Below are 57671 nucleotides of genomic sequence, written 5' to 3' on the forward strand. Positions count from 1 at the left end.
CCGTGATCAGCGGAAAATCCGCATCGATGCCGCTGTCTTCAATTCCCACAGTGCGTATTGAACAGGCCCGGCCGCAATAAAGCTGGAATACATCCGGTCGCTTCAACCATGAATGGCAGCGAACAGGTTGGTCATTTCTTTCGACCAGAATTCCTCGATACTTTCGACTGCTGAATTCAGAGGAAGACCAATGGCAAATCGTTGGCCCGGCGGCGGTTGACTCCAGCCAGCGGCAACGGGTCTTCCAAATATCAGGCGAGCGCAGGCGACATCGGACATGGGCTGCCGTGGCTCAGTGTGCTGGAAATGCAACTCCGCCTTGCCCACGGTCAGGAAGTGTTGAATCGTGTTTTCCATCGGAACACTCAGCTGCGCAACGTCCGTTTGTTGAGATTCCTGATGCAGGCAGTACTCAAAAATCAAAGGACGACTGAGGAGTCTGTCGTGAAGATCCTGTACGCTCACTCCGAGGACAGGATGTGCCCAGTCGGCGGCCACCTGGATGGAAGGATCCAGCACAAATCGTCGGTACCACATCGCGGGATGGGGAATGACCAGATCGGGACGTTCAATCACCTGATCGCCATAGAAAATGAGATCCAGATCCAGTGGCCTTGGGCCCCAGTGGATGTCGCGGGTACGTCCGAATTGATTTTCCGTAGCGTGCAGTCGGCCAAGCAATTCGAACGGTGTGAGTGACGTTTGGATAACAGCGGCGGCGTTTACGAATTCCGTCCCTGCGTTCTCACCAACCGGTGCCGTGATAAAGGACTCACTGAGTCGCAACACCTGAAGATCGGACGACTCCAGAAGCTGAACAGCGCGCTTCGGGAGAGTTTTGGACGCTTGAACGTTGCCTCCGATTGCAATGAGGCATTGAGTCTCGGACACGGCTGAAATTCCTGCTCCTGCTGCAAAATGAAAGAGCACGGAGTGTAGCAGAATCAGAAGCCGTACGACTGCAGCGAAGTGTTGGTCCGGGTCCACCAGCCATTATTGCCACCGCCCACCATCGAAATTCCACTAATACACAAAACGATGATCAGCGCGAGCATCACGGCATACTCAACGGCGGTCGGTCCGGAGTCGTCGTGAATGAATTTTCGAATGACGCGCCTTAGCATTTCTTGCCGCCCAGGTGAGTGTCGTGGGGGGAGGTTCAATCCGAAAAAGTCTTGCTTAGAAATACTCTCCGGACTGCCACAGAATGGAAAGTTTACGGATGCAACGCCCCATTAACGGACGCGCCATCCGGCGAATCGTCAAAATCGGCATGACCGGATACGAACCGGCTTCATTCCCGGATGTGGGCCAACGTTTTTGTCGCGGATCTCAAAGCCACGACGCAGCCCGATCAAGTTGCAGAAGCGCTCTTCGATCGACACACTGCAACCAGCCTGAGGTTTCACACCGCCTCACATTCCACAAACCTCTGACGCCCATTGCGCAATCGGCCCGAAAAACATAAACATCAGGAAGCCCCTATGGCCAGCTATGCAAGTCGACTGCGTGAACGAATTCTCAAGTGCCGAACTCCCGCCCTGGTCGGGATTGACCCTCGCTGGGATCTGCTGCCAGAGAGCATTCGAAGTTCGGCGGCCGGATCGTCGGGCACGATCAACGAACGAACTGCCTACGCATTCGAGTCGTACTCCCGGACACTCATTGATATTGTCGCTCCATTGGTGCCTGCCATAAAACCACAGGTCGCATTCTTCGAACAACTGGGAGTGCCGGGTTGCCGCGCGCTGCATGCGGTCATGACGCACGCCCGACGTGCCGGTCTGATGGTGATTGCGGACGCCAAACGAGGAGATATTGGTTCGACGGCTGAAGCCTATGCCGATGCGTGGCTGGCCGGCGAGGACGTCGAAGCTGCAGCGTGGCCAGCCGACGCATTGACCATCAATCCTTACCTCGGCGGCGACACCCTGCAACCATTTGTACGTCTCGCTGCCCAGCGCAATGCGGGTGTTTACGTTCTGGTCCGCACAAGTAATCCGGGCGCGGAGGACCTGCAGGATCAAATCTCTGATGGAGCGGCGTTGTACGAACGCGTTGCTGATCAGGTCGAAGAATTATCTGCTCAGTCAAAGAAGGATGACGCGTATGGTGCCGTCGGTGCCGTCGTTGGTGCAACCTGGCCAGAGCAACTGGTGTCTCTTCGAGCTCGTATGCCAAGCGTCCCGTTGTTGATTCCCGGCTACGGAGCACAGGGAGGCACATCGGCGGACACCGCCGGCGCGTTCGATGCCACCGGCATGGGTGCTTTGGTCAACAGTTCGCGCGGAATTAATTTTGCATGGACTCGCCAACCCTATGCAGACCAGTTTGGTCCTGAGAAATGGCAGGATGCTGTTGCAGCGGCCACGCGCGACATGATCGCTGACCTGGCCACACATACTTCTGCGAGTCAGCTTGCAAACGCTTCGTAGCCCGTGGAGTATCGGCAAGCGATGTCCGGCAATGATGATCCAGCAGAAAAGCACCGACGCATTCGCGTGGTGTTTTCCATTGGTGCGCTTCATGGTGGCGGCTCCGAACGTCAACTCGTCTCGCTGCTTCGGCAGCTCGATCGACGACGCTTCGAACCGTTTCTTTACCTGATTTATCGATCCGGACCACTGCTGAGTCTGGTGCCGGATGATGTTCCTGTCGCTGCGTTTGAAGAACGCGTGACTCCCTCCCGGATTTATGCTCCCGGCCTTATGCATGCCCTGCGCGTTGCGGATTTTGCGAAGTACCTTCGGGAGATTCGCGCGGACGTGAGCTATGACCGGACGTTTCTGATGACGCTGGTGTCTGCCGCCGGGGCCCAGAAGGCAGGCGTTCCCAACGTCTCTACCATTGTCACCGACCCGGAAACCGGGTTCTCACCAGTGGCGGGTCGATTCCAGTGGATCAAACGCAGAAAACTACACCGATTGTACGAGCGATCGTCTCGCGTTCTGGCGGTTTCGGACGGAGCACGGAAAGCTGCGATTCGTTTCTACAAAATCCATCCGGAACGAATTGAGACGCTTCTGAACGGCGTTGACACCAACCTGCTGGAGGAACAGGCCATTCGACCGCCGGGCTCAGAATCCCCGGACCTCGCCGCATGGTGGAATGGCGATCAGGCAATGGATTCCGGCGGCACCAGTTCCCGGCCCGACACTCTTCGGATTGTAAGTGCAGGTCGGCTCAACGAACAAAAGGGCTTCCACTTTCTGATTCAGGCTGCCGCAGACCTGAAGGTCCGATTTCCTGATACATCGATTCGACTTTGCATTCTTGGAGATGGCGATTGGCGTGACCGATTGATGCAGTTGGTCAACGAACGGGGCTTAAGCAACGAGGTTCGCATGCCAGGGTTTCAATGCAATGCTGCGTGGTGGTATCGAAGCGCTGACGTCTTTGTGCTGCCATCGCTCATTGAAGGAATGCCGAACGTGTTGCTGGAGGCCATGGCACTGGGGACGCCCGTCATCTCAGCCGATTGCCCCTCCGGTCCACGAGAAATCCTTGAGGGCGGTCGCTTCGGACAGCTTGTCCCTCCCTCCAGCAGCAAAGCCATTTGTGACGCCCTGTCCCGCGTGCTGACCGATGGCCATGAAATCAGAAAGATGTCTGCAGAAGCGGCGATGCACGTGAAGGCCAACTACACAATCGCGCAGGCCGCCCGACGGCTGGAAACGCTGTTCACATCGCTGGTTGAAGCAAACGGAAGTCCCCCAAAGTAAAAGGCAATGACCCGGTGGCCTCGACGGAAGAAAAGTTCCCGGTGATCGCACTGTCACTGATTGCGGCATCAGGCTGAGACACATCCAGGGAACGATGGAAGCATTTTCAGCATCACGGATTCAGGATCGGTTGAAAGGGATCGCCAGGCATTCCTGATCACCTGCCAATTGCTGGTTGGAAGGACTCTCCTGACATATCCTGCCGACCGCGTTCACGTCTTGTACGGTGACGGGCATGTTTCCCGCGAACCCTTCTTGCCGCGGGCGATGGGCGTTGCACAAACGAAATACGGTTGCGGTGCTTTCAGCAGGCAGGCAAATGGTCAAGCGTAAAACAGAAGAATCAAAGCTGCAGAATCGTATTGCATCTGCAAGGCAGGCATGGAGGAAACGTCATTCTCCCAGCGGATTGCAATTTGTGCTGGCGGACCGCATCGACCTGATTCCTGCCAGAGCATGGGATTCTCTGACAAATAACCACTCGTGGTTTCTGTCGCGTGAATACCTGTCAGTGATTGATTCCGCGGGACCCGAGAATGTCTCCGGCCGCTACGCCATGGCATTCGATGGGTGCAAGCCGGTTGCGGCTTTGGTTGCACAGCTTGTGCAAATCGACGGGAAGCACTTGATCAGCAATGATCCGGTCGTCGCCAAGACAACGGCTTTAATCGAGCCCGGGGCGAAGTCCATTGCAGAGTTCACTGCAGTCGCGCGAAAGAAGGTTGAACAGGTTGTCCGGGGCGTCACTGAAAAAACAAAACGCAAAGCGGTTGAACGGATCAGGGGACGGGTGTTGGTCTGCGGCAATTTGCTGTCGTGGGGTCAGCATGCCGTTGCACTTTCGAATGATGTTTCAAGACCGACTGCCTGGGGCGCTGTGGCCGAAGCCTTGTACCGAATCCGAAGGGCAGAACGACTTTCCGGACAAACGGACCTGGTGATGCTCAAAGACTTCCCAGGCGGCGATGCGTCAGCAGATTGGGGAATTGACGAGCTGAAAGACTTCGACTATCGCCCCGCCGAAACGGACCCGAACATGGTGCTGACGATCGATCCTGCATGGAAGTCGTTTGAGCACTATCTTAACAGCCTTTCGTCGAAGTATCGAAGCAGTGCAAAGAAGGTTGTGAAGGAAGTCGAATCGGCTGGAGTGGAACTGACGCTGGTGGAAGACATCAGGCAACACGCCGATTCCATCTTTGAACTCTATCATGCCGTCCAATCAAGAGCGGCCGTGCGACCGGTTTCTATCTCACCAGACTACCTGCCAGGAATTGCAAAAGCTGCCGGAGAAAATTTCCGCTGCACAATTGCCGTTCAGGAGGGCAGAACGATTGGTTTCATCACCACGCTCAGGGATGGCGACACATGCGTGGGTTATTACATCGGATTCGACTATCAGGTGAATCAGCAGTGTCCGCTCTATTTTCGGCTGTTACAGGTTTGCGTCGAAGATGCGATCCGCTTTGGCTGTTCGAAGCTTTCGCTTGGGCGGACAGCTCTTGATCCCAAAGCCAGACTGGGTGCAAGGCCGGAAGCAACGTCCGTCTGGCTTCGACACAGGCAACCCATCCTGAATCACCTGCTTCGAAGTTTGCTTGGTTCGATTCCCCATGACGAAGCCCCCGATCGAAATCCATTCAAGTCATGATGTCGCATTCGATAACTGCAGACATGAACCTTTGCCTGCTGCTTTCAGCCGCGCTGATTCCACTCGAACGTCTCGCCCTGGCACTGATCCCCGTAGTGATCCTCCTGATCGTGCTGCGATCGTGGTCCATCGCCGTGGGAACATCGATCTTTGCCATTGGTCGAATGCTGCTGCAATTGTTCATTATTGGCTATCTGCTGCGCTACATTTTTGAGGCGGACAGTCCACTTGTCGTTTTGGGTGTTCTGTCGGTCATGCTGCTTGTGGCCAGCTGGATTTCCCTGCGAGTAACGGTCCGGAACCGACGACGCTATTATCTGCGAGCTTTTGCTGCCATTTCGATTTCGGGTGGTTTCACGCTGATGATTGTGACGCAGGGAGTCCTGCAACTGGATCCCTGGTATTCCCCCGACAAGATGATCCCTTTGGCAGGAATGATTTTTTCGAGCTGCATGAATGCGGTTGGCCTGTCAGCAGAACGATATCTGGCAGAATTGTCCCGCGGTGTTTCTCGGGATAAAGCGGCCAGAACAGCCATCGAAACATCTCTGATTCCCATCACGAATTCACTGTTCGCCGTTGGTGTGGTTTCTATTCCGGGGATGATGACGGGACAGGTGCTGGCCGGGGCGGCACCGCAGATTGCTGCCCGATATCAGATCATGGTGATGTGCATGATGTTTGCGTCGGCTGGACTGGCATCCGTTCTGGTGCTCCATCTGATGCGTTCGGATCCGGCGGAAAGACCGTCCACACCTGCAGATGGAACGACGAATTCCGATGACAACGGTCACTGAGGTTGTCATCATTCCGTGAATGCTGATTCTGTCCCACAAGTGGCCGCGTCATTTCTCCCGGTTCTCAGGTAAGTCCTTCCGATGTTCTGAAAATGGTGGAGATGCCATCTTGTGGCGGCCCGATTACGACTTTCGCTTCGAGACGAAGCATCAGACAGATTTCAGTAACAATATCCGCTCCCTAATCTGCTTCAGTAATGTGAGTTTTCCTCAATGACAAATTCGCCCCTGCAATTGCCGGACACAACCACCGCGCGAATGCTGCAGTTTCAACGGCGAGTACGCTTGATCAAGCTCACGGAAGCCATTCTGGGTGCCGTCTTCGGGCTCACGCTGTCTTATGTAGCCGTATTTGTGCTGGATCGTTTTTTTGAAACGTCTGCTGGCATCCGGGGACTTCTGCTGGCCATCGGATGCATTGGTCTCGCCGTTTTTCTTCCATTGATGTGCCATCGCTGGATCTGGAAGACTCGGCGTATGGAACAAATTGCCCGACTGTTGAAGCAAAAGTTTCCCGGGTTGGGCGATCAGTTACTGGGGGTGGTTGAACTGGCTCGTGATCCGAATCAGCCGGGAAACAGTCTGGCCCTGGCCAGGGCTGCGATTGGTCATGTGGACAGTCTGGTTCGGGATCGGGACTTGAGTGATGCCGTTCCCAATCCGCGTCATCGCACCTGGACCGCTGTCGCGGCCGTTCCCGTAATCCTCACGTTGCTTGCGATGCTTGTCGTGCCGGCCGCTGGCTTCAATGCTCTCAAACGCTGGATCGCTCCCTGGAGTCAGACAGATCGTTACACATTTGCCCGGATTGACCCGCTATCGCCGACGATGATCGTGCCCCACGGAGAAGACTTCCTGCTGACAGCCAGTCTCAAGCCTGATACCACGTGGTCCCCGGACACCGGGACTGCCAGCATTAATCATGTGCGGACAGAAACATCTTCGCTGACGGATTCCCGATACGACTTTCAAATTCCCGGACAGACGGTGCCAGCCAGTATCGACCTTCGCATCGGAGACGTTCGGAAATCGATAACGGTACGGCCGGAGACTCGCCCCGAACTGACACAGCTGATGGCCACTGTCACACTGCCTTCATACCTGCAACGCAGTGAACCGCTGGTCAGGGACGCTCGCACTGGCAGCATGTCGGTGATTCCCGGCGCTGTTGTGGAAGTTCAGGCAGAGGTCAGTCGCGGACTTGCCGAAGCAAACGCTTCGGTGCAACGACCTGTTAGTCGTACCAGCGACGACTCACCTGAATCGACTGCCGCAGTAGTTGCGACGCCTCCTTTCATTCCTGCTCCAACCGTCTGTCTGACCGGAAACACTCTCACGACCAGCCCGGTACACGTGGAAGAATCACTGCTGCTGGATATCTCCTGGCGTGATGATCTTGGGCTGACGTCCCGCGAACCCTTTCGCCTGAAGCTGAACATGATCGAAGATCTGCCTCCTGCTGTTTCGTGCCAGCAGCAGGAACCGCAGCAGGTGATTCTTTCGACCGATGTCATCACATTCGAACTGTCGGCGGCGGATGATTTTGGAGTCAAACAGTTGGGGTTGTCATGGCAGGGAATGCTGGACGCACAGGAAAGCCCGGAAACCGGTTACCAGGTTCAAATGGGTCAGAAAGTGGCGGCGGGTGGTGGACCCGATCGGGAAAAAGTTCAGGCAACCGTCACATTCTGCGCGGAAACAGACGGAGTCGTCCCGCAACTACTGGAACTTCGCGCGTGGGCGGAAGACTTCCACCCGGACCGGGAACGAACGTTTTCGCCTTCCTACGTCCTTCAGATTATGCGGCCCGGCGAACATGCGATCTGGGTTTCCAATCAGTTACGACGATGGGCCAGTCAGGCCGAAGATGTTTACGAAGAAGAAATGCGGTTGCACGCGACCAATCGCGAACTGCGGGCAGTGAGCATCAACGAACTTGGCCAGCCGGAAATGCAACAGACGATTGCTCAACAGGTTGCGGCCGAACGCGCCAACGCTGCACGACTGGGAAGTATCACCGAGCAGGGACGCATGCTGATCCAGCAAGCGATGCGGAATCAGGAAATGCAGGCACAGCACCTGGAGAAGTGGGCGTCTGCACTGCTGAACCTCGAAAAGATGTCGCAGCAGCAAATGCCATCGATCGCCGGTCTGCTGAATAATGCTGCAAACTCCAGCAGGAAAGCGGCGGCCGCGGCCGGCGAACTTTCGGATGATCAGTCCAAAGATCCCCTGACTGTCGGCAACAATCGCAGCACCATGCAGGGAAAACAGGATGAGAACGCTGGTGAGTCTCCCGATGAGGATCCCGATGACGATGGAAAGGCAAAGGCTCCAAAGATCGAGGATGTGGAATCCGGCTTTAACAAACCGACAGAAGACGATCCGGATGCTGAAAAGGACGACGACAAGAAGGGAAAGAAAAAGTCCGGCCCCGGTCGACTGACGCTGCCGGAAACAGTGTTGCAGGGAGGCCCGCGCGCGCCGAAGAAGGACAAAGAAAAATCGAACGAGGAAGAGCAGGCGGAAGAAGATCTTGCGGAAGCGGTTGAGGTACAGGAGTCGCTGCTGCTGGAATTCGAAAAGATCCGCGACGATCTGCAGGCCATCATGGATGACCTGGAAAACAGCACCTTTGTGAAACGCCTGAAGGCCGCATCACGCAGACAGCTGGAAATCGCTCATGATCTGAATCGTTCGTTAATGCAGTCGTTTGGAGTCGACTACCGTCAGCTGGACGAACAACGCACCAGCATGCTGGCCACAATCGCGCAGCGTGAAGTGGATCAAAGTCAATTCATCTGGAACATTCAATCGGATATGGAAGCCTACATGAGCCGCGTTCCTGATCCGGTTTCGTTGCGCATCATCGATGAAATGAAAGACGCATCCGTGGTCACCCAGGTCGAAGGGATCAGCGAACGAATTCGAGAGAACATGGCGGGCGAATCCATCTCACGCGCGGAATTCTGGGCCGATACACTGGACCGCTGGGCCGAAGAACTTGTCCCCATTCCTGAAGACAGCGACGGCAAGAAAGAAAAGGACAAAGATAAAGACAAACCCAAAGGCAGCCTGCCGCCGACAATTGTCCTGGAGATCATGCGTGTGCTTGAAGCAGAAATCGGATTGCGGGAAGAGACGCGATCCCTCGAACAGGCGCGCGAAGCCATTCTGATTAACGAATACGTCTCCAGAGCCGTTCAACAGGGAACGTCCCAGAAAGAACTCGTTGACCGAACTGTACAGGTGATGACGGATATTCGTGACCTGCCTGAAGGCGGCGAAGCATTTGAGACGGAACTGGACATGCTGTCCGCAGCTCGGGATGCGATGATGGATGCACAATCGATCCTGACAATACCAAACACCGGTCCGGATGCAATTGCCGCAGAAACGGAGGCCATCGAAAGTCTTTTGCGGGCCAAACGGAATCAGTCCAGCGATTCGCAGGGCAAGTCCAGTGGCGCTCAGGCAGGATTCGGCAGCGAAGGAAGCACCGAGCAGGCCGCGCTGGCTTTAATGGGATCCAGCTCAGATGCCCAGGCCAGGATTCAGCAGCGAGGTGTCAATCAGGCAACCGGTAATTCAGAAAACGCTTTGCCGGAAGAATTTCGTGATGGGTTAGATGCGTTCTTTAACGCTGTCGAAGGAGGCCGCTGATGACACACCGGACAAAACACAGGTTTGCTGTCAAACCCATTCTCTTTGCTGTGGCCTGTTTCGGAATCGGCACCACCCTTACTCCGGATTCCTGCGCACAGTCTCAGGAACCGGAGATTCGATTCGGAACTGCCGTCCCCCCTGACGTCGAAGCAATCTACGAACGCGGGCTGCAATGGCTGGTCAGGAATCAGGATAAAGATGGGACCTGGCACGGCGGAGAAAATCATCATGGCGGCGGACCCGGAAATTCCGGAATCACCGGAATGGTCGTCATGGCATTTCTGGCCAGTGGCGAGGATCCCAACTTCGGTGCTTATGCAGACAGTATTCGCCGCGCGCTACAGGCGCTGATCAGGGGACAGGATCTGAAGTCCGGTTACCTGCCCGGAAGTATGTATCATCATGGCTTTGCAATGCTGTCTCTGGCAGAAGCCTACGGAGTTGTGGATGAAGAAACACTCTGGCAGGGTTCAGGAGAGGAAAAGGAAACGCAGAGATCGATTGGCGAGGCACTGGAACTGGCCGTTCGCTGTGCTGTCACCGCGCAGAAGAACAATCCATGGGGAGGATGGCGTTATGCTCCTTCAGCCTCTGATGCGGACACATCCGTATCCGGCGCTGTGCTGATGGGATTGCTGGCCGCCAGAAACGCGGGAATCAGGGTTCCTGACGAAACCATCGATAATGCCATCAGTTATTTTCAGAAGATGACATCCAGTCAGGGAGCCGTGGGTTATTCGGGCGGTGTTGGTGGATGGGGCGGATCGAAAAACCTGCAGGCCATCGCATCTCTCATCTATGCCGTGGGACGTCGAAAAGATCTGGACGAATACCAGGCCGTGACCAGTCAGGTGACTTTGAATCTGGAACACACCGATAATGGATACCCCGAATACTTCCGCTACTACATGGCTCAGGCCTTGTTTCAGGGCGACTTCGATTCCTGGCAGCGATGGAATCAACTCACCATTCGCCAGTTGAAAAATCTGCAGGCAGAAGACGGGCATTTTGAAAGCCGCCATGGGGCCGCCTACGGTACATCGATGTCCATGCTTGCACTCGCACTGAATTATCGCTTCCTGCCGGTTTATGAAAGGTAATCGGCGACTGCAAAGGAGCAGTTGGCCGCTCCCGCAGCGCCCGCACGCAGTGGGTATCCGCGATGAGATTCCGGCCATCACACCGCGAACCGCCTGTTCACGGACGGTAGAAATGCTGCCAGCGATCCGATGGCGAAACGGCATAGGTGCGATGGATCGATCTTCACTGAAATCCGGGAATTCGTGTGAATTGGTTCCCTTTCGTGGCAGAGACTGACGGCAATACAGAATTTCGCTGCTGGGCAAACCTGACTGACTAAGAAAACCTGACGGGCTGTCGTCCGACAAGGTCTTCAAATTCGTTCGGCGGGAGGCGGAAGTCTCATTTTCCGGCTCGTTTGCATGATAGGTTGAATTGAAGCCGCTGCCCGCCGGGGTTTCAGGCTCCTCCCACCCTCATTCAACAGGCATCCTCCAACGTTCCCACTCGACGGCCCCATCCACGTTTTGCTGCTCGGTTTTCGCCATTGTCGGACACCGCACTCCGGAACCGTATGGGTCCTGTGAACGAAGTGCTGAGACTGTTTCAGTGAAAAAGTCCGCTGAAGGAAACAAACCCATGAGCAAAGCCAAGCCATTTCTGTTTGGTAGTTTGCTGGGTGCATCAATCATGTTTGTTGCCATGCAGTACCATGTTGTTCGGTCGCATGACGGCTTTCAGGTTGTTCCGCGCACCCCGCAGGCCTCGCTCGGTCTGGCCTACGCGGATATCCGTGAATGGGATGCCACCAAATGGACCGACCGTCCCGAACTTGCCCGCGCGCTGATGGCGCATGGATCGGCGGACCTGATCTCACAGTCGGTGGTCGAAAACCTGACGGATACCGTGTCCACAGAAAGTGCAACTCTGGACCAACTGCGTTCACTGATCAACGGAAAAACGGACGGGGCAGATTCTGCAACCGATGCGAGACTGTTCAAGCTTCCCGACTTCGAACCCTTGAAACCGGACGCCAGCAACGAGAACTCCATCGTGATCCCGTTTCCTCAGGATGCGAAGAGACCATTGCCGGACCCATTCAAGGTTGCCCAGTCAGGTTCTGATCAGTCAACTTCTGAGCGGTCAACTTCTGTTCAGTCGGGTGCTGATCGGGCGAATGCTGCAGGGACGGACACGAGTTCAAGGACCATCAACAGCGACTCGTCAAAAGGAAGTCGTTTTGGAGTGGACGATATTTTGAACACAGGGACGCAATTCTTTACGGAAGACGTGTCGCCGCCAGCCCGGACGTTTTCCGGCGACACCAGTCGGAATTCGGTTCCATCGGTCTCCCCAACTCAGAAAATTGCAGAGCGTCTGGAATCCACGATCTTCGGATCAGGGCCGGGAAGCACCTCCGGAGAAGTTCCGACCAGTTCGAGCCGTGCTCCCGTGTCTCCCTTCGAAGACATTTCCGCAGAACTGGAAAGCAGAGCTCGTTCTGCTTTGAACCGAGCTGAGACATCGTTGGGTGAAACCGGATCGAAAGCAATGGAATCCATTACGTCGGACTCAGGGCAATTCATTCGGGACCGACTTCCGGATTCCGTACGGTCCGCCTTCCCCGCCACCCCTTCGACATCGGGGAGGTCCGGAAATTCAGCCGGGGCTGGATCGATGTTGTCAGAGGATACTCTGAGGTCGCTTCGCGAGAAGTTCGACCCGTTTGTTGACTAGATGGCGAACGATGTCGTTCTCGGCAGTGAATCGCTGTCCGGCGAAAGAATCGGCTGAGTGCGTTGCTGATCTTGAACGGGCTGATGCAGCAAGCCTGATTTCGAACCGTATGGCGCGGCGAGGTTGATTCGTCGGTCGTTATCAATAACTTACCGCTCACAGAAGCCCGGCTCTTGCAGGACCGGGCTTCCTGACTTTTGAGGTGGACGGTTCTGGTACGCGGTATCGGCCAGTCATCACGAGAGTCCCGACTATCACGTGTTCAGCTCTGCGTCTTCCAAACGGATCCATGCGGTCCGTCATAAATCTGATCCCTACTATGACCCCCGCTCCATTTAACTGGCGTCCGTTTCTTTCTGAACAGCGAATTGGAGGCTCGGCATCAACAGCTTCCAGTACCGAAACACTTCGATCGGAGTTTCATCGGGACTATGATCGCATCATCTTTTCCAGCGCGTTTCGTCGATTGAGCGACAAAACGCAGGTCGTGCCGTTCCCGCAGTCCGATTACACACGGCGCCGATTGACCCACAGCCTGGAAGTCTCGTGTGTCGGGCGTTCTTTGGCGACAGAAATCTACAGCCACAGGGATTCCGGGATCTCGTCGGTTGTGTCGCAGGGCGATTTCGAAGCTATTGTCGCGACAGCCTGCCTTGCACACGACATCGGCAATCCTCCGTTCGGTCATTTTGGCGAACGAGCCATTCAGGACTGGGCCACAGAATTCTTCTCACAGAACAAGCAGGGCTGGGAACTGGCTGGCCAAATGACCGAAGGCCAGCGAGCCGATCTGACCGCTTTCGAAGGTAATGCCCAGAGCTTTCGCGTGTTGACTCGCCTGCAGATGAGCAATCGCGTGGGCGGAATGCGTTTGACCGCTGCAACTCTGGGCGCTTTGATCAAGTACCCGCGACCAAGCTTCATTGGAAATCAGCCTGCCAGATATCGGAAGCATGGATGTTTTGAAGACGACCGAGCGCTCTTTGACGCTGTCTTTTCAGTGGCCGGACGCACAGCAGGTCCCTCCGGCGAATTCAGCCGCCATCCACTCGCCTGGCTGACCGAGGCGGCCGACGATATCTGCTACGTTGTTGTGGATCTTGAAGATGGATGGAAGGCGGGACTGGTTTCTCTGGATGATGCCGTCCGCATACTGGATGCCATCGGCAAACCGTCATGGGATGCCAGCGGATTGCCGGATGAAGATCGACTTGCAATGGCCCGCGCGCTGGCCATCAGCCAGCTTGTGCAGGAATGCTCTGTTGTCTTCCAGCAGCACATGGCAGAAATCCTGGACGGCACCTTCGAAGGGGCTTTGATCGACTATTGCCCTTCCGGAGAACCCTACAACGAAGCCAGGACGCTTGTTTGCCGTCAGGTCTTTCAAAGTACCCGGGTGCTGGAGATGGAAGCTGCCGGTTACAGAGCCATTCAGGGTCTGCTGAATATGCTTGTGCCTGCCGTACTTTCGTCCGCCCCCAATCGATTTCAAAGGCACTTGATTCAACTGACCGGCGTGCGTATTGCCGGAGAAATGTCTGACTACCAGAAACTGCTGGCCTGCACAGACAACGTCTCGGGCATGACCGACCGGTACTGCGTCGAGCAGTTTCAGAAACTGTCTGGTTTCGGTGCCATTTAACTTAACGGCCTGTGGAAAACGGGACCGGCTCGAGCAGGAGACCTGAAAACACGATGGTTTCCAGTCGTCCTTCCTGCCTGTCCCGGTTTTCAGCGGACAGTTAACGGGGCCGCACATTTGGTATTCTTATACGGTCGTGATCGATATCATTCGCCAGTACCGCGAATTGACGCTCGTCGACTTCATCGCCCTTCATCGCCGCAACGACTCACATCCGTCAGCCGTCATCATGCACGCAACCGAATTCATCAATTCGAAGAAAGCATTCGAACACGTCCCCGTGGTCGTACTCTTCGGAAGTGAGCGATTTCTGAAACTCGAAGCGCTCAGGCGAATTCCCGGCTGCGGTGGCGACGGCAGCGATGACGAACTTTCTCTGACAAAACTCAACGGCAGTGATGTTGAATTTCGCGATGTGGTCACGGAGCTGAAAACCGTTTCAATGTTCGGCGATCAGCGTATCGTGCTGATTGAAGATGCAGACGAGTTTGTCAGTAATCACCGAGCGGCTCTGGAGAAATACGTCGCCCATCCATCCCGGTCGTCACTGCTGATTCTGGATGTCAAATCGTGGCAGAAAACCACCCGGTTGTATAAGGCTGTTGCTGCCGTCGGTCTTGCGCTGGAATGCGGTCAGCTCAAGGGGGCTGCCCTGATCAGCTGGCTGCAGCGACTGGCAAAAGATGAACACGGAAAGGTACTGGAAAAGGATGCTGCGTCGCTGATGATTCAGCTGGCTGGCGACAGTATGGGCTTGCTGCAGCAGGAAGTCGCAAAGGTAGCCGCACTGGTGGGTGAAACAGAACAGATGACCACGGACGATGTCAGTCGAGTTGTTGGCGGATGGCGTCTGGAAACGACATGGGTCATGCTGGATGCCGTGCGCGACAACAACATGTCCAGAGCCATCGAAGCTCTTGAGAAACTGCTGCAGGCCGGTGATGCACCTCAGAAAATTCTGGGTGGCACAACATTTACGTTTCGGAAGCTAGGGCAGGCCACGGAACTCGCGCGCACCGGCACAGCGCTGCCGGATGCACTTCGCAGTTCCGGTGTCATGCCTTTCGCTGTGGGGGACTTCGAACGCTACATGCGCCGAGTCGGTTTTGAAAAAGCGAGCCGCATTCTGCAATGGCTCTGCGAAGCGGATCACGACATGAAGGGTGGCAGCCGTGTCGACCCAAAAATCCTGCTGGAACGCCTCTTCGTCCGCCTTTCCGGCAACTGACTTCTGCCGACTGACTTCTGCCGACTGACTTCTGGCGACTGACTTCCGGCGACTGACTTCCGGCGACTGACTTCTGCCGACTGACTTCTGCCGACTGACTTCTGCCGACTGACTTCCGCCAACTGATTTCGGAGGGGTCATCCATTGGATGAACCCGAGGGAATGCACAAACACAGTGCCAACGGCCCGTGGAGGAACTGGCGACAGGCTCACCCGGCGCCAGCTGTCCATTGAAAAACCGGGACAGGCACACGTGAGGACTGGAAACCATCGTGTTCTCAGGTCTCCTGATCGAGCCAGTCCCCGTTTTTCAACCGGCTTTTGGCAAGAGAGGTCCTCACGAGCCACCGCTGCTTTGTTGACACTGTCGGATTACTGCTTCCAACGGGCCACGCTCAGCAACGGTTGTTAAGGGACAAATGCGAATTCAGGACAGTTCAGCAAAACCCAGAGAGCGTCTTCTGCCCGCAGTCGCCATTCCGTCTTCAAACGAACGGATGGCGGATCGCCGGCCCGAACGACGGCTTCGATCTGTTGTTTGATTTCGGTTGCGTGAGGGTGAAGATGATTCGACCAGCTGATCGGGTCGCGAATAACTTTCGGCTGCTCCGGAACCACGGCATCAGCAATCAGCCGATCCTCAAATCCTTCCCTCAGCTCATTCGCGAATGCCAGCTCTTCTTCGCTGTCAGGAGTTCGCGACAGCACCTGCTGAAATAACTGAACCGCCAGTTCCTCGGGTGACTTCGCGTTGACCGCGAGTTCCGTGGCGATGGCCCCGTCACTCAGCTGAATCAATCGCCGGCCTGCAGTACCGTTCGAAAGAGTCAATGGTTGCAGTACCGTGGCTTCCTCCGGGCGATTGTTGATGGACTGCGGTCTGGAGTCACGCCACCCGAAGACCGTCAGCAGGTCGTAGATCGCCTGCGCGCGGGGCAGGGCCAGCGCGGGACGATCGCGTTCATTGGACAGCGAACAGAACTGCCAGGCGCGCGTTGGTGCGCCCAGGTTCAGGAAGGATGATGCGGGGCGACGGCCTTCAGAATCCAGGGTCAGCATTTCAGAATCGAATGTTTTTCCGACGACAAAGTACAGGGAATCGACCATCTGTTCAGCGGTCAATCGACGATTCGTTTGCCCGCCGAAGAAACGAGCGAGCGGGGAATCTGCAGGAGCGACGGCGCGCTGCCAGGCGTTTGTATTCATGATGATGCGGGCCGTCGACTTCAGATCATATCCAACGGCCACATGCTGGCGTCCCAGTTCAACCAGCAAATCTGTCAGTTCAGATTCCTGCTCGCCGTCCCAGTCTTCGACATTGGAAATCAGCCCGGTGCCAAACAGCCGTGACCAGAGGCGGTCGACCATCACCTGATCGAATGCTGATTGTGTGGGATGCGTGAAGTGCAGTGCGGCACGTTCGCGCGTATCGGACGGATTCTGAAGCAATGCCTCCAGTGGGACGGCGTCGCCATCCGGAGAATAACCATGGGCCGCCGGGCCATTCAATGCGATGTTGAATGGCCATTCGGGCCTGATAACGGCACCGGGTTCCAGACTGACCGTGATCAGTTCCGAACGTTCTCCGTCCGGTCCGGGCGGAACAGTACTGGTGGCGGGCAATTTGATGGGACCCCGGTTGATCATTGCCGCAACGGAGAACAATTCCTGCTGGCTGAATTCGTTCACAGGTGAATCGTGGCATCGCGCACATTTCATGTCACGAGCGTTGAACGCAGCAGCAATCACCAGCGCGCGTTCTGCAAATGGAACATCGTTCTGGCTCGCCATCGCAAAACCAGCGGGCCCGCCTCCCAGTTTACTGCCCTTCATCATGATCAGTTCTGTTGCAAACTGATCCATCGGTTTGTTGTCCAGAAACGACTCATAGATCCACCAACGGAATGGACCACTGTTATTCAGTTCCGGTTTCAGGATGCCTGGATTTTCGGCCAGAACATCCTGCCAGTAGGCGGTCCAGTGGTCTGCCCACCTGTCATCTGCCAGGAATCGATCGATCGCCAGCGATCGACGAGTTTCAGCGGGCTGACTCAGGAACCAGACAACCTCATCACCTGATGGGACGACGCCAACAGTGTTCAGGGTAACGCGTCTCAGAAATGTCAAATCGTCGACAATGGGCAGGGGCTGTAATTCCTGGCGTTTGAGCACATCGGTGATGATTTGATCGATGCCGCTGGAATCAATTGTCCCGCTGGTTTCTGAAAGGTGATTCAATTGTCGAGCAAGCTGATGGCGACGTTGCCAGTATTCGTCCGCAGCAGTACTTCGTCTTTGTCTTTCCTGCTGTTCCAGATGCCGCACGTACTGCCGTTGATTCGAGGAGAATTCTCGCCAGCTTCGTTCATCAAGTCCGATCGGATGTTCGACGGGCGAGATCAGTTTGAATTCGCTGTCCGGTGAACCCATCGCCAGGACGATTTCACTATTTTCAACGCGCATGCCTGAACCACCAATAATGGTTTCCATTTCGAACAAATGTTCGCCATCGGTGAGTTCAATCGGAGTCACCAGTTCCTGATCGCCGGTTGGAACGGGATGCATGTGCTCGTACAGAAGCGGAATTGGCTGACGAACATCGCCGTGTCCATCCGTTGCATATTTGGCCTGTTCCATCGACGCGACTTCTTTGCCATCGATCAGTAACCGAGCTTTTGATCGCGATCGCATCAATACCTGCGTTGACAAATTCGGCGTCTTCAGTCGCGTTCGCATTCGCAGAATGCTGGGATTGCTCCGGTCACCAATGATGCCGCCGGTGATATATTTTTTTGGTACATCGACAACGGCTGCAACCGGTTGCTGCCACTGCATCGTGATGCGGGTTCCTTCACGCGACCAGGTATCTTTCAGCGACACATTTTCGCGAATATCAAAGGTGACCGTATCCGCCGGAATCTGATCATTCGCCAGTTCCGGGATGGAGGACGATGGCCGCGTCGTCTGGAATCGTTCGGTGATCTCTCGATCGGTCAGAGCGCGTCGAAAGATGGCAACTTCATCCATCAGACCACGAAACGTTGCCGAGGAAGCGCCCCCCATGGACGATCCAATCCAAACCTGATCGTTATCCACGATGGGAGGATTGTGAAATGTCTTTCCGCCCATGTCCCACGAGCCATCGGATGCCAGACCATCGATCCAGCCCTGTGGTGGCTGCTTGCTGCCAAACGTGTATGTCACCGCAACGTGGTGCCACAAACCATCCGGTTCAAACCCGAGCGTGCTGTTCCAGCGATGAAATTCCCCTTTGTAGGCTTCTGCGGTGACCGTTCCATCGTCGTTCTTCTGTTCGGGTCGATTTGCGGAATGATAAAGAAAACTGATGTGTGCCTGACCGCCAATCCCCCGCAACCGCAGGGCATAGTTTTGGTTATTGGAAATCTGACCAGGGTTCTGAGTTCGTCCCTTGCCAATCACATAAATCTGAGCGCCGTCGGATACAGAATCGATGCGGACCCACGCTTCAATGCCAATCGCTTCGCCATTTCCAAAGTCAACGATGCTGTCGTCACCCGGATCATCGAACCGAATGAAGCTTAGCCCGTCCATTCGCAGTGCCGGATTGGTGGAGTTAAAGAGTGGAAAAACCGGCGCGGAAGGACCCGCGTTTTCAACGACGGGTTGTCCTGTGAGCGTGGTTACTGCCAGTTCGCCCAGCGTTGGCGCCAGATCGGCACGTGTAAAATCCCAGAACAATTCGGGCCTGGCCAGGCAGACGCATTGCTGATACGGCCCTTCTGGCTCTGCCACAGGAGGAGTTTGCCCCGGCGTCTCATCCGATCCCTTCGCAGCTGGCAACACAAAGGTCAGAAGCGTAAAAGCCATGACGACCAGGGACAGCAGAGAGAGGCTGCCCACACGGTGAGAATGGGAACGAGTGGCAGATTGATTCATCGGAAAGATTCTCCGAGATGTATTGGCAGGAAGCCTTGAGGTCGGTACTTCAGCGAGCAGGCAAATCGCAGAATACCAAGAATACCCGCTGGCAGGGCCGTCGCCAACTGCGGAACCAGGTCTGTGGGGCAGGTTTGGGTATTCCGCCGATTCAAACGTCACAACGTACCCGTCAAAAACGCCACCGGTATCGGGCCAGCCAGGCCCCGGCGTCTCTCCGTTCCTGCACGCAATTCCGGGCGAGATTGGGGGTGTGATGAAGTGATTGCCAAAGTTGACGGATTCTGCGATGTCGACTCATTTCAACGACGGTTTCGACGCACCTGGAACCATTCGAGCCGGGGCTTTGGAGTCGCTCAGGGGCCTCACAACCCGGGCGATACGTCAAAGTTCCGGGGCAAACGGCCTGAGGCTGACGGTCGAAACGTCCCGTGAAACAGCCGTGCCGTAATCCAGAACGTTCAGCGTGCAGCTGTCAGAACATCAAGCTGTGTCGTAACTGGAAAATGGTCGCTGTACCCCGTGTGATTGTCGAGCCGAAATTCTCGGGGCCGGCCCTTGAGTGTCGTCATGCATTCCGGTCGAAAGATCTGTACCTGCGGAACTCCGGCAGGGTTGGTCACGGCCCGCAAGCCCTGACTTCCATAGTACAATCCGCGAGACAGGATGAACTGATCCAGCAGGTTCATCGTTTGACTGCATTCACTGTGATAACGAGTTCCTCGATCAGGATCTGTCATCAGTGACCACATCGGGTTAAACAGGTAAGCCGGCCGACCGGCATACGATTTATAGGACGGAAGGCTGCCACCGGTCATCCGAATGGCTTCTTCCAGATGATCGGTACTGTAGGCCGCACCAAGCACCTCAAGAACACTTCGATCCCATGGTTCATCATTCAGATCGCCCATGATCAATATGTTACGATTCCAGACATCGTTCAGGTGAAACAGGCTGACATCACTATCGACCAGTTCCAGGTATTCGCGCCGCGGTACTTTCAGAATGTCATTCACAAGACGACTGCAATGGCTGGCGACGGTGAGTCGAAATGGTTCTGTCTCCCATCGCCCCTGACTGCGCGATGGCCAGTGATTCACAAGGACAGTCAGCTCTGCGTCGTTTGCCCGCACCTTCAGCGGCACTTCGAAAATATCTCGCGTTGGAAAACGCATGTGAACCAGATGGCCCTTCATCCGTGCGGGATCGGCCGTGAAGATTCGATCGGAATAGATGAGAGACGTGTCGATGCCGCGAATATCCGGATGCTCGACATGAGCAAGCTGATAGTCGTCTCGTCCAATCTCACGAAGCAGGCGTCTTGCCACACGTTCGTTTTCGATTTCGCAAATGCCGAGCAAATCCGGTCCGTGGCCATCGAACATCTGTCGGATGACTTCTGCCAGATTACGAACCTTGGCATCGAACGCCGCCCGAGTCCATCCATTCACAGGTGTGAATTCGAGGTCTGCTGCAATCGCCGAAATCTCGATATCGAACAGATTCTGAAGATTCCAGAATGCCACTCGAATGGGTTCGGCGGATGGGCTGGATTCGGACGCAAGATTACTGATAGACACGCTGCTTCCCTGCTTCGTCATGATTCTGGCCAAACGGCCTCTGCCCGCATTTCTGTTCAGGACCGCGGTTGAGTCCGTGGATTATGGTAGCCCACGACGACGACGCAAAGTCCAGTCAGTGGCGAAGCAACCGATGGCAATCAGAAAGACCCACCACTGGTGCCAAAGCGGCCACGAATGAATTTCGACCAGCGGAACGCTCGTTTGTGGCAAACTGTCGACGAAGCTGTCGATGTCATCGATGCTCACCGTTCTTCCACCCGACACATCAGCGACTTCTTTCAGAAAAGTGTGATTGATTCGGACAGATTTCATTTCATCCTGATCCGGCTGACTGGCCCACCCGGACGCGGCAACAATCGGATCCAGATCTTTGCCTTCGTCATTCACCATCTGGGCTGTCCCGGTAACTCTCCAGGCACCAGCTTTCTCTGCCGCCACGACGGCTTCGAAAACGCCAGGATCATTTGCCGATGGTTCGCCGACAATTTGTAGTGGCCTTCCATCAGGATCAACGACGTCGAATCGCACATCTGCATTTTCGCGAAGTTCGAAATCCGGCCCCTTCACCGTTGCCTGGATACGAACGGAACCAACCCCCAGTGCAGGATCCGGTTTGATGGAAATATCCAGCTGCCGCGGCACATCCGAAACCAGCCAGCGCAGCATCTGACGACAAGCGCTGGCATGTTGTCCGTAATCTTCATTGGCTATTCCGCCCGGGGCAACAATCGACGGACTTCGCATCTGTCCATTAGTCATCGACTGGTTTCCATCGGCATCGCGCAAAGAATCCAGACCTTCACGAAGACGCCATCGCCAGAAGTCACCAATACAAAGCGCTGCGGACCGACCCTTGCCAAATCGTTGAGTCACCAGGGCCGGCCAACGGTTGTCCGACGTATCCTGAACCTCTGCCATCACAACGGCCCCTGGACGAACAAAGCCGGTTGCGTTGAGCGTCAGAAAGCCCGGCATGCGATCAAGGCGATCCTGTTCTTCGGACTCGTCATCGTAGATGCGAATCCATGGCTGAAGCCATCCGTCTCGCGTCAGCGTCATTCGCACGGGACCCACGGGAACATCCATGGAACGACTCAGGTCCACTGGCAGCATTTCGCCGACAGGCGTTCGATCGTATTCGCCCTGCCGGAAGGATTCCTGTCCGCCCAGCATCAGCAGGCCACCGCCGCGACGAGAGACAAAGTCGTAAATGAGCGTCAGCTGATCGGCCAGAAAGAACCCCGCTTCGATATCGTCCAGCACAATTGCGTCGTAGACAAAAAGTTCTTCGGCCGTTTCTGGAAACCCGCCTCGTAATTCGTTTTCGTCTCTGGTTCCAATCCGAACCATGACAGGTTCGTCATATTCTTCCGCAATTTCCTGTTCATCCTTTTCGAAGCCACGAAACAACGAATTCGAACGTTCTCCGTCACGCCCTCGAAAATCGAATTTTGCTTCTTTTTTTGCGATTCGAATCAGACCAACAAGTTCGAGCATAGGGTCAGTTTCAACCGCACGACGCAGGAATTTGAATTCCCAGTTTGGCCGACCACTCACGTACAGCACTCGCCGTGGCTGACTTCCACGATCAACAGAAATGAGTCGATCGTTGTTAACGAGTGTCGTTTCTTCCACAACTTCTTCACCAGACGGATCCAGCAGACTGGCCCGGACCTGATAAAAGACGGTTCCGCCCTCAGTTGGTCGGTTGCGAAATCGAAAGGGTGTATCATCAGATGCCGGACGTGTCTGAGTTTCAAGCAGGTTGCCTTCCGCATCCAGCAATGTGACCTGCAACTGATAACTTCCAGCCTCCTGTACCGCCGGCTGCACCAGGATCGTGACCGGGGCGTCATCAAAAGCGGTCTGAGATGTCGCCACCGATCCGATTGCTGCGTCCGGGTAATTCCCATCGTCACGCATTAGAATGGGATAGACCGGCGCAATCCCGCTGAGCTGCTCAGCCGACGCCGGCAGATCCGTCGCGTTTCCATCGGAGATTAATACGATGCCTGCCAGCGGTTGACCATCGTACCGCTGTTTCAGCTGGTCGAGCGCGGTATATACACTCGATGCGACGCCCTCAAACTGAAGGTCGCCATACTGTTCCACCTGCCGGAGCCGGTCACTGACGACATAGCGACGCAGTTCAAAATCCTGATCAATACGATTCAGCCAGCCGGCTGGTTCATTGCTTTCGCCAACCTCAATTAATCGTTTCAGAATTTCGGAACGCGATTGCTCGGAATCCGTTTTGACGAGATGGCTGCGACTGATATCGGTCACAACTGCCAGCACATTCGCTCCGCGCTTGGGACGCGAACTTGTCCAGAGTGGATTCACAAGGCAAGCCGCCAGAAGCATCCAGCCTGCCATTCGAAGCGTTGTCCCTAAGACCTGCCCGGACAAACGACGCCAGTTCAGCAAGAGTGCCAAAGCAACTCCCAGGATCGCAACCCCAACGGCGGCAGGCAACCAGTCCGGATCGCCGGCAACAATTGTGATCAAACCTGTTTGAGTCCACAGTTCACACATCATTGGTCTGGCCGTGGCGAAGGGTGATGACACAGTCCGGCAACCGCAGCAATGCCAGATCCCGGATGTTACCGGTCCGGCAACTCATCTTTCTACTGACACGGGATATCCTTGACACTGGATATGCTTTCGACTTTGAATTTGCCGGCCCTGCAGTACCGCTGGATGCGGCCGGCAGTTCAACGATGGTATTCCGGCGATTGTCCCGGGATGGTCTCAATGGTGCGGCGGCTCACTTGAAAGCTGAACCAATGCTTCGACCACTCGGATCTGCTGAGCGTCCGACATTTTCAGGAAGTGGTGTTTCCCCTCTGCGTTCTGCACATGAACGGTTTCTCCCTTGTCATCCACGCTCACAATTCCGGCCGCAGAAACGTCGAAGTAACCGCGATGCGGAAACAGTCCGTACAGCACACTTGTCAGGTCCCATGTGGGTCGATTATGCGGAGGAGGATTGTAGAGGACATAAGATTCCGCAAGCGGATGATGAAGCACGTAGTTGTAGTCCTGCTCGATACTCGTGGCCGGGTAGGCAGCCGCCAGCCCGATCTCGAAACCGCTGAATACGATCTGACCGGGCCATTCCGAAACGAGCTTCTGAGCCGAAGGGATATCCTTCACAATATTGTATTCCAGATGGGTCGCTCCCCGGATGGGTTGAAACGCGCCAGCCATCACGGACAACAGCTTCACTTTCTTCTTCACCAGGTCCACTCCATTCAGAGGCGATACTTCGCACGCTTCTGAGGACAACAAATCTGCAAGATTGGTCGAGAAGCCGACCTGGGCGATAACGACGCTGCCGTCTTCACTGGCCGCGAGCGATTTTCGCAGCACAGCGACCGCATCAGGAGCGTCTGCCCCAGACCGCAAATCGTGCGGATACCGATCACTATCACCATCCTTCTGATCTGCCAGCACGGTGAACTTGCTTTGCTGCGGCGTAATGCCGCTGCGACAAACACCAACAGGAACATCTCCGCGACCATAAAAGGTATTCACGGCATCCACAAATGGCGCACACTGGTCATGGTCTTTTGTGATCGTCACAGCGATCAGTTCACAGACCCCGCGGCTCTGAAGTGAATGAATCATCCCCAGAGCCAGCACATCATCCACATCATTACCGATGTCGGTATCGAAAATTATCGGAACGGGCTCCGCGGCCATGACCACGTTGCAGGACAGGGTCCAGCCGACGCCAATGAAACCCGCGAGAAGGATGACCCGCCAGGGCCGACAACTTCTTTGCAGACCAGCATCAGTCGGGGAGGAAGAGTCAGTTGTGCTTGTTTCAGGAATTTTCATGATGTGTCACCAGATCGACAGATCGGTTTGTTGGCAGGTCGTTTCAACACGGCACAGAGCGGTGTTTTCGAAGAGCAGAATTTTTGACGCACTCAGAAGTCTGACGCATTTCAGGCTGCCTCACGACTTCTGCAACAGGGTTCGAAGAACGCCTGGGATTCAAACCTGCGGCATGAGAAATGGCTGTGATACCTGCCGCCGTTTCAAATTCAATCCCCGGCAACTGATTCTGCAGACTCATTCAGAGGAACGCAACGAACGGAGCGACCGAAATCGCAATCGTGGCGACATCTCTTTTCGCTTCCTTTTCGTTCACGACGACGGTTGTCTTCCTGACATTCGCGGGAATCAGCGGCCTGAGACGGCTTCTGGATCGAACAGAAGCAAACCGATTCGCGGTGGGTGGCGTTCTCCTGAGAAGAGTCAGGCGACGGAAGTGGACCTCCGAAGCCTTTCTGCCAATTTCTTCCTACGACAGCCGCAGCCCGACCGGACGTGAGATCAGGCGATGGCGAATGGATGGCATCAGCCCATAGGACAGTGCCAGTAGCTTGATCGGATGGATGGTTGGAATCGTGGCGGCCTGTTCCATCTGCATGCGGCAGCTACTGCATTCCGTAGCACCAGCGACGGCATTGATGGTCTGCAGTTCCTCCATCAGTGGGGCACCAATTGAGATGGACTTTTCGAAGTGTTCCGCGGCCAGGCCGAATGTTCCTGCCATTCCGGTGCATCCTTTGTCGATGTCCTGGATGGTGAGTTCGGGAATCAGTGAAAGCAATTCTCGAAGTGGCTGCCCTCGCCGCAGTGCTTTCACATGACATGGAGTATGGTAACCAATGGAAACATTGAGTGGTCCGAAGTCTCTGCGCAGCTTTCCTTTTCGATGCAGATCCAGCAGGAAAGATCCCGCGTCCATTGTTTGCTGGGCGATGACTTCGACATCATCCGACCGCAGCAGCATGGGGTACTCCTGCGACAGGCAAAGGGCTGCACTGGGTTCGGTGCAGAGAATCGGGTAACCCTCACGAGCGGGTTCGACCAGTGAGCGAACATTCTGCTCAGCGACTGCTCGAGCAGCTTCCAGATCGCCGACAGCAATCATGGCCATTCCGGAAACGGTCTGTTCAGGCGGCACGAAGACCCGATAACCGTTGTGTTCGAGGATGCGGATGAAAGCTTCCGCCAGTTCGGGATCGTGATGGTTTGCAAAATAATCCACAAAGTACACGACCGTTGGTCGACCCTGTCCAGGGGCACCAGTGTTTTCGTCGCTGTCAATTCTTGGTGATTTCATGAATGGCCGGCTGGCAAAAGCGGGCAAACGCCGTTTTGCGGCCACGCCAATAGTTCGTTGAATGATTCGACGGAACACACTGCTTTGAAGCAGGCGGTTGATGATCCAGCTGAACCTGGATGCCAGACGTGCGTATGTATGAAAACGGGACAGCAGCCAGTCAGACTTTGTCAGACCGTTGGCCGCAACATGCTGTGCACGTGCTTCGAGAATCAGATGGGGAATATCCACTTCTGACGGACATTCGAGCTGACACTGTCGGCAGTTGAAGCAGCTTTCGATCACCGGCCGAATAGATTCGTGGCTGAGTAAATCTTCTGCAGTCGTCCGTGTTAACGCCTGACGAACCAGGTTTGCCTTTGCACGTGGCGTCAGTTCTTCCGGACCATTCTCCAGCACGAACGGACACATTCGCAGCAACGACGATTCGACTCGGCATGTCCCGCATCCATTGCAGCGAACGGCCGTATCGATGGCTTCTTCAGCAGACCAGCTGAGTTGAACAATGGGAAGGCGAACGACCGGGGACGCTACAACCGGTTCGAGTGATGGTTCTGCCGGCAACTGTTCGACTCGCCGCAGGTTCCGAATTGTCAGTTGCGGATCGTTGCTGATGATCTTATCAGGATTCATCAATCGTTCCGGATCAAACACATCCTTGACCTGCTGGAAGGCTCGGTAAAGCGGTCCGTACTGAGTTCGCAGAAATGCGGTGCGAGAAAACCCATCACCATGTTCGCCACTGATACTGCCTCCAACGGCAACAACGTGCCGGTAGAGTTCACGAGCAATTGCTTCGATCCGATGTCGGTCTTCACTGCGCGGGACGGGCATAATAGGACGGAAGTGCAATTGTCCAGAGGCAGCGTGCGAATAGAGTGTGGCCGTTACCTCATGCTTTTGAAACGTTCGCTGGGCCAGCAGCATGAATTCGACCAGGCGATCGGGCGGAACGGCGATGTCTTCAACGAAGGGAAGCGGTCGTGACGCTCCCTTGAGTCCGGCCATCAGCGAAACAACTCGCGACGGCAACGACCAGACAAGCTCCACATCTTCGAACGTGTGCGCTTCGCAGGTCACGCGGCAGTCGATGTCGCGGTCTTTCAGAATTCTCTGCGAATCGGACAGTCGTTGTCGGACTTCGCGTTCTGTCTGCCCGGGAAATTCCAGAATCAGGCAGCCTTCGGCATCCGGCAGAATCAGGTCCCGCAATCTTGCATCTGCACCGCGCCCCAGGCTCAACAATCGTCGATCCAGCAAATCGCAAGCGCTGGGTTCCAGTGGCAACAGGATCTGCATCGCCTGAATGGCATCTTCCAGCGTCCCGAACATCAGCATCGCCGCCGCACGGAACTTTGGCAATGGCATCGTATACAACGTGGCCTCTGTGAACAGCGCAAGCGACCCTTCTGAACCAACCAGAAGTCGTGGCAGATCCAGTTTGTTCTTCTGGCGGACGCCTCGCAGCATATAACCTGCACAGTTTCGCAGCATCGGCGGTTGATACTGACGAATGGCGGATTCGTGCTCCAGAAGGATTGCATTCAACCGTTCAATCAAATCCGCGCGGCGAGTGGCTGGCGTCAACGCAGAAAGCTGCAGGGATTCGTTTCGTACGGGTGGAAGAAATCGGGATGCCGGCTCATCCAGCACATGATCGACGACGCTGGCGGCTGGCTGACCAATCAGAAACTGGGTATCGATGGTTTCAAGACCAAGCTCAAGTCGCTGCCCTCCGCTGAGCACACATTCGATGCTTTGAACATGGTCGCGAGCCGACCCAATACGCACAGCATGCGAACCTGCGGCGTCAACTCCCAGCATCCCGCCGACTGTCGTGACCTCCGTATTCGACGGATCCGGAGCGAAATGACGGCCATGCTCCCGAAGTGTGCGATTCAATTGCCCTCGAGTCATTCCCGCCTGAACACGCACCGTTTCAGAATCGATGCGGATGATTGAATTCATGTGGCGAGAGAAATCCAGAACGACTCCGGCACCAATAGCGCCGCCAGCCAAACCGGTTCCTGCACCACGAGGTATCAGCGGCACTCGAGCATCAGCCGACCACTGAGCGATGGCTTCAATGTCCGCAGTGGTTCGGGGAAAGATGACCGCAACAGGCTCCACCTCGTACAGACTTGCATCCGTCGAATACGCAGCGCGAACCGCGCGGTCAACGCGAATTTCGCCTTCGACCACATCGCTGAGGTCTTCGATTAGTCTGCGACGAATTTCCTCCACAACGACTCCGAACTGCAACGGGGGTTCGCACTACGATGCTGTTCTCACGGCACACAAAATTCTCTCTGAACACCAGATCCATCGAGGAACGTTACCGGCCGCCACTGTCTTCGAATCAAGGCGATTTACCCGGCGGTTGTTCTACAATCCCACAAAACTGAACTGACTGCCAAATACGATTCCGGGATTCCAGGAGGCACTGTAACATCACTGGTGCTTCTGTAACTCCTGTTCACGCAGTGCCTGCTGACGGTAACGTTCGGCAGTCTCCAGGTGAAACCGCGGATGCTCGTCGTCCATTGCTGACTTCCGATGGCGTGAACGGCAGCGGTAGCACACCAGCATGTCGCCCATAAACGTATAGAGTAACAGGTCGACTAAAGCAAACCCCATCAAAACGCCCATCGCGATGAGTGGACGATGCCACGCCCAGGCAATGGAACTCAGAATGATGCCCATCGCTACGAACAGCAAACCCAGCGCAGGTGGAAAATCCTTCTGACGCCACAGATCTTCACAACCGCAAATGCGACATCGGCAAAGATGGCCGTTCTGGTAGTCGTGACTCCCCTCGTCCCGCGTCCAGCCGCACTGACATGAAACCGGACTATCAGCAGGCGCTGGAGAAGAAACCGTTTGGTGACTGCAGACCGGGCATTGAAAGATAATGTGCATGAATGTGCTTTCATTCACCGGCAATTGGTGATGTCTTTGTTCGGAACATTCCGTCAGTATGGCAAATGGACGTCACGTTCGAGCAGCGCGGCTGTCATTTCACCCATGAAGACAAGAATCAGACCGGCAAACAAAACACCTGTTGCCGACTGCGTATTTCGGTGTTTCAAAATTCTCCAGACGAGGATCGCGACAATCAGCGGTACCAGCCCTCCGCCGATAATGCGGATCGACGCCCACATTTGTCGTGTGAGGTCTGAGGTGGCAAAGCCAAATTGTGCGAAGGTGACCGCTGACGCCAGCAGACGCAGGACTCCGGCGACCACAAGCATGCGGTTAAACCACCACAAAGGAGTGATCGACATCGTCGGTGTCGTCAGGTACCAGTGCCCCAGCAACATACCCGTTAGTGTCGCTCCGAGCACCAGGGAAGACGAAACATCTGAGAGCAACTGTAACCATGTGGCAGCATCTGTCCCGATGGACACCGAATGCAGAACCACGCTCCCCGTACATAAGAGCGTCAGCAGCCAGATACAAATATTCCCCGGAGTTCGGCGGCCCAGAGCCCAGAAAATCGAACCGGGATAGGCAATGAACGCAGCGGCAATCTGCATGATGCGAATTTGGTGCGCCGTTCGACTGCTGGCGGCCACTGTGGCGGGCGGGCTTTCAAGTGCAATCTGATCATCCGACGCCTGATCCGCGGAATCGGCCAACAAGTCTCTGCCCGCAGCGACTGCTTCGAAAGTGGTAGTGGCAGAAAGCAACAGAGAGCAAAGGACCGTGGTTCCGAGCACAAGACGCATCTGAATACGAAAAAAGCCGTCAGTGACCTGTTTTCGAGGCATCAGGAACCACATCAGGGTGATTCCGGCGGTGAGCTTCAGGACGAACAGAGCAATCATTGAAAAAGCCATCAAAGGGCGGTGAGGACTTTGTACGAAATACGACGCCCAGCCAACTATTTCCGATTGATGAGCGACATTGCCTCGGCCCGGCTGCCCATGTTGTTCTTGAACAACCCCCGCACCGCACTCGTCACCGTCAAAGCGCCGGGCTTCTTGACGCCGCGAATGGTCATGCACGTATGTTCGGCCTCAATAACCACCACAACACCCTTTGCCTGCAGTTCATTCTCAATCAGGTCCGCGACAGTGTGTGTCATCCGCTCCTGAACCTGTGGTCGCCGAGCGACCTCATCGACAACGCGGGCCAGTTTGCTGAGCCCGGTGACTTTTCCCCGAGGGATATAACCAACGTGGGCAACACCCATGAACGGCAGCAAATGATGCTCGCACATGCTGTTAAACGAGATATCCCGCACCAGCACCATTTCGTCGTACTGTTCTTCAAATACCTTGTGCAGATGGCGACCAGGTTCGACATGCAATCCGCCAAAAATCTCGGCGTACATCCGCGCTACGCGAGCAGGAGTTTCCTGCAATCCATCGCGGTCCGGATCCTCACCAACCGCCAGCAGAATTTCGCGTACCGCCGCCTCGATACGCTGATGATCAACGTTCCTTGCTTCCGGCGGAATGGACGCACCGGCAAGGGTCTTGTTCAGATCGGTCATGTTCAATGTGCCCCAGGGGATTTGGTACGTTCACTCCCGCAAGTGCTGGGAACATGCAAACGCAAAAGTCGTGGAGTTTACCGTTCAGGAGATTGCGATGCACGCACCACTGTGTTCTGTGCGAAAAGTAAAAATCCATTGGGGTCCGTTTTCCCTGCGATGAAAAGTTTATGTCTATAGTGGGCACTTTTGTTCGCAGAGCACAGAATTGCCCCCGCTGTGAGACGGGAATCGATCACTGCCCGGGGACCATGCAGGTGTTTCGGTCTCTGAAAATTAAAATCAACCAGGTGACCCAGATCCGGATTTATGGCTGACGGAAAACGAATCAAGCTGCCGCACTTACTGTACTTCTCCACGCTTTCCAACTGGTTGCGCGTGTTGGCCCGGTACGGTCGCCACATCGCGCCTTCACACTGGTTTCAGGCGATTTGTATTACCCTTTTCACCCTGATTACGGTTCCGATACGCGGGTTCGAATCGCTTCGCTTCGGACGTGCTGTTCGTCGGCACAAGCTGAGCGCACCCCCTGTTTTTATTGTGGGCCATTGGCGAAGTGGAACGACGAACGCCCACAATCATTTTCTGCAGGACCCTCAGTTTGCGAGCGTCACTCTGCTTCATTGCGCCGTTCCGAACGGATTCCTGACCTGCGAAAAGCTGGCCCGAAAAATTGTGAGTCGGCGGCTTCCCAAGAGTCGTCCGATGGATGCCGTGCCTCTGGGTATTGATGAACCCATGTCAGAAGATTTCGCTCTGGCAGGCATGACGCACATGTCACACTATCTGAACTACTTCTTCCCGAAGATTGCCGAACGTACATTTCGCGAGACAGTGTTGTTTGAGGGCAGTTCCGATTTCGACCGCGAACACTGGGGAACATGGTACGACTTTCTCCTGAAGAAAGTCTCATTCGCTTCGGGAGGCCGGAGACTACTACTGAAGAACCCACCGAACGTTGGTCGCATTCAGGAAGTTCTGCGAAGGTATCCCGATGCAAAATTCATCCACGTGTACCGCAATCCCTGGCTTGTACACGCATCGACAATGAAACTGATGGATCGATTTGTTCAGCAGATGGCTTTTCATCCATGCACGAAAGAAGACATCGAACAGTTTGTATCCATTCGATATCAACTGATCATGGAACAGTGGATGAAGGACCGCAGTCTGATCCCGGCGGAGAATCTGATTGAAATTCGACACGAAGACATGACATCTGATCCCATGCCGCTGATTGAAAATGTCTACCGAAAGTTTGACCTGCCGGGATGGGACGACCTTCGCCCTCGAATGCAGGCCTACGTCGACAGTCTTCAGGGATATGTGAACAACGAATACAAATTCGACGATGGCTATCTGGAGCGAGTGTCGCCTTACCTGACGCCCTTCGCTGATGCACACGGATACAAGGCTCCATAGCCATCCTCAGCAAATACCTGTCGGCGGCCATCACCTGACGCGTTCCCCGAAGCACTTCTGCCGTTTCAAATCCTGCCACCAATTCCACATGAACTCTGGTAGAAATTCATCATGGCCATACGAACCTGTTTCTTTGACATGGGTAACGTTCTGGTTTATTTCTCTCATGATCGCATGTGCGAAAATATTGCCCGCGTCTGCGGCTGGGATACAGAGACGACCCGCCGGTTCCTGCTGGATGACGGCCGTCAGTGGAAACTGGAGCGGGGTGAGATAACTGAAGAGCAATTCCATTCGGAATTTGAAGCGGCAACCGGACGCGCCATTTCCATTGACGAATTGAAGCATGCAGCCGCTGATATCTTCTGGCTGAACGAATCAATTCTTCCCGTGCTGCGCATGCTTTCTGATTCCGGGATGCGACTGGTTCTGCTTTCCAACACCAGCGTGACACACCTTCGATTTATCGAGGCCCATTTCGACGTGCTGGGATTCATGCACGACCGAGTGACTTCCTGGGAAGTTGGTGCGTTAAAACCGGAACCAGAAATCTTTGAAGCCGCCCTCGCGCGTGCTCAGTGCTCCCCGGGCGAGTGTTTTTATACGGATGATATTCAGGCCTATATTGATCAGGCCACAACAATGGGGATCAACGCTCGCCTCTACACCGATACGCCGAATCTGATTCAGGATCTGATCAATCTGGGAGTGACACTGGATTCATGACACTGGATTCATGACACCGAATTCATGATGCCAGCTCGGGGCGTGTGATTCAGATGATGTCCTTTATCACGTGTCCGTGAACGTCTGTCAGTCGACGTGGAATGCCATTCTGATACCAGGTGAGTTGTTCGTGATCGATCCCCAGCAGATGCAGCGCTGTGGCATGGAGGTCGTAACTGTAACAGGGATTTTCCGCGGCTTTCCATCCCATGTCATCGCTGCTTCCATAACTGGAGCCACCACGAATTCCCCCGCCAGCCAGCCACGACGTGAAGACGCCGGGATTATGATCTCGGCCTTTTTGCCTGCCCTGCATAAACGGCTGGCGTCCGAATTCGGTGGTGCACATGACCAGCGTCGAATCCAGCAGACCTCGAGACTTAAGGTCGGTTAACAAAGCATGCACTCCGGCATCCAGAATTCGTCCCCAATAGCCATGGTCGCGAACGATGTCTTCATGCGAATCCCAGTTCGGGCGAATCTTCTTCTTGCTCGTGTTTTCTGCCCCGCAGAAAATCTGCACGAAGCGAACTCCGCGTTCGACAAAACGACGTGCCAGCAGGCATTGCCTGCCAAACGGACCCGCATCTTCGTCCTGCAGCTCATACAGGGCATGCGTCGATTGTGATTCTGTCGTCAGGTCGACAGCTTCCGGTGCACTGAGCTGCAGTTTGGCCGAGAGTTCGTAACTGGCAATGCGTGCATCAAGCAGAGTATCTCCGATTCGCTGACTGGCGTGGCGATCATTCAGCAGTCGAAGAAACTGTCGACTCTTGTCGCTGGAATTCAGATAACCATCCGGGGCAAACAAATTGGCGATCGGAGCCTTGTCTGCTGCTGTCTCAATGACCGTTCCCTGGTGCACCGCCGGAAGAAATCCAGCATTCCAGTTGACGACACCACCAGGAGGCAGACCACGGACGTCCGGCAGAACGACAAACGCTGGCAGATTCTGAGTTTCACAGCCAAGTCCGTAAGTCACCCAGGAACCCATCGAAGGAAAGCCGGGACGGATGAAACCACTGTTCATCATAAACATGGCCGGACCATGCAACGCCGACTTGTTCTGCATGGAGTAGATGAAAGCCATTTCGTCGACGTGCTTGGCCATTCGAGGGAACAGACTGCTGATCCATCGACCACATTCTCCATGCTGACGAAACCGCCAGAAACTTCCGGCGTACGTCCCGGCGACTCCTGCAAACGTCTGCTTTCCAAGCTCCGCGTCGAATGGCATGCCGTGAGCGCGATGAAGTTCAGGGCGATAGTCCCACGTATCCACATGGCTCATGCCGCCCGGGCAGAAGATCTGTATCACGCTGCTGGCAGAGGCAGAATGATGCCGCCTGTCCATGCTTCCTGCGGTATATGATCGCTCACCGCGATCATTCTGCGAACTCTTTTCCCGCGCAGTCGAGGATTCTGCGAGCATGGTTGCCAGCGCAACGGTTCCCAGACCATCCCCCAAACCCTGCAGGAAGGAGCGACGCGACTGGAACGCCCTGTTCTTATTCGATTGTTTTTGCATGCAGAACCTTCAATCGATGTAAACGAATTCGTTTGCATTCATCAGGCTGCGGCAGAATTCATGCATCCCTGCGGCATCGACAAACCCGAACGATGCACTCTCTTCTGCTTCCGAAGCCGGCCGCCCAAATGCCAGCCGGAAGGCCATTTGAATTTGCCGCTGTCGATCCCCCGGAGCGGCTTGTTCCAGACGATCCGCAAAGTAACCGGCCTGTTTCAACATGAATTCGTCGTTCATCATGGCCAGCGACTGCAGGGCAGTCGTGGTGACATTTCGTGCCGGGGTCATGTTGGCGGGATTGGGACAGTCCATGGTTGTTAAGAACGGATCCGGTGTCGTGCGAACGACGAATCGGTAAATGGTGCGTCGCCAAAGTTCCGGTGAGTCTGCGGTGATGTATCTGTAGACAGGTGCGTACTCTTCGATGTATTCGAAGTCCTGGTAGCCGGGCCCAAACATCTGAAGATTCAATTTCCCCGAAACCGTCAGTACGGCGTCGCGAATCGATTCGGCATCCAGTCGGCGAGGATTCTGGCGCCAGAGCAATCGGTTGTCGGCATCTTTTTCACGACCGCGTTGCCAATTGCTGAGGTCATCGTCTGGTGTGGCCGTTTGCAGAGTCGATTTCTGGCGGTACACACTGCTGGTACAGATGAGACGATGCATCGCCTTCACCGACCATCCGTTGCGGACAAATTCGGACGCCAGCCAGTCGAGCAATTCGGAGTGTGAAGGTTTGCCACCTCCCAGTCCAAAATCGCTGGGCGTATCGACGAGCCCGACCCCGAAGTGATAGTGCCACAAACGGTTGACAAGGACCCTTGGAGTCAGTGGGTTGTCGGGGGATGTTATCCATGATGCCAGTGCGCGTCGGCGTTCCGAATCACTGGTCGAATTGTCTCCGAAGTTGCTTTCCATCTGCGGCAGACACGAGACCGTTCCGGGAGAAACGACTTCCAGGGGTTGTTCCGGATTGCCGCGGCTCAACAGATGGACAGGCTGGGGTGGATCCACCGCGACGGCATACACCAATGCAGGCTCCGGTATAGAGTCCCGCTGCTGATTTAACCGGGCAATCTGATGACGAAGACTCTCCGCTTCTTTCATTCGCCGGAGATTTTCAGCCGCCTGAGTCTCAGACAATTCCGCCTGTGTCTGAACAACCTTCAGGTCACAAAAGCAAATCTGATCATGACTAATTCCATTGCCATTGTCCGTTGCCAGCAGAGTAAGAAAAGAGGCGTCAGCCGGGAGGTCACAATCAATTTCAATCAGCCCATCGTCTCGGCCAAGACCCTTTCTTTCGAAAAGAGGCAATCCATCAGCGAGAATGTGAATACTGGCTCCGGCTTTAGGTGTTTGCCCGAAATAGCCCACCTGCCCGACAAGGCGCAGCGGAATGGGACCACGGAGAGCGAATCGGTCGGCCAAACGGACAGCCATCTTCTTCAGATGGAAGGTGATGCCGGCATTGGCGTGGGTTGACAGAAGTGAATGACCGGCTTCAGAAAAGTCGACTCCGCCCAGCTCAGTCGAATACTGCGAATGGACAGCGCCATTGCGAATTGCATCCCAGGCCTGACCGCTGGATTTGGGCACCGATGTTGCGACGATGCCGGTAGATGTCACACACACGCCACGATCGGAACCTCCGGAAGGTATCACAACTCCATCAATCAGATCATGGTGGTTAACCGGGTGAAAAGTATTTGTGACTGCCCCGGCAATGAATCCTCGTTTTTCATTCAGCACCTGCCCGCTGTTCGGATCAATCCCTGAACCCACGTTGCCTGTTCCGAATCCATCGCCGCCTCCAACCACATCAGCAAGATCAATGCCTGGCGGGCCTGTCAAACTCAATCGCGCTCTGAGTTCCGCGATCTGACGCGACAGTTCGTCTCGTTGCTGGTCCCGCTGCTGTTTTTCCTGTGAGGAGACCAGGCGATCTTCCCGCTTCACACCCGAAAACACAGCCCAAAGCGAGTAGTACTCACGCTGAGAAACGGGGTCGAGCTTGTGATCGTGGCATCGCGCGCAGTTGATTGTGAGTCCACAGCTGGCGGTCATCACCTGTGTTACCATGTCGTCCAGGTCATCGGCTCTGGCTAATCGTCTGAGCACAGGACTGGGCGTCTCTTTTTGTCCCACGAAATCCCAGGGGCCCGCGGCCAGAAATCCTGTGGCGATCGTGCCGTCGGGATCATCGGGGGCAATCACATCTCCGGCAATCTGCAGACGCAAAAACTGATCGTAGGGCAGGTCCTGATTGAAAGCGCGGATTACCCAATCGCGATATCGCCACGCATGATCACGACGCTGATCGCGTTCGAACCCATGTGTATCTGCGTAGTGAGCGACGTCCAGCCAGTGCCTCGCCCATCGCTCGCCGTACCGCGGTGATGCCAGCATGCGATCCACGAGTTTCTCGTAAGCATCGCTGCCCGTGTCGCGTTCGAAATCATCAATCTCCGCGGGCGTTGGCGGCAGTCCACGCAAATCAAATGACAGACGACGAATCAGTGAACGACGGTCGGCCATCGATGATGGCTGCAATTCGCTTTCATGCAGAGTCCGGAGAATGAAGCGATCAATGGGGTTCAGCGACGCACTGTTCCAGCCATCCGGCAGCCGTTCCCGAAAAGCGGGGGGCGGATCGACGACCGCGACGGGTTGCCACGCCCAGTGATTCAGACGAGGGTCCATGGCGGCATCGCGGTCATAGTCTGTTTCCGGCCAGACAGCGCCATCTTCAATCCATTCTGAAAGCAGATGCAATTCGCGGTCGGACAATCGCGGCCCCTCCGGAGGCATCTGATCCGCGTCTGTCGAAGAAATCCGTACGATCAGCTCACTGTCTTCCGGGTGCCCTGGAACAATCACCAATCCACTTTCCCCGCCATGGAACGCTCCGTGCCGGGCATCCAGACGCAGACCTCCTTTTTGACGGTTTGGCCCATGACACTCGGAACAATGTTCCAGCAGGATCGGACGAATCTGCTTTTCGAAATCGATGTCGCTCTTCTGGATGCTGCTGTTTTTAGCGTCGTCTGCCGCCAGCGTATTCTGCCCCGGCATAGTGACTGCTGACAGCATCAACGCCACCTGTAGTGTCATCGGGATCACAATCACTCCGGCGCGTCTGCAGATTTGCATAGGACATCATTCGTATCTGAGGGCATCGATCGGATCCAGTCGGCTCGCGCGCCACGCGGGATACAAACCAAAGATCATACCGACGAAGGCGGCAAAAACCATTGCCGTGATGGCAGCAGGTATTGAAACAACAACCGGCCAGTCAGCTCCACTGCTGATGGCATTGATCAGCTTCGTGATACCGATTGAGGCCCCGATCCCCATCAGCATTCCGATCGCGCCACCAAAACAGGAAAGCACGATCGATTCGATCAGAAACTGAATCAGGATGTCTCTGCCCCGCGCTCCGACGGCCATTCGAATTCCGATCTCGCGGGTTCTTTCAGTGACTGAGACCAGCATGATATTCATAATACCAACGCCGCCAACCAGTAAAGAAATTCCGGCGATTGAAGCCAGCAGGCCTGTCATAATGCCCGTGATCGTCCCCAGCATCGAAGCGATTTCATCGCTGCCCTGAACCTGGAAGTCGGGTGCCTGCCCTGCAGCAATTCCATGACGATCCATCAGCAAGTGATGGATCTCCGTCACCGCATCCCGAATCTGTTCAGGAGTCTTCGCCGCGACAAAAATGGCATGAACATCATCGAATGCCGATCCCTGAAGACGCTTCTTGACGGTCGTGAATGGCATCAGGCAAACACTATCCTGATCCTCACCCCCCATCGATGCGCCCTTGGATTCAAGAACCCCGATGACCGTGAACGGGATGTTTCGGATACGCACTGTTTGTCCAAGCGGATTCTCAGTCTGAAACAGATCCCGAACAACAGTATGACCGATGACACAGACGGCGTTGGCCGCATGAATATCTCGTTCGGAGAAGAAGCCGCCCGCCTGAAGTTGCCAGTTTCGAACACGCAGGTACTCGATGCCAACACCATGCAGTTGATTCGGCTGCATGTTGCTGTTGCCGCGAACGACCGGCATACCACCTGTCCCCACAAGAGGAGAGGCGGCAAGAACATTCTGGCATTCACTTCCGATGGCTTCGGCATCACCCACCGTCAGCGTCGGCTGGCCACCGGTTCTGACGCCATGCCGCTTTTGAAATGAGGGCTGGATAAAGATGAAGTTCGTTCCAACCGACTGCAACTCATCCTGCACCAGCTTGCCAGCGCTGCTGCCAACCGAAACCATGGTGGTGACCGCTCCGATTCCGATGACGATTCCCAGTACCGTCAATGCGGCCCGCATCTTGTTGCGACCCAGCGCGCGAATGGCGACAGAGATTGTCAGAAGAAAACTCATGCAAACTCTCTGAGAAGAATCCAACAGTGGTTAAGGGTGAATCGACCCATGATAGCTCAACTTGTCGCTCTTGCCGAACGGCAGATTCTGCCGCTTCACGGACCCGACTATTTTGAATTGTTCTGGTCAGTAAGTTTGGGCAAAGTTTAACGATCAATCCGACGATAACGATTACGAGGCCATCCCTTCGTGGGCCTGCGCTCTCTGTTCGCCCGCCTGGGTGGTCGGCAGAGCGTCAGGATGTCGGGCAAAGCAGAATCGAATTTCAGCGATGAGGCATCAACCTGACAAGGCGATGGAATGGCTGGTCAAGACAACTTCGGACGGAGAACTTCGGCCTTCTCAGGCTGGAAGTGACCAACATCGAATGGCCGGGCGTTGGAATTCGACGACGTTCCCGGCGATTCAGGAGGCAAATCGAGTGATCGCATCCCCAAGATCCAGGACGACGGTTGTGCTGCTGCTGATGGCAGCGCTGCTGTCTCAGGGTTGCGCCGGGCCTACGGCTCGCCTGCAGTACCTGGTGGGAGATCCGCAGTCACTGTCTCACTACGAGGACGTTGCGACGTCGATTGAATATCCAATTGAGGAAGAACCGCATCAAACCGCACCGGAACTTTTCCACAAACCCCGATCGATTCGGGATATGTCAAAGGTGAAACACCGGCTGGTTACGCTGGATGAATGTGTTCGCTCCGCATTGGCACGGTCTGCGATCCTGACGGATGACGGCAGCTTTCTTTCTCCGGCCAATCCACTGCTCGCAAATCCGTCTCGAGTGACATCGGTCTACGACACAGCAATTCAGGAAACCAGCTTTCTTTTCGGAAATCGAGGCCCGGAAGCGGCACTCGCAGACTTCGACGCGTTGTTCACAAACAGCATTCAATGGGGCCGCTCAGAAGACCCGCAGAACTCCCCGTTTTTTAATCTCAACGCCGGACAGACACTCACCGACGAAACAGCTCAATGGTCCTCACGGATCGAAAAGCCACTGGCAAATTCCGGGACGTTCTCTGTTCAGCATGACTGGAACTACAGTCAGAACAATGTGAGCAACCGATTATTCCCTTCGGCGTACACTGGGTTTGTTCAGGCAGAATATCGCCAGCCGCTTCTCGCTGGATCCGGCACCGAATTTACTCGCATTGCCGGTCCGATCGGCCAGAACCTGCGAGGCGTTTCAGGTGTTTCTCAGGGCGTGCTGATTTCCAGAATCAATTCGGACATCAGCACCATCGACTTCGAACAGAACGTCATGACCGTTGTTCGGGATGTTGAAAATCGCTACTGGGATCTCTACCTCGCATTGCGACTTTATGATTCAGAAATTGAAACCTTCAAAGATCTGCTGAACTTCTGGAATCAACTGAACCTTCGGCGCGAGAGTGACACGCCCGCCGGCCCCCGCGAGCAGGCTCGCGCTCGTATCTACGAAGCAGACGCGCGTATCAAAGGGTCTCTGGCAGATATCCTGGACCACGAAGCTCGCCTGCGGCGACTGATGGGATTGCCTCTCAGCGATGGCGAATTTCTGACACCGTCGGAACATCCATCCGAAGCTCGCCTGCAGGTCGACTGGCAGAAGACACTGACCGATGCCCTTGCCCATCGCCCCGAACTTCGCCGACAGAAATGGGAAATCAAGAGTCTTGAACTTCAACTGAAAGCCTCCGAAAACCTGGCACGTCCACGACTGGACCTTGTCTCTCAGTATCGTGTGAACGGTTTCGGTGACCAGCTGTTTGGAAACGAAGACGACGACGGTATCACGGATATCGGCTACCACAGCGCCTACGAATCAATTACGCAGGGCTTCAATACGACCTGGAACCTGGGACTGTCATTCTCAATGCCCATCGGCCTGAGGCTGGCGCGTGCCCAGATTCGTAACTACGAACTACGACTGGCGAAATCACGAGCAGTGTTGAGCCGGCAGGAAGCGGACATCGCGTACGAACTCAACACCAGCCTCCTGAACATGGACCGCTGGTACGAACTGGCAGAATCAAGTACCAAGCGAATCGAAGCCGCTGTCAGTGCTCACGAAGCATTCGAAGCAAGGTTGAATAGTCGCTCTCGCGATTACTCGCAGCTTGGCCAGGTTCTGGACGCAAAGATCAATCGACGCGACGCAGAACAGTCTTATCTGCGAAGTATTGTTGAATACAACAAGGGTCTTGTGGACCTCGAGTTTCGTAAGGGCACCACGCTCGCCAGTCATGCGATTTCGCTGGCTGAAGGCGAATGGAATCCCAAAGCATACGAAGACGCCCGACGCCGCGGCGAAGCCATCTCCCACGGACTCGAGAACACCAAACTTCAGACTGAACCGATGGAATTCGTTGCCGGACCTGCTCCCTCCGCCTGGGAAGCTCAGGGGAACGCCAATCGTCCGCACGTCGCAGGAATGACAACCGAATCCACCAACGGTGCGATGCAGGTGCCGCCTGTACCCGAAAATGCTCCGCTCCGCTCAATTCCGGAATCCGAAGTGTTTGAGCCAGCACCAGATGCCGGGGCTCCTGTAGAACCAGCGCCGCAATTCAGAAACGAACCAACGCCGATGCCGCAGATCGTACCTGACCCGGACAGCCAACTGGAACTCCCGCGTCCGCAGGAACCGGTGATCCCAAATCCATCAAACGATCGGGTCACTCGTCTACCGCCGGAAACAGCCACACGAATCGGCTGGGTTGGTGCAAAAAAGGCACGCAAGCCAGGTCGAGCGATCCCGTTGGGAGCGATCCCTGTCGAACGCTCAAACCCCTGAAACAATGACGACTTCCGTCACGGTTCTTCCGCGAACACCAGCAGGGTGCGAAGTCATTCCCTTCTGGCCACAACCAGCGCGCGCTGCCACAGGAGCAGCACAACCGCGTTCTTCTGATCCACCGACTTCAACAGCTTCGCGACCGGTTCATCCCACAGACACGCTTCGAATGATGGCACACACGTCAAAGAAACTCAGTGGTCGCAGTTGAGTTTCCCCCGGAACGCAGGACCGCTTCAGCCCGTTGCGCTGCGACATCGTCGTTACACATCGCACGAATGTGGCGAACAGCTCGATCGATGTCATAATGCACGCGTCTGAAATGGACGACGCCATCCTGAATGACAGCGTACGATGCGCGCGGGTCACCATCGCGTGGCTGCCCCACACTACCCGGGTTGATGACCTGAATGCTTCCAATCGTCAGGTGCATCGGAATATGCGTGTGGCCAACGCAGACAAAATCGACGTCAACATGTTCCAGCCTGGCCGCCCATTGCTCCTCGGAATCCTGAACATATTCATCCATAGGATCGCGAGGACTGGCATGCACCAACATGAACCGTTTGCCCCCCAGCGTCAAAAATCGGGTGACCGGCATCTGAGCGAGCCATGTCAGATGATCATCGTTCAATACTGTTAAATGGCCGGGACGAAGTGCGGCTGAAATCTGCCGAAACGTTCCGCCGGGGCGAACCTGAACCCGCTGCGCAACGGAATGGTCATGATTCCCTCGAACCCAGGCGGTCGCACATTGACGAACCCAGTCAATACAGGGAACCGGGTCGGCCGCATAATCCACGACGTCACCCATGAACAAACACGCATCAAACGACTCTTCGATGGCAGATAGTGCGGGCCAGTTGGCGTGAATATCTGCCAGCAGAAGAATCTTCATTGGAACACCCCAGTCCCTGAATTACAGGTTGCTCAACCTGCGCCCTGATGGAGACGAACACCTTTGCCGGATCGAAAACGACCCAACCGTCTGATCCATTTTCTTTGCGGGGAAGTTGTGCCGAAAAGATTCTTCCGACAGAACAGTGCCGCGGTCATTCAGGAAGCAACCAGCGAAGCGAGAACGCGGCGAGTCCCCTTGAAAACTCGTCTCCCGTGCATCGCGACGTAGTTGTCGACGAGCACGACGTCTCCATTCTGCCATCGCATATCGAAAGTGATTTCCTCTGCCATTTCGATGACTCGTTGCATGGTCGCGGGGTCAAGTGGAGTGCCATCCCCGAAAGTAATGGATCGGGTCGGATCATTCCGTGAATCTTTCCATCCGTGAAACGCGGCAATCAGTTGATTAAAGAAGGCTGTTTTTCCGTTGCTTAGCTGCCTCACAGCCTGAAGCACCGGCGTCGTTACTTTCAGACAGCCGTCATCTAACCAGGTCCATGTGTAGCCAAGCGAACGGAGTCGCTCTTCCGCCTGCTCCTTTGTTTCTGACCTCAGGGTACTTTGCCAACTGCGGCCCATGCCGGATGCGGCGTCATTGGCCGCGGGCATCACGTGAGAATATTTGAGGCCTTTGTTGGCGCAGTCGGCGGCGAATTCAGGCATCTCGCGAGTCATTCTGTCGAAGAGCACATCGCTTCGGCAGAGGGGTGTTTCGCCCCCTTCTTCAGCGGCTTTCTCGCAGAAGAAGAACAGCCGAGACGGATACACAGGAGTTTGTGCCATTTCGTGGTGCAGACAAATCCGCACATCCGGAGGCGCTTCGTTGGCTGTGAAGACACGTTCGGTTCGAACGACGCGCACCGCATTCGACAGGCTGTCTTCGTACTTGAAATTCGGCAATCCGAATGCTGTTATGAATGCGTCAAAATCTTTGTCGGTAACGATCGGGAATCCGCGAAACAAAACTGCGCCAGTCTCAGCGGCCTGACTGACGAGCGATTCGGCGTTCTCAGAAATCCATCGTACAACCTCGTCCAGATTCGCATCAGCTGTGTCTGCGACGTAGGCCGCCGGGAACGTGCTCGTTCCATCATCGTTTCTTTCACCAGCAACGGAAGCCAAAGAGGCACCAAACGGCATTGCAGTATCTCGCCCTATCGTGAAGCAGGAGGATGAAGCGAACGAAAGCCCATCCAGAATGACGCCAACATTCTGGGCAGAGGACTCCGGCTTGTCGAGTTGCAAACCAGAATTGCTGGTGGCAAGTCTCTTCGAATCACGACGGCGACGGCCACGGTGTCGCTGCCTCAGCGACGTGCAGAGCTGCGAAACGAGTGCTCCAGAATTGGGCAGACTTCCAGTGAATGTGAGCGACAAACCAGCGTGTCACAACTTCGGGAGACATTCCGAAAAAAGACACAAACAGCTCACGCGGCCACCCTAGGTATTAGTTTGGAATGAAAAGCGCGGTTCGATTGGCAAAATTTGGACGGCGCATGGCGAAATCAACTTGCGGGTCCCCGCAAACCTGAGGAGGTTTCTCGAGTCACTGTGGCCAGATGTCGTCTTCTATTGCTAAGGTCAGGGATTATTTAAAGAAAACTTCACAAAGCTAAATTTGTCTCGGCATGCGACTCCGGCAACGTTGATCAGCGTATCGATGCGGTCGAACTGCTTCAGAGCAGAATCAACCGTTTGCTGAATGGAATCGGTGCTGCTGACGTCGCACACGAGCCCCGTCATCGACAGCCCTTCGCTTTGAAATTCCGCGACGGTGGAAGCGACCGATGATTCCTGTCGGCTGCAGATGACGACCTTTGCACCTCGACGGGCAAATCCACCAGCAATCGCCCGACCAATGCCACGGCTTCCACCCGTAATGAGAACAACCCGATCCGACACATCAAATAAATCGTCTGCCACGCTCAGTCTTCCTGTTGTTAGGGTCTGCAGAATCCGCCGGTGAACCTTAACAAGTCGCTGGAATTGCCGAAATGTCGGGTCCAATGCTTGTAGTACCTGACAATTATTCCCTGGCCCCCCATGTTTCAGGCGTGTGAGCCACAAAACGTATTGACCTGTTTTTTGAATCGTCTTACCGTTCGGTCCTGAGATGTGACGGCACACAACACACGGCCAGCATCTTAAGTCCGACAATAAAAAGCCAATCGCCCCCGGAAGCAGCTTGAGTCCTCCGCCCCCCTTGGATTCGCTGCTTCCGGGAATTTTTTTGCCCAGTGGTTGCTGTATGCCGTCCAGTGACCAACAATTCCCACCTTTTTCCGGGTGGCGATCATCCTTCCGCCAGTGAATGCCGGATTTCCGCCACACGAACTTTCCCCGCCGAGAGAGCCTGATGCCCAGGGATTTTCTGAAGAATGCTCGCGACAGCTACGATGTGATCGTCATCGGCAGTGGTCTCGCCGGACTGACTTCGGCCAACATTCTGGCACGTCAGGGATACAGTGTCCTGCTGCTGGAGCACCACTACCAGCTTGGGGGAATGGCAACATGGTTTAAGCGTTCACGCGGGCACATTTTCGATATCTCGCTGCACGGCTTTCCGTTCGGGATGATCAAGAGCTGCCGCAAATACTGGAGCCGCGAAATTGCCGATTCCATCGTACCGCTGACTGGCATCCGATTCGAAAACCCGCAGTTCTCCCTTCGTACCACATTCACCCGTGAAGATTTCACTCGGATTCTGATAGAAACGTTCGGCATTCAGCCGGAAACAGTAACGCGTTTCTTCGATACGGCGCGGGGAATGAATTTTTATGACGACCAGCAGAAAACCACCCGGGAACTCTTTGAGGAGTTCTTTCCTGGTCGAGACGACGTTGTTCGGCTGCTGATGGAACCCATTACCTACGCGAACGGCTCAACCCTGGAAGATCCTGCCATCACGTACGGCATTGTTTTTTCCAACTTCATGCAGAAGGGCGTTTATACATTTGAAGGCGGCACTGACGCACTGGTTGGCAAGATGAAAGAAGAACTCATTGCCAACGGCGTCGATATCCGAATCCGAACCCTGGTCGAAAAAATTGAAGTCGATCAGCATCGCCAGGTGACCGGGGTTGTCGTCAATGGCCGCCGCATCGGTTGCCGAGCGATCGTATCGAACGCCAATATCAAATCGACCATTCTGAATCTTGTTGGCGAATCAAACTTCGATCATCGGTTTGTTGAGGATGCTCAGGCGGTTCGATTGAACAACAGTTCCTGTCAGGTTTACATCGCACTAAAACCGGGAGAAGGTTTTGATGAAAGTGCAGGAGACTTGCTGTTCCACTCAGAGCATAAAGGCTTCGACATCGATGCAATGCTCAGTATGGAAGTGAGCAGCAGAACGTTCAGTTTCTACTATCCTCGCACACGCCCAGGAAGCGACCGATGGCTGATCGTTTCATCAACGAACGCAAATTATCGTGACTGGGCAGACCTGAACGAAGAAGACTATGAACTGGCAAAACGCCATTTGATCGAATCAACTCTCGATTGCCTCGAACAATACGTCCCCAACGTTCGGACAATGCTGGATCATGTGGAAGCCGCAACGCCGAAAACGTTTGAACGTTACACGCGGCACATCGCGGGATCGTCGTTTGGAACGAAGTTCGAAGGTCTTCAGGTGAGCCGCGATCTGCCGCAACAGATTCCCGGACTGTTTCATGCCGGCAGCGTTGGCATCATCATGTCCGGATGGCTGGGAGCAGTCAATTACGGAGTCATTGTCAGCAACGATGTGGATAAGTTTCTGACCCCGGCAGAAGCTGGAATGTAACGGTTCACAATACTGCTATTTCACAATACTGCAAATTCCGGGCAACACTTCTCATGAGGCCTTCGTTACCACTCAGGATGTGATTCCTTCAGCTGTTGTGCCAGGTTTGGCTGGTACATGGGACTCGAACCACAAAGAACAGCATCCGCCCCGGCTTCAAAGAAATCGGCAAAATCTGAATCCAGTGCTGCCCCGCCAACCGCAACGACCTGAAGCGGAAGTCCTTCATCCTGCAGCAGGCGGCGCAGACCCTGAACGGCCCTGACCGATGGCCCATGGATGGCCCGGCCAAGGACGCCGGCTTTGGTGTATTCGAAACCGAAAACCGGCTGACCATCTCGTCTCAATACGGTGCGAATGACGCAGTTCACCAGCGTGATCCCATCCGCGATTCCCGCCACGGCATTCGCGAAGGCCTTCATCTGGCCGTGCCCCGCAAATAAACCAGTCTTCAACAATAACGGCACCGCACCGATGCGATTGCGAATCGACTGTGAAACTCGCTGGCTGAATTCGGCGTCATGATAAATCGTTCCTTCTGAGGAACAGACGTTCGGGCAGGAAAGATTCGCTTCCACAACATCAGCGCCCGACTGGACGGCCCATTCAGCACATTGTGCGAAGTCATTTTCAATGGCGGCTGATGTCGTACCGGCTGATGGCGTCGCAACAACAGAAACAACCAGAACCTGTCCCTTTCTGAGGCTCTGCCTTGCAGCTCGAATATCTTCTCGCCACACATCCGGGGAGACAGATGGCATCCCAAAACAAACCGATGAACTGATATTTTGAGGGTCTGAAGGGACTTCCTGACGAACGTAAACCGGCTGATCCGCATCTCCCAATTCCTCCTCAAGGAAAACCCAGTTCGGCGGAGGGTAGCAGTCTCTTTCAACGCTTCGAACAGTCTTATAGGTCAAAATGTCAAAGCCACGAGCGGCATAGCCAGCGACCCAGCGGCTGTTCAACAGCAGTCCAGCCGCAATTCCGATCCGACTGTTCACAGGAAGCCCCAGAAAGGATTTCGAAGGCTCCTGCGGGCACGGATCCTGAACCTGTGGAAGAAATTCCTCGCCGAATTGCGGGCCATCGTCGTAGTTCTGCTTCCATGATTTGCGTATGTCGTAGGTAAAGCGCATGATGGCTTTCTGCTCTGATTCGAGTGTGTGCTCAGTGGAAGAAATCTGTGCAGCGGTATTCGGCCCGTGCTCCGTTCACCATATCGATTTGGCCCAGAATCGAGAATACCAGGGGGGCATCGGCTGTAGTTTGGCCAAGTTGCTGATCGCACAGGGCCACGCTTCTTGAATGACCACGATTTGCTGGTAACCTGCTCGAAATTTTGCGCGGTCCAGTGCCGTTTGCCGCTACAGGCCCCTTCGCCGCTCCCTCGGAAACTTTTCCGGAACATTCTGCGAAACCTGTACGCGCACGGATTGGTCGCGACTGGGGTAGTTTCAGTGCAGGATGAACAACCTTCATTCTGCATATCGCGACTGTAAGGACTATCAAGCGTGCCACGGCGAGACGATATCAAAAAGATCCTGATCATTGGCTCGGGACCCATTGTCATTGGACAGGCTTGTGAATTCGACTATTCAGGTACGCAGGCCTGCAAGTCGCTTCGCGAAGAGGGCTACGAGGTCGTGCTGGTGAATTCCAATCCCGCCACCATCATGACTGATCCGGAAACTGCCGATCGCACCTATATCGAGCCTATCACTCCGGAATACGTCGAAAAGATTATCGAACTCGAACGCCCGTGCGCTTTGCTTCCAACGCTTGGAGGGCAGACCGGTCTGAACACAGCAATGGAACTCGCCAGACGCGGTGTCCTTGAAAAATACAACTGCGAAATGATTGGTGCGCGGGAAGACGTGATCAAACGCGCGGAAGAACGCGATGGCTTCAAGAAGGCGATGATTGAAATCGGCCTGGATGTCCCGCGCAGCTTTGTCGTTCACAACATGGATGAAGCGAACGAGGCTGTGAAAGAAATCGGATTGCCCATCATCATTCGAGCCAGCTTTACACTGGGTGGAACAGGTGGTGGCATCGCTTACAACATCAAAGAATTCGAAGAGAAGGTGCGTCACGGCCTGTCGATGTCCCCGATTAACGAGGTTCTTCTCGAAGAATCTATTCTGGGATGGAAAGAATTCGAGATGGAAGTGATGCGTGACTGCGCCGACAACGTGGTCATCATCTGTGCCATCGAGAATTTTGATGCGATGGGAGTCCATACGGGCGATTCAATTACCGTTGCTCCTGCTCAAACGCTGAGTGACAAAGAGTATCAGCGGATGCGGGATGCCACGATCGCTGTCATGCGTGTCATCGGCGTGGAGACGGGTGGATCGAATGTCCAGTTTGCCATCAATCCCGACAACGGCCGAATGGTTGTCATTGAAATGAATCCTCGTGTCAGTCGCTCCAGCGCGCTGGCATCAAAAGCGACAGGATTTCCGATCGCAAAGATCGCTGCAAAGCTGGCGGTTGGTTATCGTCTGGACGAAATCCCAAACGATATTACGCGAGAAACGCTGGCATGCTTTGAACCGACAATCGACTATGTCGTCACAAAGTTCCCTCGCTGGACGTTCGAGAAGTTTCCGGAAGCCGACCCAACCCTGACCGTTCAGATGAAGTCGGTCGGTGAAACAATGGCTATCGGTCGCACCTTCTGTGAATCACTGCAAAAGGCCGTTCGAGGTCTCGAAATCGGTCACTTTGGTCTCGGCGGAGGAAAGAAGGATCTCTGGGGAACCGAACGACAACCGGAGCGGGATGAGATTCAGAGTAAACTCTCAACGCCAAATGCCGAACGAATCTTTTACATTCGGTATGCACTGAAGGCTGGCTTTACCGTTGAGCAAATTCATGACTTGACCGACATCGACCCCTGGTTCCTGCGAAGCATTGAACGAATCGTCCAGATTGAACAGCAGTTGCGGCAGGTGGGACGACTTGACGACGCAACGCCGGAACTGATTCGACTTGCCAAACAGAATGGGTTTTCAGACGCGCAGCTGGCCTATTGGTGGGATTGCTCGCAGATGGATGTCCGCCAGTATCGCAAGTCGCTGGGCATTGTGGCCACGTTCAAGCAGGTGGATACCTGCGCTGCCGAATTCGAAGCCTACACGCCATATTACTACAGTACCTATGAACAGGAAGACGAAACGCCGGCCAGGGAAGCAGGCAAGAAGAGGATCATGATTCTGGGCGGCGGACCAAATCGAATCGGGCAGGGGATTGAGTTTGATTATTGCTGCTGTCAGGCGGCATTTGCACTGGAAGAACTCGGCATCGAAAGCATCATGGTTAATTCGAACCCGGAAACGGTTTCGACGGACTATGACACCTCCGACTATTTATTCTTCGAACCGCTGACGACCGAAGATGTACTGAACATCTGCGATCGGATGGAGCCCGACGGTGTGATTGTCCAGTTCGGAGGACAAACTCCTCTGAATCTGGCACGAGGTCTGGAAGCCGCCGGTGTCAATATCATCGGAACCAGTCCGGATATGATTGATGCGGCAGAAGACCGCGAACGCTTTCAGGCGATCCTGGAGAAACTCAACCTTCGTCAGCCACCAAACGGCATCGCAACCAATATCGAAGCCGCCCGCCGGGCGGCAGATCGAATTGGATACCCGGTTCTGGTTCGCCCAAGCTACGTCCTTGGCGGTCGAGCGATGGAGATTTGCTATGACGAACCCTCGCTTGTTCGATACATGACCGAAGCAGTCGACGCGTCTCCGGAAAAGCCGGTGCTGATCGACAAATTCCTGGAAGATGCCATCGAAGTCGACGTGGATGCCATCGGGGATGGCGAAACGACAATCATCGGTGGCGTCATGGAGCACATCGAGGAAGCAGGTGTGCATTCGGGGGATTCGGCATGTGCCCTGCCGCCGCACTCACTTCCGAACACCGTTATCGATGAAATCAGAGTTGCCACACGAGCACTGGCGAAGGAACTGCAGGTCCGCGGACTGATGAATATTCAGTTTGCCGTCAAGATGGACGGGGACCAATACACGGTTTACATCCTTGAAGTGAATCCACGCGCTTCGCGAACTTCTCCGTTTGTTTCCAAAGCAACGGGTCGTTCACTGGCCCGAATTGCCGCGAAGGTTATGGTTGGCCAATCGCTCACCACCCAGGGAATCATCGGTGAAGTTGTCCCGGAATACACTTCGGTCAAAGAAAGCGTTTTCCCGTTCAGTCGTTTTTCAGGCGTGGATATTGTGCTTGGCCCTGAAATGCGATCCACCGGCGAAGTGATGGGGACTCACAAAGACTTCCCGATTGCCTTCGCGAAAGCACAAATTGCTGCTGGTGCAAAGATGCCGCTGAGCGGAAAGGTCTTCATCAGTATGGCCGCCGGCCACAAGAAACGCATCATAGAACCTGCTCGCAAGTTGCAGTCGATGGGTTACCAGGTTGTGTGTACGAGCGGTACAGCACGTGTCCTGCAGGATGCGGGTCTGGAAGTTGAACTGGTTCGCAAGCTGCAGGAAGGGCGTCCCAATCTGCTGGACCTGATGGCCAATGGCGAGATCCAGCTGATCTTCAATACCCCCAGTGGAAAAGGTGCTCGAACAGATGAAGGCCGAATTCGAGCAGCCTCGGTCGCCTATGGAGTCCCCTGTGTCACAACGCTGCCGGGCTGCCTGGCAGTCGTTGATGCACTCACGGCTCTGCAGAAGAATCCGCTGCCGCAGATAAAGTCCATTCAGGAATGGACGAAGTAATGATCCGGGCTTGAACATCCGCTCATTTCACCTGGTGCTGAACCCTACGGAGGCCAACAGCTGCTTCAGCCGCAGGAAAAAGCGACGAAACATGGGCCGATCTGCTTCGAACTGAGCGAACTGAGCGGCCTGTCTGCATCAGGTTTCGATACGACTGGGGGCTCAAACGGCGTTTGATCGGATTGATCAAGTCGGTGCGTCCACCGCCAGTAGGCATCATGATGCAGCAGACAGCTACGTGTCGTTCCGAAATCGCAACCAGCCACCGATGAAGAAGACGGTGGCAAATGTCAGCAGCACGCCGCAGCACAGTGTGATTCTGGCCAGATCGGGAGATTCTCTCGTCAGCAATTCGCCATAAGCATCCAGGGCCCATGCATGTGGTGTGCAAAGGCTAATCTTCTGGCTCAGCGGAGGCATCCAGGCTCGAGGCACCAGACAGCCGCTGATGCCGGCACTGGACAGCACAATAAGATTTCCGAAAGACGAAACCTGCGACTCTGTCTTGCAGATTGTCGAAAACAGAAGCCCCAGCATGGTGGCTGACATTGATGTACAGAACATGATCGGTGCAAGCAGCCAGGGTGATGGTCCCCAGGACATCCCGAACAACAGTTTCCCGGTCACCATCAGAATGGTTGTCTGAGTCAGTGACATCACCAGAAAGGGAAGTGTCTTGCCGATCAGAATCGAACCCGGTTTCACGGGGCTGATTTTCAGTCTTCTCAAAGTTCCCATATCGCGTTCTGCGATAAAGGACCGTCCCATGATGTTGACCAGAAAAAAGACAAACAAGACCGTATAACTCGGGACAAGGAACTGATACACCCGGATGTCTGCCTTGCTCTCCCGCCGGGCCGCTTCGGAATCGACCCAGGGCTCGGGGATAACAGAATCCCGGGCTGCCCCTCGGAATACCGGCATCTTTTCCGCCAGGATCGGCAGCATCGCATCCTGCAAAGACAACCGAAGCAGAGCTTTTAACAGACCTTCTGTCAGCGGATCGGCCAATTCGTTCTGGCTGACATGGACATCGATTGCTGTCAGACCATCCTTCAGGGGGCCTGTTTCGGGTGCCGTGAGTTCACTGCGGGAGAGTTGCTGAAGCGAAGATTCGAACGTCGGCCCGATCACAATCCTCGCGTCGGCCTGACCGTTGGGGATCGACGACTTTAGTTCCGGCATCCTTGTAGCCAAGTCGCTTTCTGTTACGGGAACGGGCAGGATTCTGACGTTCTCGAATGCCGCGAGAAACCCACCCAGTCGTCTTGACGTGGGTGTCTGGTCGAAGTCAGCGACTTCGATATTCAGGCCAAGCCGACGTTGTTCGCGGTCGTTGCGAAGCCGGCCTGTGGAAGAACCCACAATCGCAATGATCACCATCGGCAGGGCGACCAGTATCACCAGGGCACGGCGATCGCGCGAAAGCAGACGCAGGTCTTTCCTTGTAATGGTCAGGGCGTCATTCATCGTCGGCAGGTTTCGTTTTGACAGGCAGTTGTAGTTTCGGCGAGACGATCGCTGGCGTCGAATTCTGGCGACTCCCCTGGAGAATGCAAACCGCCGTCACCGGAATCACATCTCAGAGGCATTCTGCTGACAGGATTCCTCATGGAGAGTCCCATCGTGGCCTCGTAAAAGCACCTGTGGCATTCCGGAAGCCTGATGGTCAATCATTTGTCAGAAATCGATCAGGAATAATCAGGCAAACACGAATAATCGGAAATGGCCGAAATCTACGCTCGTGTTTACCTGGAGGATTCACCATATATTGACAGGCTGAAATCCGAAATGGTCTGCTCAGACATCGCCGTCTGTCATAGTGAGACGGAAAGAGTCGACAAATAGTTTCCACTCGCTGATGGTTTACCCATCCATCGATGAAGTGCGGATGACGGTGTCACTGCGGGTAACTCCTGACAGGACCTGCACTTGACCGGTCTGCATCCAACGCGACTCCTTCTATTTTCCCGTTCCGTTTTTTTTGGATGTATGGTTGTAGAAAGTGACACAACCAACGGCAGACTCCCCGTGATTTCCATGAATCCCAGACCCACTGAGAAATCGATGATGCTGGAATCCCTCGAACTGATCCCATGGCAAAAGCTGGAACATGCACTGGGCCCTGCGGACGATGTACCGGACCTGCTCCGCCAATTACTGGTCGATGATCCCGGAATTCGAAGTAACGCTGTCTGGACGTTGTATGGCAACGTCTTTCATCAGGGTAGCCGTTATTCTGCAACCCCTTATGTGGTTCCGTTTCTGATTGAAATCTGCAAATCCGACGATATTGCCAACCGCGGTGAACTACTTCGATTCTGGGGCAATCTGATTACGGGTTTCTTCAGCATTCGCGAACGGCCGACATGGGGCGATGGTACCCATGTTTACTTTAGTGGTCAGATCCTGGACGTCAGTCTGGACGATCCTTATGCAGCTCCCCTGCACCAGATTTATAAGAATTCACTCGCCGGTGAAGAACTGCTGTATGATTTGATCAATGAAAACGACATCAGCCTGCGTGCGGGTGCGGCATGGGTACTGGCATGTCTTCCGACGATCAAAGAACGATCACTTCCAAAACTGCTCGAACGACTGGCTGTCGAAACAAACCCCTGGGTGCGATCGGCCATTGTCTTTGCTGCTGGAGAACTGGGTGAGATAAACCAGCTCAGCAGACTCATCAATGACCCCAATCAACATCGGGCAGTCGTCTGTATGGCAACGTGCGAACTGTCGCGTCTCGCCCCCACAGAAGAAGTCGCTCGGAAGCTTCTGGACTTCATCGCCGAACCACTGGAGTGCTACGAACATATCCCGGGGGCCGGCGAATCCTCCACAGGAGATGCCGCTTTCAGCTTGTCCTGTATTCCTGTCGCCTTGCGTCGATCGTCGATCCCGGCGATGTGCGAGAAGCTGGAAAACGCCAGCCGGTTCGCTCTGTTGCCGCTCACAAATGCATTGTTGTCTGCAGCGTTTGAACCGCAGTTTGAACCACAAACAACTCTGGACGAAGCTCAGAAACGTGTGCTGTCCAGTATGGTCAATACAGATGACTTATGGGGTATTGGCAACCTTTATTTCACTCTCGATCAGTACGGACTCCCCCATGATCGCTACTCATGTGCAGCCCTTTTGGGAATGAAACTGGCAAACTGCGAAGAGCTGGTTTTCTAAGAAACCGTTCAGAAGCAACCAGCTGCCTGTTGAAAAACTGGACTGGCTCGAGCAGGAGACCTGAAAACACGATGGTTTCCAGTCGTCCTGCGTGCCGGTCCCGGTTTTTCAATGGACAGCCAGGCTAGGGTTTGCGGATGAAGTGAGACGCGAATGAGCGGACCTGATGACCGTTCAGGACGTGGAACATCCGCAGTTTTTCGATCGTCGATGTTCCAAACTTGTTCATCGGCACGTGGACAATTTTCTTCTTGTACTTGCTGGCCAGCCGTCGCCAGCCTGCTCCTGGCGGGGCGTGACTCATCAGGGCAATATGCCGTTCATTCGAATAGTGCAGGGCCGCTGCAATCAGGCGTTCTTCCAGCGTATCCACAAAATCGAATCGTGCATCTCTCCAGATGTCAACAACAGGGCGTGGCGGAAACAGAAACATGCAACCGCCGTATTGGGCCAGCGAAATGCCAGGTCCAATCATCTTGTCCAGATAGCTGGTGGCAAAAAGGGCCAGAGTCGATTCGTCATGATTTTCGGCATGCCAGGTAATTCGCCAGGGATAGTCACGTGGATCGGCGGGGCTGTCGAACAGCATCACCACACAGTCCAGCTTTCCGCGTGCTGGAGGAAAAACCTTGACGAACAGATCGCCGGTGTGCCAGTTCCGAAGAGTTTCCCGAATATCCAGGCCGTCTTTCATGCTGCTGCTGAATTTTTCGGTACGGGCCATGTCGTTCCCCAGCATTTCCAGAGCCACATCTTTGATATGGGTTCGAAAGCGTTCGATAGCGACATCCTCCGGCGGCCAGCTGCACTGACCAAATGGATTCCAGGTGCGCTGCCATTCGACCTGTTTCCGGATTTCCGGACGAGACTTCAGCTGGCAGGATCGCCAGACGACAGGATGCCCGGGAAGGCGATTCACGGGCTCCAGGTCTGTTCCATCAGGTAACTGCAATCGACCCACTCCAAACCTGGCGAGCGGAAATTCGTCCAGAGGTTCAAAAGCGTAATCCCGCGCGGCTTCTGCAACGTGAATCGCGTACTGGTCTCCGGCAATCTGGCTTGAGGCAGTGATCAGCGTGTATAAATCCGGCGTGAACCGACGATCCATCAGAGACAAGTTGCGAATATACTTCAGGCACGTCGAAAGCAGGTGCGGAGTAATTTTTCGGGCTCGTGACTTGAATTCGTTTCGATAATGTTCGCGTGCATGAATCAGCAACGCCTTGATCCCATCAATCGACAGATTTTCGTCACTGTCCAGCTTTGCTCGAGCCAGTTCGTACAGGCTGGTAATAAAAGGCAATTCACCCAGGACAAAAAGCAGTGTTCTGGGATCCACTGAAAAGATCTGCGCGGGGTTCGCAGGCGCTGCAGGAGCAGGCGGACAATCGACTGCGGAATTGAACGCATCTCGCAGCCATGGCCAGTCAATGATGTTACAAACAAGCAACACCGATTCATGCTGCTTTGACAGTTGATGCAGTTGCCATGCCATCCAATGGATGCGTGTCCATTGTTGTTCGCTTTCGGGACGCGGAATGACAGGAAGAACGGCCGCCGCAAACTGATCCGCGAGGACTCGTTTCAGGGCATAGGGATCTGGCAGTACTGCCGCGCGGGGCTGATAATGATCGCACTCGGGATCGATGTAAGCGCGATGCATGTGTTCCTGAATCGCGATGCGCAATGCCGCAACAACAGGCTGACAGGGATCAATCGGCACGTAGCTCGCACGTTCGTGACCTTCTGAATGGTTGCCTGATTCATCGGAGTCCCCCTCAAAGCTTCCGGAGCTGAATTTCTGAACAGGCTCGCGCTGCAGGACCACAGAAATACCTGGCAGCAGATCAACAGCCGCTTCAACTTCATTTCGAAACGACGGGGGCAAAGGCACTGCAAGACAGTCGAAATGTTTTGAAAGCATCAAACGTCGAACTTCGACGGCAAAATCACCGCTGCCATGAATCACTGGCAGTATCGTGATATTTCGCCCCAGTTTCAGGACTGCAGATTCGACAGAAGTCTCATTCATCTGAAAGGGCCGTTCATCAAGCGGGCGATGCGTACGAATCCGAAACTCATCGATTCAAACAGAAATTATTCGAGAGCTCCTGCGAACAGTGGAAAACCGGCTGTTGGACGGTACTGTGACGACCGCCCCAGGAATGCGTCAAGTTACGACAATTCTTACAGAAATGTCGAAACCTGATCACCATTCTTTATTTCGCCTGCCACGCGACTTCCGCTGAAACCTCAACATCCTCAAACAGGTCCCGCGCAGTGTGGCATTTGACGTTCGCCAGTCGCACATTGTGATGAAATTATCATGCCGGTTTACCGAGAAAATCTGGAACAACTTCGTCGCGCGTTTCCGCAGCCGATTTCGGATCAGGAACATGATGCGTGGTTTGTTTTTTCAATGCTGCGTGCCTTCGATCAGGTCGATGCACTGAAATCCGCAAAGCCAATTCTTGGGGATGCGCAGCCCGTGGATTTTGCGGCGGCGGTGAATGCGACCGTGCCTGAAGAATCCGGGACGGTGGAAGCGGTATCGCGAGATCTGGTGGAGCACCTTTCCGGTATGTTCATCTGGGGGCACCCCAGATCTCAGGTCAATGTTATTCCGCCCCCCTGCATTGCCGGAATTCTCGGTACGGTGCTTCCGGCGATCTACAACCCGAATCTGTGCGGAGAAGAATCCAGCCGTCGTGTCGCGCTGGCCGAAGCCGAAGCCATCAGCATGACGGCAGCCATGATGGGGTATGACCCGGCAGGATGCAGCGGAGTCTTTACGTTTGGTGGCACAGGCACACTGCTGTATGCCATTCGGATCGGGATTGAAAAATGCTGCCCGGGCACGATGCAGACAGGCTTGTGTGAAAAGCCAGTTGTTGTTTGCTCTGATCAGGCTCACTACGCCACCAAAACAGCTGCGGCATGGCTTGGAATTGGGCTTAACCAGATCGAAGTGATTCCGACCGCGCCAAATAACGAAATCCGAACCTGCCTGTTCGAATCCGAACTTCGACGGCTCCTGAAGGAAGGGAAAAAGATTGCCGCGATCGTCGCAACAATGGGGACAACAGATGCCTTTGGTATCGATCATCTTGAGAAACTGGTCGAGATTCGCGATCACATGGTGCACGAGTTCTCGCTGGATTACGTTCCGCACATCCATGCGGATGCCGTCATCGGCTGGGCCTGGAGTGCCTTCAATGACTACGACTTTGACTCTAATCCACTTGAATTTCCTGATCGAACATTAAGAGCTCTCGCTGGGGCCAATCGCCGAATCCGCCATCTCAGTCTCGCCGATTCTATCGGAGTGGACTACCACAAGACGGGATTCGCACCCTATGTCTCCAGTGCAGTGTTCGTTAAAAGGAGCGAAGATTTTCAGCTACTGACGCGCGACCAGACGGTGACTCCCTACCTGTTTCAATCCGGGACGTACAATCCGGGAAAGTTCACGCTTGAGACCAGTCGAAGCGGAACTGGCCCCATGGCAGCGCTGGGTTGTCTGCGATTGTTCGGAAAGACCGGACTTCGAACACTGCTCGCTCATCTGGTGACGATGGCAGAAACG

At 54.8% G+C, this 57671-nt stretch carries 36 protein-coding genes (1 of these 36 running past the window's edge); 17 read left to right on the forward strand and 19 right to left on the reverse strand.

Translation table 11 applies throughout. The features are described from left to right. Positions 1-102: 102 nt before the first annotated feature. Together folK and R3C20_15035 are read right to left on the reverse strand one after the other, a co-directional pair. On the reverse strand, positions 103-891 hold the full coding sequence (folK, locus tag R3C20_15030) for a 2-amino-4-hydroxy-6-hydroxymethyldihydropteridine diphosphokinase (protein MEZ6041818.1): 789 nt from the start codon (positions 889-891) through the stop codon (positions 103-105). 53 nt (positions 892-944) lie between these two features. Beyond that, entirely contained in the window at positions 945-1124 is a 180-nt protein-coding gene (locus R3C20_15035; GenBank protein ID MEZ6041819.1) for a Flp family type IVb pilin, read from the reverse strand. Between the two features lie 360 nt (positions 1125-1484). On the opposite strand from R3C20_15035, the gene pyrF reads away from it, so the two are divergent. From pyrF to holA, 9 genes are all read left to right on the forward strand, one after another. Continuing rightward, positions 1485-2435, forward strand: coding sequence for an orotidine-5'-phosphate decarboxylase (pyrF, locus tag R3C20_15040; protein ID MEZ6041820.1), 951 nt, complete (start codon positions 1485-1487; stop codon positions 2433-2435). Between the two features lie 21 nt (positions 2436-2456). Continuing rightward, positions 2457-3722: a glycosyltransferase gene (locus tag R3C20_15045; protein ID MEZ6041821.1), complete on the forward strand. Its 1266-nt coding sequence runs from the start codon at positions 2457-2459 to the stop codon at positions 3720-3722. A 319-nt stretch (positions 3723-4041) separates the two neighbouring features. Next, positions 4042-5373, forward strand: coding sequence for a GNAT family N-acetyltransferase (locus R3C20_15050; protein MEZ6041822.1), 1332 nt, complete (start codon positions 4042-4044; stop codon positions 5371-5373). Next, entirely contained in the window at positions 5370-6170 is an 801-nt protein-coding gene (locus R3C20_15055) for an ABC transporter permease (GenBank protein MEZ6041823.1), read from the forward strand. Before R3C20_15050 ends, R3C20_15055 begins: the two co-directional genes overlap by 4 nt. Positions 6171-6383: 213 nt before the next feature. Further along, complete coding sequence (locus tag R3C20_15060) at positions 6384-9833, forward strand: hypothetical protein (protein MEZ6041824.1); 3450 nt, start codon at positions 6384-6386, stop codon at positions 9831-9833. After that, the gene (locus tag R3C20_15065) at positions 9833-10936 is read left to right on the forward strand and encodes a squalene--hopene cyclase (GenBank protein MEZ6041825.1); all 1104 of its coding nucleotides are present in this window, start codon (positions 9833-9835) and stop codon (positions 10934-10936) included. The genes R3C20_15060 and R3C20_15065 overlap by 1 nt, the downstream gene beginning before the upstream one ends. 559 nt (positions 10937-11495) lie before the next feature. Then, positions 11496-12593, forward strand: coding sequence for a hypothetical protein (locus tag R3C20_15070; protein ID MEZ6041826.1), 1098 nt, complete (start codon positions 11496-11498; stop codon positions 12591-12593). 319 nt (positions 12594-12912) lie between these two features. Further along, positions 12913-14235: a dNTP triphosphohydrolase gene (dgt, locus tag R3C20_15075; protein MEZ6041827.1), complete on the forward strand. Its 1323-nt coding sequence runs from the start codon at positions 12913-12915 to the stop codon at positions 14233-14235. Positions 14236-14371: 136 nt separating this feature from the next. Beyond that, the gene (gene holA / locus R3C20_15080) at positions 14372-15463 is read left to right on the forward strand and encodes a DNA polymerase III subunit delta (protein MEZ6041828.1); all 1092 of its coding nucleotides are present in this window, start codon (positions 14372-14374) and stop codon (positions 15461-15463) included. Between the two features lie 408 nt (positions 15464-15871). On the opposite strand, the gene R3C20_15085 is transcribed toward holA, so the two are convergent. Further along, on the reverse strand, positions 15872-19381 hold the full coding sequence (locus R3C20_15085; GenBank protein ID MEZ6041829.1) for a DUF1549 domain-containing protein: 3510 nt from the start codon (positions 19379-19381) through the stop codon (positions 15872-15874). Between the two features lie 289 nt (positions 19382-19670). On the opposite strand from R3C20_15085, the gene R3C20_15090 reads away from it, so the two are divergent. Next, the gene (locus R3C20_15090) at positions 19671-19832 is read left to right on the forward strand and encodes a hypothetical protein (protein ID MEZ6041830.1); all 162 of its coding nucleotides are present in this window, start codon (positions 19671-19673) and stop codon (positions 19830-19832) included. 10 nt (positions 19833-19842) lie between these two features. On the opposite strand, the gene R3C20_15095 is transcribed toward R3C20_15090, so the two are convergent. From R3C20_15095 to folE, 7 genes are all read right to left on the reverse strand, one after another. Next, positions 19843-20982, reverse strand: a complete 1140-nt coding sequence (locus R3C20_15095) for a hypothetical protein (protein MEZ6041831.1) — start codon at positions 20980-20982, stop codon at positions 19843-19845. A gap of 60 nt (positions 20983-21042) precedes the next feature. After that, on the reverse strand, positions 21043-23502 hold the full coding sequence (locus R3C20_15100) for a glutamine amidotransferase (protein ID MEZ6041832.1): 2460 nt from the start codon (positions 23500-23502) through the stop codon (positions 21043-21045). Between the two features lie 213 nt (positions 23503-23715). Further along, a complete protein-coding gene (locus R3C20_15105; protein MEZ6041833.1) occupies positions 23716-24807 on the reverse strand; it encodes a nucleoside hydrolase in 1092 nt (363 codons plus the stop codon). Positions 24808-25276: 469 nt separating this feature from the next. Continuing rightward, positions 25277-28348 (reverse strand): anaerobic glycerol-3-phosphate dehydrogenase subunit C, encoded by a 3072-nt coding sequence (locus R3C20_15110; protein ID MEZ6041834.1) that lies wholly within the window; start codon positions 28346-28348, stop codon positions 25277-25279. Between the two features lie 207 nt (positions 28349-28555). Then, entirely contained in the window at positions 28556-29023 is a 468-nt protein-coding gene (locus R3C20_15115) for a hypothetical protein (protein MEZ6041835.1), read from the reverse strand. Positions 29024-29076: 53 nt separating this feature from the next. After that, positions 29077-29931: a hypothetical protein gene (locus R3C20_15120; protein ID MEZ6041836.1), complete on the reverse strand. Its 855-nt coding sequence runs from the start codon at positions 29929-29931 to the stop codon at positions 29077-29079. Positions 29932-29987: 56 nt separating this feature from the next. After that, on the reverse strand, positions 29988-30602 hold the full coding sequence (gene folE, locus R3C20_15125; protein MEZ6041837.1) for a GTP cyclohydrolase I FolE: 615 nt from the start codon (positions 30600-30602) through the stop codon (positions 29988-29990). 309 nt (positions 30603-30911) lie between these two features. Between folE and R3C20_15130 the strand changes: the two genes are divergently transcribed. Continuing rightward, positions 30912-32024: a sulfotransferase gene (locus R3C20_15130; protein ID MEZ6041838.1), complete on the forward strand. Its 1113-nt coding sequence runs from the start codon at positions 30912-30914 to the stop codon at positions 32022-32024. Between the two features lie 111 nt (positions 32025-32135). Beyond that, entirely contained in the window at positions 32136-32750 is a 615-nt protein-coding gene (locus R3C20_15135; GenBank protein ID MEZ6041839.1) for an HAD family phosphatase, read from the forward strand. Between the two features lie 49 nt (positions 32751-32799). Here R3C20_15135 and R3C20_15140 read toward each other — a convergent pair whose 3' ends face one another. Genes R3C20_15140 through R3C20_15150 form a run of 3 tightly spaced genes read right to left on the reverse strand, consistent with a single transcriptional unit; the run spans position 32800 to position 38682 of the window. Beyond that, entirely contained in the window at positions 32800-34278 is a 1479-nt protein-coding gene (locus tag R3C20_15140; protein ID MEZ6041840.1) for a DUF1501 domain-containing protein, read from the reverse strand. 9 nt (positions 34279-34287) lie between these two features. Further along, positions 34288-37431 (reverse strand): DUF1553 domain-containing protein, encoded by a 3144-nt coding sequence (locus R3C20_15145; protein MEZ6041841.1) that lies wholly within the window; start codon positions 37429-37431, stop codon positions 34288-34290. 6 nt (positions 37432-37437) lie between these two features. Further along, the gene (locus tag R3C20_15150; GenBank protein MEZ6041842.1) at positions 37438-38682 is read right to left on the reverse strand and encodes an ABC transporter permease; all 1245 of its coding nucleotides are present in this window, start codon (positions 38680-38682) and stop codon (positions 37438-37440) included. Positions 38683-38953: 271 nt separating this feature from the next. Here R3C20_15150 and R3C20_15155 point away from each other — a divergent pair, with 271 nt between their 5' ends. Next, positions 38954-41455 carry a TolC family protein gene (locus tag R3C20_15155; protein ID MEZ6041843.1) on the forward strand — a complete coding sequence of 834 codons (2502 nt, stop codon included), beginning with the start codon at positions 38954-38956 and terminating at the stop codon, positions 41453-41455. Positions 41456-41639: 184 nt separating this feature from the next. On the opposite strand, the gene R3C20_15160 is transcribed toward R3C20_15155, so the two are convergent. The 3 genes from R3C20_15160 to R3C20_15170 form a co-directional block, all read right to left on the reverse strand. Further along, positions 41640-42353 (reverse strand): YfcE family phosphodiesterase, encoded by a 714-nt coding sequence (locus tag R3C20_15160; GenBank protein MEZ6041844.1) that lies wholly within the window; start codon positions 42351-42353, stop codon positions 41640-41642. 158 nt (positions 42354-42511) lie between these two features. After that, a complete protein-coding gene (locus tag R3C20_15165) occupies positions 42512-43600 on the reverse strand; it encodes a TauD/TfdA family dioxygenase (protein ID MEZ6041845.1) in 1089 nt (362 codons plus the stop codon). Between the two features lie 336 nt (positions 43601-43936). Then, a complete protein-coding gene (locus R3C20_15170; GenBank protein MEZ6041846.1) occupies positions 43937-44278 on the reverse strand; it encodes an SDR family NAD(P)-dependent oxidoreductase in 342 nt (113 codons plus the stop codon). A gap of 433 nt (positions 44279-44711) precedes the next feature. On the opposite strand from R3C20_15170, the gene R3C20_15175 reads away from it, so the two are divergent. Next, entirely contained in the window at positions 44712-46142 is a 1431-nt protein-coding gene (locus R3C20_15175) for an NAD(P)/FAD-dependent oxidoreductase (protein MEZ6041847.1), read from the forward strand. Between the two features lie 65 nt (positions 46143-46207). On the opposite strand, the gene R3C20_15180 is transcribed toward R3C20_15175, so the two are convergent. Further along, positions 46208-47281, reverse strand: a complete 1074-nt coding sequence (locus tag R3C20_15180) for a hypothetical protein (protein ID MEZ6041848.1) — start codon at positions 47279-47281, stop codon at positions 46208-46210. A gap of 375 nt (positions 47282-47656) precedes the next feature. Between R3C20_15180 and carB the strand changes: the two genes are divergently transcribed. After that, the gene (gene carB / locus R3C20_15185) at positions 47657-50905 is read left to right on the forward strand and encodes a carbamoyl-phosphate synthase large subunit (protein ID MEZ6041849.1); all 3249 of its coding nucleotides are present in this window, start codon (positions 47657-47659) and stop codon (positions 50903-50905) included. Between the two features lie 234 nt (positions 50906-51139). On the opposite strand, the gene R3C20_15190 is transcribed toward carB, so the two are convergent. Next, positions 51140-52375 carry an ABC transporter permease gene (locus R3C20_15190; GenBank protein ID MEZ6041850.1) on the reverse strand — a complete coding sequence of 412 codons (1236 nt, stop codon included), beginning with the start codon at positions 52373-52375 and terminating at the stop codon, positions 51140-51142. Between the two features lie 570 nt (positions 52376-52945). Here R3C20_15190 and R3C20_15195 point away from each other — a divergent pair. Next, positions 52946-54085 (forward strand): HEAT repeat domain-containing protein, encoded by a 1140-nt coding sequence (locus R3C20_15195; protein ID MEZ6041851.1) that lies wholly within the window; start codon positions 52946-52948, stop codon positions 54083-54085. Between the two features lie 124 nt (positions 54086-54209). On the opposite strand, the gene R3C20_15200 is transcribed toward R3C20_15195, so the two are convergent. Next, complete coding sequence (locus tag R3C20_15200) at positions 54210-56117, reverse strand: hypothetical protein (GenBank protein ID MEZ6041852.1); 1908 nt, start codon at positions 56115-56117, stop codon at positions 54210-54212. 294 nt (positions 56118-56411) lie between these two features. Here R3C20_15200 and R3C20_15205 point away from each other — a divergent pair, with 294 nt between their 5' ends. Continuing rightward, positions 56412-57671: the 5' portion of a pyridoxal-dependent decarboxylase gene (locus tag R3C20_15205; protein MEZ6041853.1), read on the forward strand. It continues 387 nt past the right edge of the window; 1260 of the gene's 1647 nt are visible here — the first part of the coding sequence; its start codon is at positions 56412-56414; its stop codon lies off the right edge, out of view.

This window comes from Planctomycetaceae bacterium, assembly GCA_041398825.1.
Lineage (GTDB): Bacteria > Planctomycetota > Planctomycetia > Planctomycetales > Planctomycetaceae > F1-80-MAGs062.

Coding starts and splice junctions, on each gene's coding strand:
- R3C20_15155 (MEZ6041843.1), top strand. CDS start 38,954: ATGAGGCATCAACCTGACAAGGCGATGGAATGGCTGGTCAAGACAACT.
- R3C20_15085 (MEZ6041829.1), bottom strand. CDS start 19,381: ATGAATCAATCTGCCACTCGTTCCCATTCTCACCGTGTGGGCAGCCTC.
- R3C20_15100 (MEZ6041832.1), bottom strand. CDS start 23,502: ATGATGTGTGAACTGTGGACTCAAACAGGTTTGATCACAATTGTTGCC.
- R3C20_15105 (MEZ6041833.1), bottom strand. CDS start 24,807: ATGAAAATTCCTGAAACAAGCACAACTGACTCTTCCTCCCCGACTGAT.
- R3C20_15160 (MEZ6041844.1), bottom strand. CDS start 42,353: ATGAAGATTCTTCTGCTGGCAGATATTCACGCCAACTGGCCCGCACTA.
- folE (MEZ6041837.1), bottom strand. CDS start 30,602: ATGACCGATCTGAACAAGACCCTTGCCGGTGCGTCCATTCCGCCGGAA.
- R3C20_15145 (MEZ6041841.1), bottom strand. CDS start 37,431: ATGCAAATCTGCAGACGCGCCGGAGTGATTGTGATCCCGATGACACTA.
- R3C20_15175 (MEZ6041847.1), top strand. CDS start 44,712: ATGCCCAGGGATTTTCTGAAGAATGCTCGCGACAGCTACGATGTGATC.
- R3C20_15180 (MEZ6041848.1), bottom strand. CDS start 47,281: ATGCGCTTTACCTACGACATACGCAAATCATGGAAGCAGAACTACGAC.
- R3C20_15035 (MEZ6041819.1), bottom strand. CDS start 1,124: ATGCTAAGGCGCGTCATTCGAAAATTCATTCACGACGACTCCGGACCG.
- R3C20_15140 (MEZ6041840.1), bottom strand. CDS start 34,278: ATGCAAAAACAATCGAATAAGAACAGGGCGTTCCAGTCGCGTCGCTCC.
- R3C20_15060 (MEZ6041824.1), top strand. CDS start 6,384: ATGACAAATTCGCCCCTGCAATTGCCGGACACAACCACCGCGCGAATG.
- R3C20_15135 (MEZ6041839.1), top strand. CDS start 32,136: ATGGCCATACGAACCTGTTTCTTTGACATGGGTAACGTTCTGGTTTAT.
- R3C20_15095 (MEZ6041831.1), bottom strand. CDS start 20,982: ATGACGAAGCAGGGAAGCAGCGTGTCTATCAGTAATCTTGCGTCCGAA.
- R3C20_15130 (MEZ6041838.1), top strand. CDS start 30,912: ATGGCTGACGGAAAACGAATCAAGCTGCCGCACTTACTGTACTTCTCC.
- R3C20_15070 (MEZ6041826.1), top strand. CDS start 11,496: ATGAGCAAAGCCAAGCCATTTCTGTTTGGTAGTTTGCTGGGTGCATCA.
- R3C20_15065 (MEZ6041825.1), top strand. CDS start 9,833: ATGACACACCGGACAAAACACAGGTTTGCTGTCAAACCCATTCTCTTT.
- pyrF (MEZ6041820.1), top strand. CDS start 1,485: ATGGCCAGCTATGCAAGTCGACTGCGTGAACGAATTCTCAAGTGCCGA.
- dgt (MEZ6041827.1), top strand. CDS start 12,913: ATGACCCCCGCTCCATTTAACTGGCGTCCGTTTCTTTCTGAACAGCGA.
- R3C20_15200 (MEZ6041852.1), bottom strand. CDS start 56,117: ATGAATGAGACTTCTGTCGAATCTGCAGTCCTGAAACTGGGGCGAAAT.
- R3C20_15195 (MEZ6041851.1), top strand. CDS start 52,946: ATGAATCCCAGACCCACTGAGAAATCGATGATGCTGGAATCCCTCGAA.
- R3C20_15120 (MEZ6041836.1), bottom strand. CDS start 29,931: ATGATTGCTCTGTTCGTCCTGAAGCTCACCGCCGGAATCACCCTGATG.
- R3C20_15055 (MEZ6041823.1), top strand. CDS start 5,370: ATGATGTCGCATTCGATAACTGCAGACATGAACCTTTGCCTGCTGCTT.
- R3C20_15150 (MEZ6041842.1), bottom strand. CDS start 38,682: ATGAGTTTTCTTCTGACAATCTCTGTCGCCATTCGCGCGCTGGGTCGC.
- R3C20_15115 (MEZ6041835.1), bottom strand. CDS start 29,023: ATGCACATTATCTTTCAATGCCCGGTCTGCAGTCACCAAACGGTTTCT.
- R3C20_15190 (MEZ6041850.1), bottom strand. CDS start 52,375: ATGAATGACGCCCTGACCATTACAAGGAAAGACCTGCGTCTGCTTTCG.
- R3C20_15045 (MEZ6041821.1), top strand. CDS start 2,457: ATGTCCGGCAATGATGATCCAGCAGAAAAGCACCGACGCATTCGCGTG.
- R3C20_15050 (MEZ6041822.1), top strand. CDS start 4,042: ATGGTCAAGCGTAAAACAGAAGAATCAAAGCTGCAGAATCGTATTGCA.
- R3C20_15090 (MEZ6041830.1), top strand. CDS start 19,671: ATGTCGACTCATTTCAACGACGGTTTCGACGCACCTGGAACCATTCGA.